At 45.5% G+C, this 57,671-nt stretch carries 52 protein-coding genes and 2 pseudogenes (1 of these 54 running past the window's edge); 35 read left to right on the forward strand and 19 right to left on the reverse strand.

The genetic code is table 11. The features are described from left to right. Positions 1–146: 146 nt before the first annotated feature. The 4 genes and pseudogenes from JCM15548_RS10105 to lacZ form a co-directional block, all read left to right on the forward strand. Positions 147–1,177 (forward strand): annotated as a pseudogene (locus JCM15548_RS10105) (SulP family inorganic anion transporter); the annotation flags it as partial. A gap of 282 nt (positions 1,178–1,459) precedes the next feature. Beyond that, positions 1,460–1,753, forward strand: a complete 294-nt coding sequence (locus JCM15548_RS23735) for an STAS domain-containing protein (protein ID WP_262486997.1) — start codon at positions 1,460–1,462, stop codon at positions 1,751–1,753. 226 nt (positions 1,754–1,979) lie between these two features. Further along, the gene (locus JCM15548_RS10110) at positions 1,980–2,468 is read left to right on the forward strand and encodes a hypothetical protein (protein WP_062124933.1); all 489 of its coding nucleotides are present in this window, start codon (positions 1,980–1,982) and stop codon (positions 2,466–2,468) included. A 22-nt stretch (positions 2,469–2,490) separates the two neighbouring features. Further along, a complete protein-coding gene (gene lacZ, locus JCM15548_RS10115) occupies positions 2,491–5,613 on the forward strand; it encodes a beta-galactosidase, LacZ type (RefSeq protein ID WP_083985077.1) in 3,123 nt (1,040 codons plus the stop codon). Between the two features lie 49 nt (positions 5,614–5,662). On the opposite strand, the gene JCM15548_RS10120 is transcribed toward lacZ, so the two are convergent. Beyond that, positions 5,663–10,087 carry a hybrid sensor histidine kinase/response regulator transcription factor gene (locus tag JCM15548_RS10120; protein WP_062124939.1) on the reverse strand — a complete coding sequence of 1,475 codons (4,425 nt, stop codon included), beginning with the start codon at positions 10,085–10,087 and terminating at the stop codon, positions 5,663–5,665. A gap of 451 nt (positions 10,088–10,538) precedes the next feature. Between JCM15548_RS10120 and JCM15548_RS10125 the strand changes: the two genes are divergently transcribed. From JCM15548_RS10125 to JCM15548_RS10180, 15 genes are all read left to right on the forward strand, one after another. Beyond that, a complete protein-coding gene (locus JCM15548_RS10125; RefSeq protein WP_157482634.1) occupies positions 10,539–12,548 on the forward strand; it encodes a T9SS type A sorting domain-containing protein in 2,010 nt (669 codons plus the stop codon). A 260-nt stretch (positions 12,549–12,808) separates the two neighbouring features. Then, positions 12,809–13,813 (forward strand): pectinesterase family protein, encoded by a 1,005-nt coding sequence (locus JCM15548_RS10130; protein ID WP_062124941.1) that lies wholly within the window; start codon positions 12,809–12,811, stop codon positions 13,811–13,813. A gap of 11 nt (positions 13,814–13,824) precedes the next feature. Next, entirely contained in the window at positions 13,825–14,535 is a 711-nt protein-coding gene (locus tag JCM15548_RS23740; RefSeq protein ID WP_227625685.1) for a glycoside hydrolase family 28 protein, read from the forward strand. After that, a complete protein-coding gene (locus JCM15548_RS23745) occupies positions 14,535–15,533 on the forward strand; it encodes a glycoside hydrolase family 28 protein (RefSeq protein WP_227625694.1) in 999 nt (332 codons plus the stop codon). Before JCM15548_RS23740 ends, JCM15548_RS23745 begins: the two co-directional genes overlap by 1 nt. Positions 15,534–15,618: 85 nt before the next feature. Further along, positions 15,619–16,374 carry a rhamnogalacturonan acetylesterase gene (locus tag JCM15548_RS10140; RefSeq protein WP_062125006.1) on the forward strand — a complete coding sequence of 252 codons (756 nt, stop codon included), beginning with the start codon at positions 15,619–15,621 and terminating at the stop codon, positions 16,372–16,374. 432 nt (positions 16,375–16,806) lie between these two features. Then, complete coding sequence (locus tag JCM15548_RS10145) at positions 16,807–19,950, forward strand: SusC/RagA family TonB-linked outer membrane protein (protein WP_062124943.1); 3,144 nt, start codon at positions 16,807–16,809, stop codon at positions 19,948–19,950. 43 nt (positions 19,951–19,993) lie between these two features. Then, entirely contained in the window at positions 19,994–20,215 is a 222-nt protein-coding gene (locus JCM15548_RS23750; protein WP_227625686.1) for a hypothetical protein, read from the forward strand. Continuing rightward, positions 20,212–21,789 (forward strand): RagB/SusD family nutrient uptake outer membrane protein, encoded by a 1,578-nt coding sequence (locus tag JCM15548_RS10150; RefSeq protein ID WP_227625687.1) that lies wholly within the window; start codon positions 20,212–20,214, stop codon positions 21,787–21,789. Before JCM15548_RS23750 ends, JCM15548_RS10150 begins: the two co-directional genes overlap by 4 nt. Positions 21,790–21,818: 29 nt before the next feature. Then, on the forward strand, positions 21,819–23,396 hold the full coding sequence (locus tag JCM15548_RS10155) for a fibronectin type III domain-containing protein (RefSeq protein ID WP_062124945.1): 1,578 nt from the start codon (positions 21,819–21,821) through the stop codon (positions 23,394–23,396). Positions 23,397–23,466: 70 nt separating this feature from the next. Beyond that, complete coding sequence (locus JCM15548_RS10160) at positions 23,467–24,657, forward strand: glycoside hydrolase family 88/105 protein (RefSeq protein WP_062124947.1); 1,191 nt, start codon at positions 23,467–23,469, stop codon at positions 24,655–24,657. A 19-nt stretch (positions 24,658–24,676) separates the two neighbouring features. Continuing rightward, positions 24,677–26,014 (forward strand): pectate lyase family protein, encoded by a 1,338-nt coding sequence (locus tag JCM15548_RS10165; RefSeq protein ID WP_083985078.1) that lies wholly within the window; start codon positions 24,677–24,679, stop codon positions 26,012–26,014. Positions 26,015–26,104: 90 nt separating this feature from the next. Beyond that, positions 26,105–27,916 carry a glycosyl hydrolase family 28 protein gene (locus JCM15548_RS21090; RefSeq protein ID WP_157482636.1) on the forward strand — a complete coding sequence of 604 codons (1,812 nt, stop codon included), beginning with the start codon at positions 26,105–26,107 and terminating at the stop codon, positions 27,914–27,916. 4 nt (positions 27,917–27,920) lie between these two features. Further along, the gene (locus JCM15548_RS21630; protein ID WP_162198210.1) at positions 27,921–28,217 is read left to right on the forward strand and encodes a hypothetical protein; all 297 of its coding nucleotides are present in this window, start codon (positions 27,921–27,923) and stop codon (positions 28,215–28,217) included. 129 nt (positions 28,218–28,346) lie between these two features. After that, on the forward strand, positions 28,347–28,595 hold the full coding sequence (locus JCM15548_RS10175; protein WP_157482640.1) for a hypothetical protein: 249 nt from the start codon (positions 28,347–28,349) through the stop codon (positions 28,593–28,595). After that, the gene (locus JCM15548_RS10180; protein ID WP_062124951.1) at positions 28,586–28,906 is read left to right on the forward strand and encodes a type II toxin-antitoxin system RelE/ParE family toxin; all 321 of its coding nucleotides are present in this window, start codon (positions 28,586–28,588) and stop codon (positions 28,904–28,906) included. The genes JCM15548_RS10175 and JCM15548_RS10180 overlap by 10 nt, the downstream gene beginning before the upstream one ends. Before the next feature lie 176 nt (positions 28,907–29,082). Here JCM15548_RS10180 and JCM15548_RS25375 read toward each other — a convergent pair whose 3' ends face one another. The 16 genes and pseudogenes from JCM15548_RS25375 to uxaC all read right to left on the reverse strand — a co-directional run bounded on the left by JCM15548_RS25375 (position 29,083) and on the right by uxaC (position 43,073). Then, complete coding sequence (locus JCM15548_RS25375) at positions 29,083–29,562, reverse strand: tagaturonate epimerase family protein (protein WP_262486990.1); 480 nt, start codon at positions 29,560–29,562, stop codon at positions 29,083–29,085. After that, complete coding sequence (locus JCM15548_RS25380) at positions 29,562–30,272, reverse strand: tagaturonate epimerase family protein (protein ID WP_262486991.1); 711 nt, start codon at positions 30,270–30,272, stop codon at positions 29,562–29,564. Before JCM15548_RS25380 ends, JCM15548_RS25375 begins: the two co-directional genes overlap by 1 nt. A gap of 193 nt (positions 30,273–30,465) precedes the next feature. After that, a complete protein-coding gene (locus JCM15548_RS10190; protein ID WP_227625688.1) occupies positions 30,466–31,515 on the reverse strand; it encodes a substrate-binding domain-containing protein in 1,050 nt (349 codons plus the stop codon). 24 nt (positions 31,516–31,539) lie between these two features. Beyond that, entirely contained in the window at positions 31,540–32,265 is a 726-nt protein-coding gene (locus tag JCM15548_RS25385; RefSeq protein WP_262486992.1) for a TRAP transporter large permease, read from the reverse strand. After that, positions 32,265–32,843 carry a TRAP transporter large permease subunit gene (locus tag JCM15548_RS25390; protein WP_262486993.1) on the reverse strand — a complete coding sequence of 193 codons (579 nt, stop codon included), beginning with the start codon at positions 32,841–32,843 and terminating at the stop codon, positions 32,265–32,267. Before JCM15548_RS25390 ends, JCM15548_RS25385 begins: the two co-directional genes overlap by 1 nt. 2 nt (positions 32,844–32,845) lie before the next feature. After that, positions 32,846–33,334: a TRAP transporter small permease gene (locus JCM15548_RS10200; protein ID WP_062124953.1), complete on the reverse strand. Its 489-nt coding sequence runs from the start codon at positions 33,332–33,334 to the stop codon at positions 32,846–32,848. A 56-nt stretch (positions 33,335–33,390) separates the two neighbouring features. After that, positions 33,391–34,434, reverse strand: a complete 1,044-nt coding sequence (locus tag JCM15548_RS10205) for a TRAP transporter substrate-binding protein (protein WP_062124955.1) — start codon at positions 34,432–34,434, stop codon at positions 33,391–33,393. Positions 34,435–34,561: 127 nt separating this feature from the next. Further along, a pseudogene (gene gnd, locus JCM15548_RS26295) lies at positions 34,562–36,015 on the reverse strand (decarboxylating NADP(+)-dependent phosphogluconate dehydrogenase). Between the two features lie 178 nt (positions 36,016–36,193). After that, complete coding sequence (locus tag JCM15548_RS10215; RefSeq protein ID WP_062124957.1) at positions 36,194–37,468, reverse strand: nickel-dependent putative hexonate epimerase; 1,275 nt, start codon at positions 37,466–37,468, stop codon at positions 36,194–36,196. Positions 37,469–37,488: 20 nt separating this feature from the next. Then, complete coding sequence (locus JCM15548_RS10220; protein WP_227625689.1) at positions 37,489–38,400, reverse strand: PfkB family carbohydrate kinase; 912 nt, start codon at positions 38,398–38,400, stop codon at positions 37,489–37,491. Beyond that, a complete protein-coding gene (locus JCM15548_RS23755; protein ID WP_227625690.1) occupies positions 38,391–38,567 on the reverse strand; it encodes a hypothetical protein in 177 nt (58 codons plus the stop codon). The genes JCM15548_RS10220 and JCM15548_RS23755 overlap by 10 nt, the downstream gene beginning before the upstream one ends. A gap of 347 nt (positions 38,568–38,914) precedes the next feature. Then, positions 38,915–39,763 carry an SDR family oxidoreductase gene (locus JCM15548_RS10225; RefSeq protein WP_062124959.1) on the reverse strand — a complete coding sequence of 283 codons (849 nt, stop codon included), beginning with the start codon at positions 39,761–39,763 and terminating at the stop codon, positions 38,915–38,917. A 6-nt stretch (positions 39,764–39,769) separates the two neighbouring features. Then, entirely contained in the window at positions 39,770–40,405 is a 636-nt protein-coding gene (locus tag JCM15548_RS10230) for a bifunctional 4-hydroxy-2-oxoglutarate aldolase/2-dehydro-3-deoxy-phosphogluconate aldolase (RefSeq protein ID WP_062124961.1), read from the reverse strand. Positions 40,406–40,599: 194 nt separating this feature from the next. Beyond that, on the reverse strand, positions 40,600–41,454 hold the full coding sequence (locus JCM15548_RS10235; protein ID WP_262486996.1) for a sugar kinase: 855 nt from the start codon (positions 41,452–41,454) through the stop codon (positions 40,600–40,602). A gap of 20 nt (positions 41,455–41,474) precedes the next feature. Next, on the reverse strand, positions 41,475–41,636 hold the full coding sequence (locus JCM15548_RS26605; RefSeq protein ID WP_227625691.1) for a hypothetical protein: 162 nt from the start codon (positions 41,634–41,636) through the stop codon (positions 41,475–41,477). 42 nt (positions 41,637–41,678) lie between these two features. Then, the gene (gene uxaC / locus JCM15548_RS10240) at positions 41,679–43,073 is read right to left on the reverse strand and encodes a glucuronate isomerase (RefSeq protein ID WP_062124963.1); all 1,395 of its coding nucleotides are present in this window, start codon (positions 43,071–43,073) and stop codon (positions 41,679–41,681) included. A 291-nt stretch (positions 43,074–43,364) separates the two neighbouring features. Between uxaC and JCM15548_RS10245 the strand changes: the two genes are divergently transcribed. From JCM15548_RS10245 to JCM15548_RS10275, 7 genes are all read left to right on the forward strand, one after another. Further along, positions 43,365–44,390 carry a LacI family DNA-binding transcriptional regulator gene (locus JCM15548_RS10245; protein ID WP_062124964.1) on the forward strand — a complete coding sequence of 342 codons (1,026 nt, stop codon included), beginning with the start codon at positions 43,365–43,367 and terminating at the stop codon, positions 44,388–44,390. 30 nt (positions 44,391–44,420) lie between these two features. Then, entirely contained in the window at positions 44,421–45,752 is a 1,332-nt protein-coding gene (locus tag JCM15548_RS10250) for a BNR repeat-containing protein (RefSeq protein ID WP_062124965.1), read from the forward strand. A gap of 323 nt (positions 45,753–46,075) precedes the next feature. Then, the gene (gene kduI / locus JCM15548_RS10255) at positions 46,076–46,621 is read left to right on the forward strand and encodes a 5-dehydro-4-deoxy-D-glucuronate isomerase (protein ID WP_262486998.1); all 546 of its coding nucleotides are present in this window, start codon (positions 46,076–46,078) and stop codon (positions 46,619–46,621) included. 2 nt (positions 46,622–46,623) lie between these two features. Further along, positions 46,624–46,980: a cupin domain-containing protein gene (locus JCM15548_RS10260; protein ID WP_062124966.1), complete on the forward strand. Its 357-nt coding sequence runs from the start codon at positions 46,624–46,626 to the stop codon at positions 46,978–46,980. A 147-nt stretch (positions 46,981–47,127) separates the two neighbouring features. Continuing rightward, positions 47,128–47,925 carry a gluconate 5-dehydrogenase gene (locus JCM15548_RS10265; RefSeq protein ID WP_062124967.1) on the forward strand — a complete coding sequence of 266 codons (798 nt, stop codon included), beginning with the start codon at positions 47,128–47,130 and terminating at the stop codon, positions 47,923–47,925. 91 nt (positions 47,926–48,016) lie between these two features. Beyond that, positions 48,017–49,258, forward strand: a complete 1,242-nt coding sequence (locus JCM15548_RS21095; RefSeq protein WP_227625692.1) for a DUF4861 family protein — start codon at positions 48,017–48,019, stop codon at positions 49,256–49,258. Positions 49,259–49,403: 145 nt separating this feature from the next. Further along, positions 49,404–50,309: a cation diffusion facilitator family transporter gene (locus JCM15548_RS10275; protein WP_062124968.1), complete on the forward strand. Its 906-nt coding sequence runs from the start codon at positions 49,404–49,406 to the stop codon at positions 50,307–50,309. 170 nt (positions 50,310–50,479) lie between these two features. Here the strand turns inward: JCM15548_RS10275 and rbp are convergent, their stop codons facing one another. Then, on the reverse strand, positions 50,480–50,860 hold the full coding sequence (rbp, locus tag JCM15548_RS10280; protein WP_062124970.1) for an RNA-binding regulator: 381 nt from the start codon (positions 50,858–50,860) through the stop codon (positions 50,480–50,482). Positions 50,861–51,041: 181 nt separating this feature from the next. On the opposite strand from rbp, the gene JCM15548_RS10285 reads away from it, so the two are divergent. The 7 genes from JCM15548_RS10285 to bamJ (JCM15548_RS25405) all read left to right on the forward strand — a co-directional run bounded on the left by JCM15548_RS10285 (position 51,042) and on the right by bamJ (JCM15548_RS25405) (position 56,174). Beyond that, the gene (locus tag JCM15548_RS10285; RefSeq protein ID WP_062124972.1) at positions 51,042–51,626 is read left to right on the forward strand and encodes a hypothetical protein; all 585 of its coding nucleotides are present in this window, start codon (positions 51,042–51,044) and stop codon (positions 51,624–51,626) included. A 93-nt stretch (positions 51,627–51,719) separates the two neighbouring features. Next, on the forward strand, positions 51,720–52,385 hold the full coding sequence (locus JCM15548_RS10290; protein ID WP_062124974.1) for a transaldolase family protein: 666 nt from the start codon (positions 51,720–51,722) through the stop codon (positions 52,383–52,385). Between the two features lie 186 nt (positions 52,386–52,571). Then, a complete protein-coding gene (locus JCM15548_RS10295; RefSeq protein WP_062124976.1) occupies positions 52,572–53,210 on the forward strand; it encodes an MATE family efflux transporter in 639 nt (212 codons plus the stop codon). After that, positions 53,138–54,001 carry an MATE family efflux transporter gene (locus JCM15548_RS10300; protein WP_162198211.1) on the forward strand — a complete coding sequence of 288 codons (864 nt, stop codon included), beginning with the start codon at positions 53,138–53,140 and terminating at the stop codon, positions 53,999–54,001. Before JCM15548_RS10295 ends, JCM15548_RS10300 begins: the two co-directional genes overlap by 73 nt. 31 nt (positions 54,002–54,032) lie before the next feature. After that, complete coding sequence (mnmC2, locus tag JCM15548_RS10305; RefSeq protein WP_062124980.1) at positions 54,033–54,692, forward strand: tRNA (5-methylaminomethyl-2-thiouridine)(34)-methyltransferase MnmC2; 660 nt, start codon at positions 54,033–54,035, stop codon at positions 54,690–54,692. Between the two features lie 67 nt (positions 54,693–54,759). Continuing rightward, entirely contained in the window at positions 54,760–55,347 is a 588-nt protein-coding gene (gene bamJ / locus JCM15548_RS10310; RefSeq protein ID WP_062124982.1) for a BamJ family beta-barrel-assembly machinery protein, read from the forward strand. Positions 55,348–55,370: 23 nt separating this feature from the next. Continuing rightward, positions 55,371–56,174, forward strand: coding sequence for a BamJ family beta-barrel-assembly machinery protein (gene bamJ, locus JCM15548_RS25405; protein WP_062124990.1), 804 nt, complete (start codon positions 55,371–55,373; stop codon positions 56,172–56,174). A 74-nt stretch (positions 56,175–56,248) separates the two neighbouring features. Here the strand turns inward: bamJ (JCM15548_RS25405) and JCM15548_RS10320 are convergent, their stop codons facing one another. Then, a complete protein-coding gene (locus JCM15548_RS10320; protein ID WP_062124992.1) occupies positions 56,249–56,839 on the reverse strand; it encodes a plasmid pRiA4b ORF-3 family protein in 591 nt (196 codons plus the stop codon). A 165-nt stretch (positions 56,840–57,004) separates the two neighbouring features. Between JCM15548_RS10320 and JCM15548_RS10325 the strand changes: the two genes are divergently transcribed. Further along, on the forward strand, positions 57,005–57,466 hold the full coding sequence (locus JCM15548_RS10325) for a peptidylprolyl isomerase (RefSeq protein ID WP_062124994.1): 462 nt from the start codon (positions 57,005–57,007) through the stop codon (positions 57,464–57,466). Between the two features lie 47 nt (positions 57,467–57,513). Beyond that, positions 57,514–57,671, forward strand: partial view of a DUF3127 domain-containing protein gene (locus JCM15548_RS10330; RefSeq protein ID WP_062124996.1) — the 5' portion only. Its footprint extends 223 nt past the window's final position; the window shows 158 of its 381 coding nt (coding positions 1–158); the start codon lies at positions 57,514–57,516; its stop codon lies off the right edge, out of view.

Below are 57,671 nucleotides of genomic sequence, written 5' to 3' on the forward strand. Positions count from 1 at the left end.
GGAATTTAAAGGATATTGTTTTGAAGTATTGCTCGAAATGTGTAATTTCGGTCCGTATAAATTTACAACAAACTTGTGGTTTGTTTTCATTCAACCTCATGATCTAATACATGGCAGATTATTTAGGCAGAATACAAAAGGGAGACATGTACGGCGGACTGGTGGCTGCCATCGTCAGTATTCCCATTGCACTGACTTTCGGGGTGGCTTCCGGGGCAGGTCCGGAGGCCGGACTTTACGGTGCTGTAATCATTGGACTTGTTGCCACGCTTTTCGGGGGAAGTAAAACACTTATTTCGGAACCCACAGGCCCGATGACGGTTTTTATGACCGCCGTTTTTGCTTCCAATATTGCCGAATATGGTTTGCATTCCGGGATAACTTATTCGTTTACCATTGTCTTTTTTGCCGGAGCCATTCAAATCTTGCTGGGATACTTTAAGTTGGGCCGTTATTTCCGGTTGATGCCTTACTCGGTAATAAGCGGGTTTATGTCGGGTATCGCCCTGATCCTTATAGTTATGCAGTTGCCGGCATTTTTAGGACACGACGCTGTTAAAGGAGGTATTATCGGTCTGATTAAAAAACTTCCTGAACTTTTGAGCTATGTCAATTATTGGGAACTGGTCATTGGTCTCAGCGCTCTTCTGGTGTTCCTTTTTTATCCCAAATCGTGGCAAAGACGGTTTCCGTCACAGTTGGCGGTGCTGATCTTTTTTAGCTTTTTGGTTTATCTTTTGCCGGGAAATGCCGGCATCCGTCTTATTGGCGCCATTGATCTGGGGTGGCCCAATTTTAATTTACCGGTTATTCCCCTCGATCATAACTGGAGTTCGGTTTTTCTGGATGCTTTTTTACTGGCTCTGCTGGGAAGTATCGATACCATACTGACTGCCCTGATTGCGGATTCTCTGACCCGTGAGGAGCACAACAGCAATCGCGAACTGATGGGGCAGGGGCTGGCCAACCTGACGGCCGGACTTTTGGGGACCTTGCCCGGAGCCGGGGCGACAATGGTACGGTGGTCAATATACGTACCGGTGCGCGAAGCCGTTGGTCGGGGATTATGCGATCGGTCTTTTTGGTTGTTTTGATTTTTGGAGCGGCACCTTTGATTCAGTTTATCCCGCTTGCACTGCTTGCTGCCATCGCTTTCAAGGTTGGACTCGACATTCTTGATTGGTCGTTCATCAAGCGGGCACATAAAATTAGTCAAAAGGCCCTTTACATTATGTACGGCGTGTTGCTGGTTACCGTATTTGTGGATCTGGTCATTGCTGTCGGACTGGGCATCTTTTTGGCCAATATGCTGACCATAGAGAAGTTGAGCCATCTTCAAAGTTTTAACCTTCGGATGGTTTCTGATAGGACTGTTGATACGGCTCCTTTGGAGGATAACGAAAAGGAAATATTCGATAAAATTAGAGAGCAGGTCTATCTTTTTTATCTGAGTGGCCCAATGATCTTCGGTGTAGCCAGAGCCATACAACGTGAACGAAAAAACATTGCTCCCTGCCAGCATTTAATTCTGGACCTTCAGGATGTAACGCATTTGGATACAACTGTTTTACTGGCCATTGAGAATATGGTGGATGAAGCGCTTGAATTAGGGAAAAGCGTTTACCTGGTTCCGGGAAGAAAAAACGTTGAGAAACGCCTTCAGAAATTAGAACTTCAGCAGAAAATAGGTGAAGAAAATATTTTCAGGGATCGTTTGAGTGCCCTGCGTCATGTGGAAGCGTTAACCCATTGATGGCTTCTGTAACCGTTTTCTGTGAATGCAACCTGTCCATGTCAGTCATCCACGGCAGCTTTGCCATGTGATGGTAGGATGACTATTTCTTTGTGATTTTCTGACACCCTTGGCGATTTCCATGGTAGTGGTTGGCTCTGTAAAGGCTGATTTTCGAAAAAGTGAAATCATTTGTCGAATAGGTACAAGCAGATGTTGCCTTGTTTTTTGTTTAATGACTGCTTAAGTGATATTTTTACACCAATCGTTAATTTTTGTATTATACTTTAAACCAACTCAAAATGAAACAAGTTTTTTTGCTTTTGCTGGTGGCTGGCATGCTGGCTCCTGCGCTTCGATGCGGACTCCTTCCAGTCAAACGAACAATGAAGATTGGCGTCAGCCCTTACTCGGTGAGTGGCGACTGGTTGAGGACAGTCCGTCGGACAGCCTCCAATACCGCACCTTTGTCTTCCATGAAGATGGAACATTTATTTCTGAAGTGGTCAGAGGCGTCAGGCGGAACTACTACAATTCCGGCAATTATTGGATGATCAATGATTCTACGCTGGTAACGGTGCATGATGACGGCAACAAAAACTACTCAAATGCGGGCAATGTGTACACGGTAAATGTCGATGACCAGCGCTTTAGGTTGCGGGGATTTTTCAGATATCCCATTTCAAGGGCAGGCATGGCTTCATCGGTATGGATTGATGAGTACTGGAGGCGATAAATGATCAATTAAATGTTTAAATATGAATAACAGATGGATGGTTTTAGTGGTGCTTTTGAGCACCACTTTTTTAGTGTTGAGGGGGCAGACGGTGAACGACTGGGAGAATCCTCAGGTTTTTGGCGTGAATAAGGAAGCAGGCAGGGCCAGCTTTTATAGTTATCCCACCCTGGAGGATGCGCTGGGTTTTGAGAGGAGCGAGTCGCCTTATTTTCAAATGCTGAATGGCCAGTGGAAATTTCACTGGGTGGATAAGCCGGCCGACCGTCCGGAAGATTTTTATAAAGAAGACTATGATGTCTCGGAGTGGGATGATTTCTCTGTTCCGGGCAATTGGGAAATAAATGGGTACGGGGTACCCATTTATGTAAGTGCGGGTTTTGGTTTTACCAGTGATCCGCAGCCCCCAAGCATTCCCAACGACAATAATCCGGTGGGGTCGTACCGCCGGGATTTTGAGGTTCCTGATAGTTGGGAAGGCCGACAAATATTTGTGCATTTTGGGGCGGTTAACTCGGCCATGTATGTGTGGGTTAACGGACAAAAAGTGGGGTATTCACAGGATGCGAAGTTGCCTGCTGAGTTTGATATTACCCCTTACGTTCGGCCGGGTAAGAATACTTTGGCTGTGGAGGTCTATCGCTGGAGCGACGGGTCTTTTCTTGAGGATCAGGATTTCTGGCGCTTGTCGGGCATAGAACGCGATGTCTATCTGACTGCCACGCCCCGCTTGCGCTTGCGGGATTTTTTCTTTAAACAGGAGTTGGATGCTGTCATGACCGCTGCTGATTTTCAGGTGGAGTTGGATGTCCGCAACCACCACGAAAGCCTTACAAATGGCAGTGTGGAAATGCAGTTGCTGTACAATGGAGAGCTGGTGAGTGAGCAGGTTCAGCAGCTAAGCATACAGGGTGCTTCAGATGAAAAATTGGTTTTGAAGGGCCGGGTAGAGCAGGTGAAGCTCTGGAATGCCGAGGACCCGAAGCTTTACACGCTGGCACTGGTGCTGAAGGATGCCGGTGGTAAGGAGCTGGAGGCAACAGCCGTAAAGGTGGGATTCCGTTCGGTAAAAATAGAGGGTGGACAATTATTGGTCAACGGTAAGGCTGTCTTGTTGAAGGGCGTTAACCGCCACGAGCACGACCCTTTTACCGGTCACGTGATTTCTGAGGCATCCATGTTGGAGGACATTCGTCTGATGAAGGCCAACAACATCAATGCCGTCCGCAACAGTCACTATCCTACCGACCCCCGCTTTTATGAGCTTTGCGATGCATACGGACTCTATGTGGTGGATGAGGCCAACATCGAATCGCATGGCCTGGGATACGGAGACCGGAGTCTGGCCAAAGACTCCCTTTGGATGGAGGCCCATGTGGATCGGATTCGGCGCATGGTGGAACGGGATAAGAATTATGCATCGGTTATTATCTGGTCGCTGGGCAATGAGGCGGGCAACGGTATTAATTTTGAGGCGGGCTACGACTGGATAAAAACCCGTGATTTAAGTCGCCCGGTACAATACGAACAGGCCGCTACCGGTAGAAATACCGATATTGTAGCGCCCATGTATGCCCGCATTGACCGCTTGGTAGGGCATGCCCTGTCGTGGGACAAGCGTCCCCTTATTTTGTGTGAGTATGCGCATGCCATGGGTAACAGTGTTGGCAATTTGCGTGATTACTGGGAGGTGATTGAAAAGTATCCCAATTTGCAGGGCGGTTTTATTTGGGACTGGGTGGACCAGGGCTTGGCCAAGTACAGTGAGGAGGGTGTCTTGTACTGGGCTTATGGGGGCGATTTTGGTCCGGAAGGCACGCCTTCGAGTCAGAATTTTTGTATGAACGGATTGGTGCGTCCCGACCGCAGTCCCAACCCTTCTTTGCATGAGGTGAAGCAGGTGTATCAATATGTGAAGGCGGAACCGATGGATTTTGCTGGCGGTCACATCCAACTGAGTAATCATTACGATTTTATATCGCTCGATCGCTTTGATTTCTCCTGGGAATTGCGTTCTGAGGGCAAAGTATTGGCCAGCGGAGCATTTAAGGCTCCAGGTGTTGAGCCTGGTGCATCTGCTTATTTTGAATTGTGGAAGGAAGCGCCCGAATTTGAAAGCGGACGCGCGTACTTCCTTAATCTTTCAATGAGGACCCGCGAGAAGTGGGGGATATTGGAGGCCGGAGCGGAGTTGGCCCGTTTTCAAATGGCGCTTCCTTTTTTAGGCGAAACAAGTACGGTGGATGCTTTGGCATTGACGGATGTGGCTTCCTTAAAAAGTAAGCGGGATGAATATATGTTTACGGGAAAAGGGTTCAGCATTGCTTTCTCCAAACAAAGCGGACACATTACTTCCTGGCAAATGGCTGGTGAAGAAATGCTGCTGGATGGGCCTGAACCGGCCTTTTGGCGGGCGCCCAACGACAATGATTATGGGTATGATATGCTCAAGGAACTGGGCGTGTGGCGTTTTGCGGGCGATAGTGCCATTGTGCAAAAGGTAGAGTTGTTGAAGCAGGGCCAGCAACCTACGGGACTTAAGGTGGAATATGTGTTGCCACACGATTTGGGGCGCAGCTCGGTGGCTTATTTAATTAGTGGCGACGGAACGGTGGAGGTAACGCACCGTTATGAGCCTGGAAAGGAAGGATTACCTCCCATGCCGCGTATGGGTCTGCAATTAACCTTGCCCAAAAGATATGAGCAGGTGAAATGGTACGGGCGTGGTCCCTGGGAAAATTATCCCGATCGTAAAACCGCGGCTTTTATAGATGTTTATGAAAGTACGGTGGACGCGTTGCTGGAGCGCTATCCGGCACCTCAGGAAAACGGATACCGCAGTGATGTGCGTTGGATTCAGATACTGGATGCCAGAGGAAAGGGCTTCTTCATTGAAGGGGCAGCTTTTTCAGGCTTTTCGGCGCTGAATTATAGCGCAGAAGATTTTACCCCGGCCAGTCGGGGACTCTTGCACACGGTGGATCTGAAACCCCGGGAGGCTGTTTATCTTCACCTGGATCATCAGATGATGGGTGTCGGAGGGGATACTTCATGGGGAGCCCGTCCGCATGCGGCCTATACGGTGTTTCCACGTCCTTATGAATACAGCTTTCGTATTAAAGCGGTTCAGCTTCCTGTGAAATAGAAAAGGGGCAGGTCATTAACTTTTAAAGCCGGTTCTTCTTCATCAGGTCTTAATCCTGAGGATGGGGGAACTGGCTGTTTTTTTCAACATGCTTGCTGGGTAAATGTCCAAATAAGGCTTTGAATTGCCGGCTGAAGTACCTGGCGTCGGAGAAACCGACTTTGATGGCGGCTTCTGAAACATTGTAGCCCTGGGTGAGCAAATGTGCGGCAATCTTGAGCTTGAGCTGGCGCACGAATTCAACCGGACTTAAGCCGGTGAGGCCTTTCACTTTGTTGTAAAAGACGGTGCGACTCACACAGAGCGTGTCGGCCAGCTCTTCAATGGTGAACTCTTCGGAGTGGTTTTCTTCCACGTAGCTGACCAGCTTTTGCAGAAACTCCTCGTCTTTGGAATTGACTTTAAGTGTGCTGGGGTCAATGGTTTTATTGTCTCTGAACTTGGCAATGACATGCCGGCGTTGCTCAATCAGATTGTTGGTGACGGCTTTTAGGTAGGATGAGTTAAAGGGTTTTATAATATAGGCATCTGCCCCTTGTTCAACACCGGCAATCTGGTCCTCCATCCCTGATTTGGCAGTCAGCAGTATAATGGGAATGTGGCTGGTTGAAAAGTTTTCCTTGATGCAGCGGGTCATTTCCATGCCATCCATTACCGGCATCATTACATCTGAAATAATCAGGTCGGGGTTTTGGGTGTTGAGCATGTTGATGGCTTCTTCACCGTTGGCGGCCAGACAAGAGGCGTATTCGGGACTTAAGGATTGACAAATGTATTCTCCGATTTCCTGGTTGTCTTCCACAACCATAACCATCGGGCGTTTTTCCAGAGGGTCTATATACTTAATGGGCGCTTTTTGGTTCGACAGGTCGTCAACGGCGTGCTCAATGGTTGGCAGAATGGTAGCGTCCTCGTTGTTCCAGATAATTTTCTGATCGCCCTCAAAATGTGCTTTGCCTGTTTTCAGTCGAAGGGTAAAGGTGCTGCCTTTTTGTTCTTCTGATGAAACAACAATTTCTCCATGGTGCAGACGGGCCAGTTCATTGGAAAGGGACAGGCCTATGCCTGTGCCGGCCAGCTCTTCTCCGCTTAGTATGGTGAAGCGCTCGAACAGGTGGGGCAGGTTCTCTTCTGAGATACCACGTCCCTCATCCCGCACGGTGATCTCTAAATATTGACCGGATGGATCTTGATGAATGACGACCTCTACTGTTTTTTCTGCCTCGGTAAATTTAAGGGCATTGGAAAGCAGGTTGTAAATAATGGTATCCAGTTTGGATGGGTCGGCACAAATATGAAAAGTCTCCAGTGAAGTTGAAAATTGATAATTGATGTTTTTATGATTGGCCAGGGGAACAAAGCTTTCGTAAATCGATCGTGTGAAATCGATGATGTTCAATTCCTTGACTTTGAGCGTCATTTTGTTGTTTTGGATTTTTCTAAAATCCAAAAGCTGGTTGGTCAATTGAAGCATGCGTTTACCGTTCTTGCGAATGATCTCAAGCTTGGGCTTGTCATTATTATTTAAATCCTTTCTCAACATGTCTTCAATGGGACCAATAATGAGGGTGAGCGGTGTTCTTATTTCGTGCGATATATTGGTAAAAAAGCGCAATTTCATTTCGTTTACCCGGCGTTCAATCTGCAGGTCGTTTCGGTATTGATTGATTTTAGATATGGTGGAGGCCACCACATAAACCAAAAGCACGATGAGCACCGAATAGAGCAAAAATGCCCATTTGGTTTTGTACCAGGGCGGAAGAATGATGATTTGAATGGAGCGCTCATTGTTAACCCACTCGCCGCTTCGCCCAGTTGCCCTTACCCTAAAGGTGTATTCTCCCGGCGAAAGGTTGGTGTAAATGGCTTTCCTTTGGTTGGAAACAATGTTCCAATCCTGATCAAAATTCTCTAGTTTGTAGGCGTATTGACTTTTGTCGGGATCAAGGTAGTCCATCGATGAAAACTCGAGACTGAAGCTGGACTGGTAATATTTGAGGGTGATTTTGTTGGTATAGGAAATGCTCTTTTTCAGGGGTTGATTGGGCCCAATGGGCACTTCCTTGTTAAAAAGCTGAAAATCGGTTAATTCTAATTGATGGTCCCATTTAGGGATGGTGATTTTTTCAGGATTTATCACCTCTATGCCCATAAAGCCGCCAAAATACAAGGCCCCGTCTCTGCCTCTGAGGCAGGTGTTTTCGGAAAAACTGTCGAAATTAAGGCCGTTGTTGGTATTAAAAACCTCAAAAGTCTTCATTTTTAGATTAAAACGGCTCAGGCCGTTTTCTGTGCTAAACCATAGGTAATCTCCTGTGGCATCATCTACAATGCTATATACCACATTGTTGCTTAATCCGCTGATTTGATCATACTTTTGGAAGTTACTCTCTTCATTATTTGCCGAATCGAGAGCATTGATTCCTCCGCCGTAGGTGGCCAGCCAAATTCGTCCGCTTTTGTCTTCGTGCAGATGAATGATGTCGTTCAAACTGATGGTGTTCGAATCACTGCCTGCATAGAAGTTTCGTATTTCCAGAGGCTGGTCATCGAGCGTTGGGTTTTCAATGAGGTTTAAGCCGTAGCCGGTGGCCACCCAAATTCGGCCTTTCGAATCGGCCAGAATGTTTCGAACCAGGTTGCTTGATAAATTGGAATTTTCGGTGGAAATATGCCTGAACTTATAGGTTTCATTGTTTTGTTTTTGGGCAATGTTAATTCCATGACCATAGGTGCCCACCCAAATGTTTCCATCATTATCTTCAATCAGTGTGTATATGTTGTTGTTACTGAGGCTTTCATGGTCGTTATCTATGGTTTGGTAGTTGACAAAGGTGAGGTTGTTGAGATTGTTGTAACTGGCCAGTGGGGAGCGGCTCACCAGAAGGCCTTTCCCTTTTGACCCCAACCATAAATAGCCTGCTTTATCGAGTAATATGGCATATATATTTACGCCTGTTAAGAGTCCGTTAGAGGTTTTGAAATTGTCAAAAACATGAATTCTTCGATGGTCGTCAAAGACATGCAAACGCCCTGCTTTGGTGGCCGCCCAAATTCGTCCTTGGGGATCTTCAAACAGGGCTCTTACGATATTGTCTGAAATATGAGAGCCCTCTGGTTGGGGCAGTAAATGATCAAAGGCCGGATATTTAAGAATTATTTTTTCGAGACCGCCCTGAAATTGCCCTGTGCCCACCCACAATTGACCAGAGTGGTCTTCTGTGATGGCCATCACGATGTTCGATGAAATAGAATTCGGGTTTTTGGGATCATTTTTGAATTGAATGAAATCACTCTTCTGTCGGTCATATAAATTGAGTGCCCCTTCATGGGTACCAATCCAGAGATTGTTCTGACTGTCTTCATAAAATACATGACGTTCTGAATCGGGTAAGGTGGATTGTTGCGGGTCCAGAAATTGATGAAATTCTGAAAGGTTGGTTTCGAGATCGAAACCAGTTATGCCAAACTCCTCGGTGGTAATCCATACTTTGTTGTAGCGGTCCTCATAAATCTGATCCACCTGTTCGCCAATTATGTCTACATGGTTCCACCGGTTGGTTCTGGGAATGAATATTTGCATCCCGTTTTGATAAAAGGAGGCCAGTATGGTGCCGTTCTTGGTGATGTGCAAATTCGAAATTTCGTCGGATTTTAAGCTGGGACTGGCAGCGGAATTGATAAAGGTGTAGAGCTGACTGGATTTTTGAAATTTAAGTATCCCGTCCTCACCGGTGCCAAACCATAATTCAGTAGCTGTTTCAATCATGGCTGTGAAGGTGTGCGAGATGAACAGATGGCTGAAGGTTGGGACATCATTTTTAAGGGTCTCTTTTTCTACCAGTGTGAGCCCCCTGTGGGTGCCAATCCAAATATTTCCGTTTTGATCTGCCCTGATAAAAGAGACCCGTTCATTGGAAATGGCGTGGATGCCCCTTGATGTAAAATACGTTTCCTGGTAACTGTGATCGCGGGAGTTGTAAAGGAGTCGTAAAACGCCTTTATTGCTTAAGCCTATCCATATTTCATCCTTCGAATATTGGAGAAATTCGGAGAACACGGCATGTCCCTCTTCCACATCTGAAAAGAGGTATGAAAGGGAACGGAACGTTTCTGATATGGGATCAAAATAATGGTAATGTCCGTCGTGTGTTTCAAACCAGATAAAACCCTGACGATCTTCCCAGATTTTAACAACCCTGTTGTGCGTGAAATTTTGCTGGCCCTCTTCTTCGTTCATGAAGACACGGAATTTGTTGCCGTCGAATCTGTTGAGCCCATTGTTGGTGCCAATCCATAAAAAACCTTTGGAGTCACAAAGAATGCTGGTGGCTGTGTTTTGTGACAAGCCCCTGGAGGTGTTGTAATGCTCAAATCTTAAAATTTCAGTAGCATTGATTGGCGTTGGAAGGAAAAGAACGCCAGGCAGAAGAAAAAACAGGGTGCGTAAATATCTAATGACTTTCCTATTCATAAAAATCGACTTGGTTTTTAAGGCGTACTGAGGATAAGGAGAAACTAAAAATAAAGATATTAATAAATCGTTTGCAATAACCTAATAATGTCAAATATATTAAAACAATAGGTCGTTAGATTATTAGGTTATTAGGTATTAGGTAAGAGCAAGTTCTTGATTATAAGTCAATTACTCATACAGGTAGCAAAGCCATAACTGCGTGTAAATAAATCAAATAAAAAATTTTAACGAACTATTGTTAAAAATGTTTGGTTTTTTAAAGCATTCGTTGGTTAGTTCTATCTGGATTTTGAAAAAAAAATAATATAAAATGGCTGGTAGGCCTGAGGTAACATATTGTGGTCAATTTTGTGGGGTAAATTGTTCAATTGTTAACAGTTGGTAAAATGGACGGTCTAAATGATGTAAATTTGAAGCTTGTCGATTTCAATTAAAATTTGAAAAAATTATGAAGCATTTTTTACCAATGGTTATAAGTATGTTGTTTATGAGCGGCATCGCTTTAATGGATATGAAGGCAGCCCCGGATGTGGCTGAAGAGGTGATTGAGAATTCGACCCCGGTTGCCTTTCCGGGGGCTGAAGGGTTTGGGCGTTTTGCTACAGGCGGAAGAGGCGGACGTATTATTTATGTGACCAATCTGAATAATTCCGGTGCTGGGTCTTTCCGGCAGGCGGTGGAGGTGGAAACAGGTGCACGGATCGTGGTTTTTAATGTATCCGGAATTATTGAACTGGAATCAAGGATCAACATTAAAAATGGGAGTTTAACCATTGCCGGTCAAACTGCGCCGGGGGATGGTATTACCCTCAAGAATCATGAAGTCTATGTCGGGGCCAATAATGTGATCATTCGGTTTTTGCGTTTCCGTATGGGCGATGAGCGCCAAACGGAAAACGATGCCATGTGGGGAAGAAGACAAAATACCATTATTATTGATCATTGTACGATGAGCTGGGCGACGGATGAGGCCTCCTCTTTTTATGATAACAATGATTTCACCATGCAATGGTGCTTGCTTTCTGAGAGCCTGCGGATTTCTGTGCATGATAAGGGAAAGCATGGTTATTTAGGGATTTGGGGTGGAAAAAAAGCCAGTTTTCATCACAATCTGATGGCCCATCACGATAGCCGTAATCCGCGTTTTTGTGGCAGTCGTTATTCTAATCTGCCCGACCAGGAATTGGTGGATTTTCGCAACAATGTGATTTATAACTGGGGCGCCAATAGTGGTTATGCCGGTGAGGGTGGCAGTTACAACATGGTGAATAATTATTATAAGCCGGGACCTGCCAGTAGCAACCGCTCCAGGATTTTTCAACCCAATCCCGATAATGGCAGTAATGCACAGCCGGCTGGTGTTTGGGGTGTTTTTTATGTGCATGGCAATTATATGAACCAGTCCACTTCAGTGACAACCGATAACTGGGTGGGTATTCATCCCAACCCTTCGAGTAAGAACAAGGAAGAACTGAAGTCTTATACAGAGTTTGATAAAGGACTGGTGACCACCCATTCGGCCCAGGATGCCTTTGATGCGGTTTTGGCCCATGCTGGTGCCAGTTTTAAAAGAGATGCGATAGATGAGCGCATTGCCCGGGAAACAAGTACAGGGACTTACACCTATACAGGTTCAAATGGCAGCACCAATGGTTTGATTGACAGTCAGGCTGATGTTGGTGGCTGGCCCAATTACGAGTCTTTGCCGGCGCGGCTGGATTCGGATGGTGACGGTATGCCGGATGTATGGGAAACCCAGTTTGATCTGGATCCCAATGATGCCACGGATGGTAAAGGCTATGATTTAAATACCATGTTTACCAATGTGGAAGTTTATTTGAACAGTCTGGTTCAGCATATTTTGGATCAGAAAAATGAAGCTGGTGTGGCCAATTATGCCGATACTTATGAGGTTTTGGCTCCGGGTGCCACGCTCAATAGCAGTGGTGAAACCACCCAGGTGATTACCGGAGGGGATGATATTAATACGTTTAGCTTTTCATGGAACCATGCATTGTCTGTTGAGTTTACGGGCTTGCCGGCCGGATTGGAAATAGATATTGATGAGAATCAAAAAACGGGAACCATATCTGGCCGACCGGCCGAATCGGGTGTGTTTGAGTATACTGTCGCTACCATTGGCGCAGTAATTCCTGCCTATGCCTCCGGTTCAATTACGGTAGAAGGAGATGTGCCCAATTCGTTGAATAGCTTGCAGGCCAATCAGGGACTTTCTGTATTTCCCAATCCATTCAATGATCATTTGAGCATAAGCAGTGAGTTCAGTGAAATAAGCGCCATCGATATTTATGCTTATGATGGACGACTGGTTCAACAGGTTGAGGTGAACGCTTTCTCAGTGAACATCAACAGCAGTGATTTGAACAGTGGTTTGTATGTGTTACAGGTTCGTTTTGCGGATGGCAGCAGACATGCGGCCAAACTGATAAAAGAATAATTTAAGCAGCCGGGTAAAACTTTTTTGGCCCTGGTTTTTTTGAAAGATACCATAACGCAACGACCTGTCTGATTTGTCTGGCAGGTCGTTGTTTTAGGTGCTTGTGATTTATTTGTCTGATAGCCAGGTGTCTGATGGTTTGTCTCCTTTCATTTTAAACAATTTAAGGCCCCTTTTCAGATGATTTGTACCCAAGGTTAACATGCTTATGGTTAACTTGCAGTGGTTAAAAAAAGTAATAAACCGATATTTTGTATAGAATGAAATTTACATGGGCTAGCGTTTTTTGTTTGATGATGGGGCTGCATTCTATATGTGGCCAGGGCAGTGCTGTCAGTGGCCATTTTACAGTGGCCAAAGATGGTAGCGGGGATTTTACATCCCTTCAGGATGCCATCATGGCGGTTCCCGATTTCCGGAAAAAGGAGACCGTGATTGTTATTCATCCTGGTGTGTATAAAGAAAAACTGGTATTGCCGGCCTCCAAAACGAAGGTCACTTTTGTGGGAGCTTCGGCAGGAGAAGTGGTCATTACGAATGACGACTATGCCTCTAAACTGAATCGCTTTGGGGAAGAAATGGGCACCACCGGCTCAACAGGCTTTTTTGTGTTTGGCGATGATTTTACGGCACGGAACATAACATTTGAAAATTCTTCGGGTCCGGTCGGGCAGGCCGTTGCCGTTCGTATCAATGGCGACCGGGTGGTGTTTGAGAATTGCCGGTTTTTGGGATTTCAGGACACGCTGTATCCGAATGGAAATGAAAGCCGCCAATTTTATAAGGATTGCTATATTGAAGGCACGGTGGATTTTATTTTCGGTTGGAGCACTGTCTGGTTTGAAGCTTGTAAGATTGTTCCGAAATCTGCCGGGTATATTACAGCTGCATCTACCGAAGCGTCCACGCGCCATGGTTTTGTATTTAATAATTGTCGCATTGAGGGGCAGGCACCCAAACATTCGGTTTACCTGGGACGCCCTTGGCGGGATCATGCACAGACTGTTTTTCTGAACTGCTTCATGGATGAATCTATTCAACCTATGGGTTGGCATAACTGGAATAAGCCACAGGCCGAACAGACGGCTTTTTATGCTGAGTTTGGTAGCTATGGTCCCGGAGCCTCTAAAACAAAGCGCGTCTCCTGGGCCAAAATGCTGACGGAGAAGGAGGCGGCTGAATACACCATTGAAAATGTATTGGGGGGAGCTGATAACTGGAACCCGTTGGAACGAATGGCTGAGGTAAAAGATGAGATCAACTAATATTTTAAGAAATGAGAACAAATAAATTATTTTCCGGATTGGCAGGAATCGTTTTTATCGGCTCCTTGTATGTTTCGTGTGAATCTCCTGAAAAGGCCGCCTATGATAACGCATGGGTTTATGATAACATCGAATTTGATATGCCGGTGGTCACCGAGCCCGGGTTCGCTGCGAATACTGTTAGTTTGCCGGATGTGGGAGGTGTGGCGGATGGCCGGACGCTGAACACAGAGGCCATTGCCAAAGGCATTGAAATGTTGACAGAAAAAGGGGGCGGCAGGTTGATAATTCCTGCTGGTTTATGGATAACCGGCCCCATTGTGCTTAAGAGTAACATCAACCTGCACCTCGAGGATGGTGCTTTGTTGCGCTTCAGTGATGATTTTGATTTGTATCCCATTGTTGAGAGCACTTTTGAAGGTGTCATGACCTGGCGCTGCCAATCGCCCATTAGTGGTCGCGATTTGGTCAATGTGGCCATCACAGGAAAGGGGACCATTGATGGCAACGGACAGGCCTGGCGGCCTGTCAAGCGGTTTAAAATGACGGATAATCAATGGAGAAATCTGTTGAATTCCGGTGGCACGCTGGTGATGATGGTACTTACTGGTTTCCGACTGAAAGTGCCGCTTTGGGTTATATTAAAGCCGATGGCAATAACCTGCCCCGATTCGATACTTTTGAGGAATACGAAGCCATTAAAGACTTTCTTCGTCCCGTAATGATCAGCCTTATTGCCTGTAAAAATGTTTTACTGGATGGCCCTACTTTTCAGAATTCTCCCGCCTGGAATATCCATCCCCTGCTTTGTGAGGATGTGACCATCCGGAACCTGACTGTTCGCAACCCCTGGTATTCTCAGAATGGGGACGGGCTGGATTTGGAATCTTGTAAGAATGTGGTGATATACAATAATAATTTTGATGTGGGGGATGATGCCATTTGTTTTAAGTCGGGCCGCGACCAGGAAGGTCGCGACCGGGGGGTGCCTACCGAGAACGTCATCGTCAAAAACAATGTGGTTTATCACGGACACGGCGGTTTTGTCGTAGGTAGCGAAATGTCCGGTGGCGTGCGTAATGTACATGTGTCTGATTGTACTTTCATGGGTACCAATATTGGTATTCGTTTTAAAAGCACCCGGGGTCGTGGGGGTATCGTGGAAAATATTTATATCTCCGACATCAATATGATTGATATTCCCACCGAGCCCATTCGTTTTAATATGTTTTATGGCGGATTTGCCCCAGTGCTCGATGATGGGAAAAGCAGTACGGATTTGATTGATACGGAGGCGCCTGCAGTTCCTGTGACCGAAGAAACGCCCATTTTCCGAAACATTAAGGTGAGGAACATCGTGGCCAATGGTTTTGGCAATGCTGCGCTTTTTATGGGCTTGCCAGAAATGAAACTGGAAAATGTAACGCTGGAAAATGCTGTTTTGAAAGCTCCTAAAGGGTTTACCATGATTGATGTCAACGGAGTGGAACTAATAAATGTGCAGGTGATTCAGGAGGAGGGACCGGCCTTGACGATCTTTAACAGCAATAATGTGGAATTGTCTGATTTCAAATTTAACAGCGGAATGAATCAGCCAGGGGTAGCTGTTTCCGGCGCGACCAGTGGAAATATCAGGTTGAAACAGGACGATTTTAATCATTTAGAAGAAGAACTGTTGTTGGTCGGCGGTGCCGACGATGCAACGGTCGTTGTTCAATAATTAGGTGTGAAGTGAATTGAGTCGGGTCGCTTTTTAAGCACCCGGCTTTATTTTTTGTAGTAATCATTCATTAATTAGCATGCAGATGGTACGAATAACGAAGTGGGCCCTACTGAGCGCCATGATGATTTTAGCAGTGACTTGTCAACCAAAAGATGATACAATAACGCTGTTTCTGGCCGGTGACTCCACGGTGGCTGATAAACCCTATAAAGAAGGAAACCCGGAAAAAGGTTGGGGACAAGTATTTCCGCTTTATTTTGAGGAGGGGGTGAAGGTGGAGAACCATGCCGTAAATGGGCGCAGTACCAAAAGCTTTAAGGATCAGGGCCGGTGGGACGCTATGCTGGATCGTGTTTCGCCGGGCGATTATGTGTTGGTCGAATTTGGCCATAATGATTCAAAAGCGCATGATACCACCCGGTATGCGCCAGCCTATGGCGCCTATACGGAGCATCTTCGCCAGTTTGTTCTGGATGTGAGGGACAAAAAGGCGACCCCGGTTTTGCTGACGCCTATTGTTCGAAGATTATTCGACGAGCAGGGGAGTTTAGTGGAAACCCATGGGGATTATCCGGATGCTGTGCGACAGGTGGCCCAGGAAATGGAGGTTATTTTAATCGATTTGCATGCCTCCACCCGTTTGATGGTCGATCAATTTGGGCAGGAGCGTTCAAAGAAGCTGTTTCTTCATATCGATACCATGGAATACGCTCATCTGCAGAAGCCCATAGAAGATGATACCCATCTTTCGGCTTATGGTGCATTTAAAGTGGCCGACATGGTGGTGGAGCAGTTAAAGGAGAATACGCCTGAACTGACGCCCTATTTTAAACCCTGAAAGTGGGTGTTTGTCTGATGCTCTTTCTGATCCGGCCAATGTCTCCCTGATTTTTGCATTTGTTGGCTTTAAAAAGGTCTTATTTGCTAAAGTGATGCTTGAATAAGAAATTGGCTTAATTCTGTAAGTTATTGATAATTAAGGTTTAGATAATTAGTGCCACCTGTTTAAAGTCAATTTGTACACCCTTTTTAGACATTTTTTCTTACAATCAGACCAATTAGTCTGTTTAAATTGCCATAAAAATGTTAACAGTCTTTAATGCTGATTTGAATGAAGAACAAAAAATGAGAAGCATGGGAAAACGATTAGAAAGGACTTTCAAGAGGTCTTTGTTAAAAGGTAGTAATGTGTTAACTAGATAATTACTAAGTAATCAATTTAAATTATGAGAAAAAGAGAGATTTTTCGAATGTTATTTATCGTGGGCATATGGCTTTTGGCCTGTTAGCATACGCTCAGGAGAGATTAGTTACCGGAAACGTGGTGGATACCGAAGGTGAGCCGCTGCCCGGGGTTAATATTATTATTAAAGGAACCTCTACTGGTACTGTCACTGATTTTGACGGTAATTTTCAATTGCAGGTGCCGGATGCGCCATCAGCTGTTTTACTGCTTCGCTTCATCGGTTTTGAAGAACGTGAGATTGCGGTGGAAGGACGAACGTCCATTACCGCTGTTTTAACCCCTAGCTCTATCGGACTGGATGAGGTCGTAGCGATTGGTTATGGTACCGTTAAAAAGCGGGACATAACGGGTTCTGTGGCCTCTGTCAGTGGAGATGCCTTACAGGCCATTCCGGTTGCCAGTGCCACCGAAGCCATCACCGGTAAACTGGCCGGTGTGCAGATTTCTGCCACTGAAGGTTCTCCGGATGCGGAAATTAAAATCCGGGTTCGCGGTGGCGGCTCCATTACAGGCGATAACACCCCTCTGCTTATTGTAGATGGTTTTCCGGTGGAGAGTATCAACGACATTGCCCCAAGCGACATTGAATCCATCGATGTTTTGAAAGATGCTTCATCAACGGCCATTTATGGTTCCCGCGGAGCCAATGGCGTTATCATTGTAACCACTAAACGTGGCACTGCCGGGAAAATTACGGTGAACTATAATGCTTATGCTGCCTGGAAGGAATTGGCTAATAAGCTGGATGTTTTGACACCTTATGATTATGCAAAGTTTCAATATGAAAGGGCTATGTTAGCCAACAGACCGGAACATTACACCAATTTCTTTGGAAATTATCAGGATATGGATCTTTACAGAGAGGTGGAGGCCAACGATTGGCAAGATCAGGTTTTTGGCAGAACCGGCTTTACCTTTAATCATAACATCAGCATCAATGGCGGTAGCGATAAAACCAATTATGCCTTTAGCTACAGTCATATTGATGACAAGGCCATTATGCAAATGTCCAGTTTTAAGCGGGACAATTTAATGCTGAAGATGAGTAATAAGGCGCATGAGAAAGTCACGCTTGACTTTTCTATCCGTTATTCAAACACGGAAATTGAAGGAGGCGGGGCGAATGAGCAAAATGAAGTATCTTCTGCCGACTCGCGTTTAAAGTATGCGATGATTTATCCTCCCTTTCCAGTTAATGGGTTGACGGATTCCGGTGAAACGGATCCGGACTTTAACTTGTATCATCCTGTGGAGGCTTTGAAAGACAATGATCGTTTTCAAACACGTGAAAGTTATAACATGAACGCCAGTGCCAACTGGGAAGTGTTAGACAACCTCAATCTGAAAACGGAAGTGGGTATGGACAACTATGCTTATAAGGATGAGCGGTTTTACGGACTATCGACTTATTATGTGGATGACCGGCCTTCTGCTGAATACAGTGGCATGCCTGCCATTATATTCACGAAAAGAAACCGTGATGCATTTCGTAATACCAATACCATCAACTATGATTTCCAAAATCTGATATCCAGTGATCATAGCTTTAATGTTTTGGCCGGACAGGAATATATCGTTAAGGAAGAACAATCGCATACCACTACAGTGCATGGGTTGCCGGATTCATTTACTTTGAAAGAGGCTTCGGCTTTGTCGGCTCAGGGAGCAGCTCATTCCATAGAGAATTATTTTAGTCCGGATGATGTGTTGCTTTCCTATTTTGGACGGGCCAATTATGCCTATGCCGATAAGTATTTGTTGAGTGCGACATTTAGGGCGGATGGATCGTCTAAATTTGCGGACGGTAACAAATGGGGTTATTTCCCATCTGCAGCAGCTGCCTGGCGCCTGACTTCCGAGCCTTTTATGGCTGGCACCAGTAACTGGCTGGATGATTTAAAGCTTCGATTCAGTTATGGTACAGCAGGAAATAACAACATTCCTTCCGGTCAGATGATTCAGACGCTTGAGGTGCGCACAACCAATTATGTGAATGGTTTTGACAGTTACTGGGCCGGATCAAAGACGATGGCCAACCCTGAATTGAAATGGGAAACTACTGTTACCCGAAATATTGGTTTGGATTATACCTTACTTTGGGGACGTTTGAATGGTTCGTTGGAAGCCTATATTAACAATACCAAAGATCTTTTGATTCAGTTTCCAACCCCGGGTACAGGTTATGATAATCAGTACCGAAATATGGGAGAAACCCAGAACAAGGGTCTTGAATTTTCTGTGAATTGGGTGGCCATCGATCAACCTGACTTTGGGTTAACCTTTGGTGGTAACATTGGCTTTAATCAGAACGAGATTATTTCTTTAGGTCTGATGGAAAATTTTACCCAGGATTCAGGATGGGCCTCTACTGAGGTTGGCGCTGACTTCATGGTGGCTGAAGGTGGTTCTGTGGGTACCATGTATGGCTACAGAAATGCTGGAAGATATGAGGTTGATGATTTTCAGGGCTATGTGGATGGCGCCTGGGTGTTGGCAGAGGGTGTGACAGATAGTTCGCCTGTTGTTGGTGCTTTGCGTCCCGGTACCATGAAGTTGATGGATGAAACCGGTGATGACCTGGTGGATGTAGACGACCGGGTTGAAATTGGGGATGCCAATCCTTTGCACACTGGAGGATTGACCATTAATTCTCGTTTTTACGGATTTGATTTATCGGCCTCTTTCAACTGGAGTTATGGTAATGATATTTATAATGCCAACAAGGTTGAATATACCTCAACCAGTAAGTACCATTCGCGCAATATGCTGACCATGATGGAAGATGGCGAGCGCTGGACCAACCTTAAAGAAGATGGAACCATTAGTAATGATCCGGCGGAATTGGCTGCGATGAATACCAACACTTCTATGTGGTCGCCTTACATGCAGCGATTTGTGTTTTCTGACTGGGCGGTTGAAGACGGCTCTTTCTTAAGGTTGAACACTTTGACTTTGGGTTATACCTTACCTAAGAATCTGGTTTCCATGGCCGGCATCAGCAACCTGAGATTATATGCCAGTAGTTATAACGTGTTTACATGGACGAACTATACCGGATTTGATCCGGAGGTATCCACCCGTCGCAAAACGGCTTTAACTCCGGGTGTTGATTATTCGGCTTACCCCAAGAGCAGGTCTATTGTTGTTGGTTTAAATTTGACATTCTAAGCAACGTGAATAGTCAGGACAAAAATCATTAAATTTTATAAGCATGAAAATGAAAAGTTTATTATATAAAACCCTGATAGCATTATTTCTCGGTGGGGTAATAATGTCGTGTGAAGATACGCTCGTGGTAGAATCCCAATCTTCACTGGATGAATCTGTGATTTTTTCAAATCCCAGTCTGGCGGAAGGTGCCGTAGCGGTATTATTCACTCCTTTGGAGAGACCAATTCATACAGGGGGCGGTTCATTCTTTACTATGGAATGAACACCGATACAGAAGTGACCCATTCTTTGAAAGACGTGGATGGTGACAAAGCGCGTTTGTCCAATTACAATACCAACGTCAACAATGGTCAGATGAATTCAGACAATAATGCCTGGGCCAAGTTTTACGAAGGGATTGAAAGGGCCAATGTAGCCATTCGGGGATTACGGGCTTATGGCGATGTGGAAAATGACCCGTTTATGGCCCAATTGCTTGGAGAGGTGTTGACCCTTCGTGCGGTTGTTTATAACGACTTGCTTCGTGCCTGGGGGGATGTGCCTGCACGTTTTGAACCTGTAAGTGCGGAGTCTGTTTATTTACCAAGAGCTGACCGGGATATTATTTATAAGCAACTTCTGGCTGATCTGGAGGAGGCTGCTGACCTGGTGGCCTGGCCCAATGGCTCCCCAACAACTTCTTCTTCCGAACGGATTAATAAGGCTTTTGTCAAAGGTTTGAGAGCCCGACTGGCTTTAGCGGCAGGCGGATATGGGCAAAGGCCGGATGGAATCCGGAAAAGCACAGATCCTGATTTGTCAACAGAAAAGATGTATGCCATTGCCAAGCAGGAGTGCATGGATATTATTGAAAGTGGCAGCGCTGAATTGGAGACTTTCGAAGGGGTTTTTCGCTCTTTCCACCGGGAAACTTTTGAAGCTGGAAAAGAGATCCTATGGGAAATACCTTTTGATGCAGGTCGTGGCCGGGTGATTTTTGATTTGGGTGTTCGACACACCACCACCGATAAATATACCGGACAGAACCGTGGAGGAAATAATGGACCAAATCCGGCTATTTATTATGAATATGAGGAAGGGGATGTGCGTCGTGATGTTTCTGTTGTTCCTTATGAGTGGACCAACGGCGTGCAGGTACCATCCAACCTGAATCGACTCTATTTTGGAAAATACCGTTACGAATGGTTGTTTGAGGAGGCTGGCCGACGGGTTGAGGCGCCAAATGACGATGGCTTGAATTTTATTTATATGCGCTACTCGGATGTCCTTTTGATGGCTGCTGAGGCGATCAATGAATTGGATGGACCTGCTGCTGCGGCCCCTTACCTCAGAGAAGTACGTGAACGTGCCTTCCCCGATCATCCGGAAAAGGTGGAGGCTTTAATGAATGAAGCAACAGCTAGTAAAGCCGCTTTCTTTGATGCCATTGTGGATGAGCGGGCCTTGGAATTTGTTGGCGAAAAGCTAAGAAAAGCAGATCTGATTCGATGGAATTTATTGGGTTCAAAGCTGGCTGAATCTGCTGAAAAGTTGGAGCAATTAGAGCTACGTCAGGGAAAATATGCCGATTTGCCTGCAAAGATTTACTTTAGGACGGCAGAGGATGGTGAAACGGTTGAAATTTATGGTTTGAACTTTGGTGACACAGATGCTGAAGGTGCTGCTTTGGGTTATCCTGAAGAGAAGACCTGGAAGATGGAAGGTGAAGGAGATTTGGTTACTTATTGGAATGCTCTTTATCGGGGAGATCCTGACAATCAACAATACTGGCCCATTTGGCAGGTGTTCCTGGACGCCAGTAACGGTATGTTGTCCAATGATGGATATGGTTACTAAAACTAATGAGACAAAAAAAATATTGACATATGAACAAATTATTTAAGTATTCAGCGTTGTTGTTCGGTCTTGTAGGATTGATTGGATTCAGTGCGTGTTCTGATGATATTGATCCAGAATTAACTGAACTAGAGGTAAGTCGCCTGTTTTCTCCCACGGATTTGGAAGTTCGAATTATTAATCAGACATCTGTCAGGTTGACCTGGGATCCGGTGAGAAAAGCAAGTAGCTACACGGTAGAGTTTTTTGAGAACGGTGTTGAGGACTTTTCAGGAACGCCTGTTAAGTCGGAGACGGGTTTAACCATGGCCGACCTGCCTTATCTGGAGCCTGGCTTCAGAGGAGAAACGGAATATTCTGTCAGGGTAAAGGCAGATGGAGAAGGTATTGCTGAGTCCAAATGGATGAGTACTTCTTTTATGACCGGAACTGAGCAGATTTTTATGCCAGTAGATCCGGATGAGTTAACGCATAACTCTGTGGTTCTTCGCTGGCCGGCAGGACAAACTGCTACCACCATTACTTTGACACCCGGTGATATGGTGCACAATGTGACGGCTGATGAAATTGCCGCTGGTGCCGCCGAAATTACGGGGTTGACCAGTGAAACAGATTATACAGCTGTAATGAAAAATGGTACGGATACCCGCGGTACCATAAGCTTCAGAACGCTTATCGATTTAGATGGAGCTACCCAGGTATTCCCCGAAGATGACCTGTTGGCCTTGATTGAGGCAGCTGAAGAGGGAGCTGGTTTTGCTTTGATGCCCGGAGAATATGTATTTGAAGGAAATGTATCTATTACCAAAACTGTTTCTATCAAAGGCGTTTATCCGACTGACAAGCCCATTTTACGTAATGTGAATTTCCGGATGAGTCAAAATGCCGGTCTGGAATTACGTAATCTTGTCATAGATGGACGAATTGATGAAGTGAGTGTGAATGCGGATCAAACCATCGTCTATGATGAAGCATTAGAAACGGCCTATGGCGATGTGGTTATTGATGGTTGCGAAATCACCAACTATACAAAGGGTGTTTTCTATGCCAGCAATGCCGTATTGATTGAGTCTGTATCTATTACCAATACCATCTATTCAAATATTGAATGTAGTGGTGGTGACTTTATCGATTTTAGAGGTGGCATGACCAAGCGTTTGGATTTCATTAACAATACGGTTTATAACAGTGCGGCCGACAGGGACCTTATCCGTATGGATTCAGGTGGTTCTACCAATTTCCCCGGTAACAGTTGTGTGGTTAATTTTGAGAACAATACACTGCATAATGTTATCAACAAGGAGGGAACTACCAGAAGAATCATGTATGTTCGTCATGGCGATCATATGATTTATGTCAAAAAGAACCTGTTCAGCAATGTGTTGGCCAATTATTCCCGCCAGTCGGAGACCAATATCGTTGAGTATTCTGTTAATAACTACCATAATTCGCCCAATTTAATGGATGCCGGTTTTTCATCTTTTGATAACACGACTTCCTACAGGACGGATGATCCCGGTTTTGTGGACCCTGAAAATGGGGATTTCACGGTTACCAATGAGGATATTAATTTTTACGAAATTGGTGACCCGCGCTGGTTGCAATAATAGTTTAGTGGTTTTTATGGGGCAGCCTCAGGCTGCCCCTATTGATCATTCCCTAACAAATATTTATCCTATGAAATACTTAATTTTTGCTTTTGCCGCCTTGTTTTTGGTGATGACTGCTCCCGGATGTGGCAGCAGTTCTGAGGCAAACAAGAACAATGAAAATGAGGAAAAGTGGTCCATTCGCATGGCCAATTCCGTCATGGCCCGTCACGATAGCCTTTTGGCCATGGATGCTCCCAAGGTTCGTTGGCAGTATGATGTCTCTTTTGTGGGAGAGGCCATTGATAAACTGGGCGGTGTTGATCCGAAGTATTCGGAGTACATGGAGACTTTTATCGATTATTTTGTTCAGGAAGATGGTTCTGTGAAGCATTATAAGCCAACAGATTATAATATTGACCGCATTAAGCCGGCCAAGAATGTCATCACGCTTTATAAGCGTACAGGCGAGCAAAAGTACCGCGACGCCATTGAAATGCATGTGGAGCAAATGCGCCATCATCCCAAGACGGAATCGGGTGGCTTTTGGCATAAAAAAATCTATCCCAATCAAATCTGGTTGGATGGTTTGTACATGGCTTCCCCGTTTCTGGCACAGTATGCCAAAGAGTTTAATGAGCCGGAGTGGTTTGATGAGGTGACCCATGAAATAAAACTGGCCTATGAAGTGACTTTGGATGAAGAAACCGGACTGCTTTATCATGCTTATGATGAGAGTCGTGAGCAGCGATGGTCGGACCCCGAGACAGGTCAATCGCCTCATTTCTGGAGTCGTGCCACAGGTTGGTACATGATGGCCCTGGTGGATGTGTTGGATTTTCTGCCTAAGAATCATCCCGACAGAGACAGTGTTATTACAATTTTGAACAATGTTTCTGAAGCGGTATTGAAGGTGCGTGATCCGGAGACCGGACTTTGGTACCAGGTTTTGGATCATTTGGGAGCCGAGGGTAACTACATTGAGGGTTCTGGCTCTGCCATGTTTGCCTATACTTTTGCCAAAGGGGCTAAAAATGGCTATCTGGATGATACCTATTATGACATGGCCAACGATATTTTTGATGCCATTCTTGAGCATCTTATTGTGGAGGAAGAGAACGGATTAATCACCATGACGGATATCTGTGGTGCTTGTGGCCTGGGCGGAAATCCATACCGCGATGGTTCTTATGAGTATTACATCACTGAAAAGGTCTATGACAATGACCCCAAAGGTGTGGCTCCTTTTATCATTGCTGCTATTGAATTGGATAGATAATCCGTTAAATTTAAATGAGATGAGAAGATTAGTAATGTGGATGTTGGGTGTGTTGATGGTGGCTTGTAACAGTACCGGGCAGCCTGTCAATGGTGAAAAGCCTTTGGCTTTTCCCGGCGCAGAAGGTGCGGGAAAATACACCGTTGGCGGTCGTGGCGGAGAAGTGTATGTAGTGACCAATCTCAAGGATGAGGGAGAAGGCAGTCTGCGTAAAGGCGTTCAAAAACATGGCGCCCGAACCATTGTCTTTGCGGTGAGTGGGACCATTTTGTTGAATCGTCCCATGGATATCAACAATGATAGCATTACTATTGCCGGACAAACCGCTCCCGGAGACGGTATCTGTTTACAGGGTTATGGTTTGAATATTAAAGCCAATGAGGTGATCGTTAGATATCTGCGCATTCGTCCCGGTGATATTTATGAGGTGGAGCAGGATGCGGTTTCTACCATTGGTCGCAAAAACATCATCATTGACCACTGCAGCATGAGTTGGGGTAATGACGAAGTGTTGTCTGCCTATAATATAGAAAACCTGACGGTACAGTGGTGTTTGATCAGTGAGAGTCTCAATGAATCGCATCACCACAAGGGCGAACATGGCTATGGTGGTATTTGGGGAGGCCATAAAGCCACTTTTCACCACAATCTGCTGGCCCATCATACCAGTCGCAACCCCCGTTTTCAGGGAGGTCGCAGCTTGAAGCCCGGTCAGGAAGAGTTGGTGGAAATGGTCAATAATGTCATCTACAACTATGCCGAAAAGGCGGCCTATGCCGGTGAAGCCGGTCAATACAACATGATTGCCAACTATTTTAAGCCGGGACCGGCCACTTCTAAAAGTGAACGCAGGTACATCATTGAGCCTTATGCGCCGCTTGGAAAGTTCTATCTGAATGGAAATGTTGTCGTAGGTGCTCCGGAAGTAACGGAAGATAATAGCCTGGGCATTAATACCAAAAGGGGGTCCTTAGAAGAAATTGTAGCTCAGGTTCCCTTTTCTGTATCAGATTATAAGGTTCGTGGCGCTGAAGAAGCCTATGAAGCTGTATTAACGGGTGTTGGCGCCAGTCACAAGCGCGATGTCATTGACCAGCGGGTAATTGCTGAAGTGCGTGAAGGCACAGCAACTTACGGCAGGAATGGTATTCTGGACAGCCAGGAACAAGTGGGCGGATGGCCGGATTTATTGAGCGCTGAGGTGCCTTTGGATGGCGATGGCGATGGCATGCCCGACACCTGGGAGGAAGCCAATGGTTTGAATTCTAAGGAGTCATATGACCATAGCGCTTATGATTTGTCAAAGCACTATACCAACCTTGAAGTTTATATGAATAGTTTGGTAGATCTTGATTAAATTTTTTTCGATGTTTTTTCTGTTTTTGGTACCTTTCGTGGCTTTTCGTGGCTGCGAAAGGTATTTGTTTATAGAACTAATTTGTATCTCATGAAAAATATTAAATTTTTAGCTCTAGTCGGGCTCCTCTTCCTGCTGGGTTTTACTGCCGAAAAGGAGCGGAACACCGTTACCCTGTTTCTGATTGGTGATAGTACCATGCAGGACTACGCACGTCATTCAGATTATATGGAAAAGCGTTTTCCCATGACGGGTTGGGGACAAGTGTTTCCTGCCTATATGGCACCTGATAGTCTTGCCAAATTGAGCCAATTGGTAGGGATGGATGCGGTGGTGGTGGACAACCGATCCATAGGTGGTCGAAGTACCCGTAGTTTTTTTCAGGAAGGACGCTGGCGGTCGGTCTATGAAGATTTGAAGCCGGGCGATCTGGTGGTGATTCAATTTGGACACAATGACCAGTCGACCAAAGGAGAGCGCTTTGTTTCCGTAGAAGGTTATAAGGAGTTTTTACGCTTGTATGTCACCCAGGCCCGCCAAAAAGGAGCTATGCCCATTTTGCTGACGCCTGTTACCAATAACCATAAATGGGCGGATGGTGCCCTTCAGAATGCCCATGGGGATTATCCCGATGCGGTTAAGGAAGTGGCCGCTGAGTTGCAGGTGGCTTTGATTGACCTTAACCAGTTATCCATGAAAGCCTTTTCGAGATATGGCAAGGAACAATTGGGGGCCCGCTTTTTTATGAATCTTGATGCGGGAAAATATGTGGCTTATCCGGATGGTCTGGATGATAACACCCATTTTCAAACGGAAGGCGCAAAAGCAGTGGCGCAACTGGTTTTTGAAGGCATGCAGTCCCTGAGAAGGGAGCCAGGAATGGTTCATGTTTCGACAACTACAAAACCCCGACCTGCTGCCACGAAATTTGATACCAAGGAGGAGATTTTGGCCCGTATTGTTGCACCGACATTTCCGGATAAAGACTTTTTTATTTCTGAGTATGGTGGTGCCGGGGATGGCACCACCGATAATAAGCCAGCTTTCGACCAAGCCATGCAGGCTTCTGAAGAAGCTGGCGGTGGGCGGATTATCGTCCCTGCCGGAAATTATCTGCTCAAGGGACCCATGCATTTTGTCAGCAACACCGAATTGCATTTAGAAGAGGGGGCACGCCTGTTTTTTAGCAGTGATCCGGCCCACTACCTACCTGTGGTGGCCACCAGTTGGGAAGGTACTTTGTTGTACAATTACAGTCCCTTTATCTACGCCTACCAATGCGAGAATGTGGCCATTACCGGAAAGGGGACCATTGATGGTGAGGCCTCTGAAACGTGGCAGTTGTGGCGCGACAAGCAGAAGGACAGCCAGCTGCTGTCGCGGGAGATGAACAACAACGCCGTGCCGGTGGCGGAACGTATTTTTGGAGAGGGTCATTACCTGCGTCCGCACCTGATTCAGTTCTACGATTGTAAGAATATTCTTGTGGAAGATGTCCTGATTGAAGATTCACCCTTTTGGTGTGTGCATTTGTTAATGAGTCAGAATGTTACGGTGCGTGGGGTTCGTTTTGATGCCCACAATAAAAACAACGATGGCATTGATCCGGAGTATTCTCAGGATGTTTTAATTGAGAATGTGGCATTCAATAACGGGGACGACAATGTGGCCATTAAAGCCGGTCGTGATCTGGAGGGAAGAACCCTGGGCCTGAGCACCAAGAACATTATTGTACGCAATTGCAAGCTTAAAGGACTGCATGGCATTGTCATTGGCAGTGAAATGGCGGCCGGTGTGCACAACGTGTTTGTGGAAGATTGTGAGGCGAGCGGTTATCTGAAAAGGGGACTGTATATTAAATCCAATCCCGACAGGAGGGGAAATTTCACACATTTACTTTAAGAATGTGAAGTTGGATCAGGTGGAGGATGCCTTTTTTATTACTTCGTTTTACCACCAGCAGGGAGAGGGGCATGTGACCCACATTCATGATATTTTTGTGGAGGATATTTACTGCCGTGAAGCTACGGCCGGAGGTATTGTGGTGCATGGTTTTCCGGAGTTAAAGGTGCACGATATTTATTTTAGAAATGTGACCATTGAGAAAGCGGAGGTGGCTTTTGATTTGAGAGATGCCCGGAATATTGTTCTGGAGGATGTGTCCATTGGGGGGCAGGCTGGTCCGCCAAGCTGGGTTCAATAAAAGCGATAATCAACTTGATTTTATTGACGATAATTCATTAGGGTGGGAAGAATTGGTCTCATATGATCCACTTGAAAGAAATAACAAAAGAGAAAATTTATCCCTAACTTTGTAGAAAATCATTTTGTTATGGGAGCAACAGAATTACGACAGTCTTTACATCGAATAATCGACCATGCAGACGAACGGTTTTTGCGAATGATTAACTCTTTGGCAAATGAATATGCCAAGGAGGATAATATTGTGGCATACCGCACTGGCAAACCTATTTCTAAAGCGGGATTATATTATGAGTTAAAGGAGGCTGAAAAAGAGATAGAAGGGGGAGATTATTTAACCATTGAAGATTTTGCAAAAGAGTCTGAGAAATGGGATTAAAGAATACAGAGGTTGTCATTAGCCGCCATGCAAGGACTTCGATAAGGCAAATCTATGAATATATCAAAAACCGAGAAAAATCTGTCAGTATAGCTCATTATGTCCGGGAATCAATTATTAATAAGTGTTTTAGTCTAAGAGATTTTTCTGGTTTCTCAAAAGAACCTTATTTGGAGGAATACCCTGAAGACTACCGCTCTGTAAGGTTATGGAGTTACGTTATCATTTACATTGTTAAGGAGAAACAAGTACGGGTATTAAATGTCGTTCATGGAAAAGAACATCCGGAATCAAGAAAGGAACTGGAATAAAATGCCCGCAAAGAGTTCTGAAACAAGATTGTTTTCATGCAAAAAAAGAACCACGGAGGACCAAGATTGATGATTCAATTTTGTCACCGTGGTTTCTTTCTTTTTATTTGGAATGACCTACAACGCCAATAAACGTTTGAGGTGGCGGTCGTAAATGTTGTCATACACACAGCTGCCTACAATGTCGGCGTGCTTTTCGAGCAGCTATTGTATTGGTCGATTTGTTCGGCTGCCAGCTTATAGCCAACGTGCACCAGCTGACGCAGGTTGGGATTGTATTGCGGGTGACCGGGAATGTGGCGTAAGGCATTGGCAAAGTCTTCATTGCTCCATACTTTGACTTCCTCTGCTGTTGGTAGCTGACTTTCATCAATATCAATGACATCGGCATACGGGGCACACAATTTCTCTACATTTTGCAAAGCTTTGCCATAAATCTCTTTAACAAAATCCAGCGCTTCTCCGCCGGCCAGGGCCAGTCCGATGACTTCTTCCAACCAGGTGGTGCCGGCTGTTTTCAGGTGAAAGCCCTTGTCGTGCTTCTGGGTGAGCTCCCGGATGGGGTCATAAATACTGAACTTGTCCGATCCCGAATGGATGCTGAGTTTGAGCTCTTCGGGCAGTCCGAAGGTTTTAACGGCAAAATCAATCACCATTAAGTTGGCTTCAAATTCCAGGGCAAAGGCCTTGGTGTCGCCACATAGTCTACACCTTTGTTAAACCTTCCGGTAAATTTGGGCGCAATGGTCTGCGCAGGCACCTTGTAGTGCGCCAGCATGGCCAGAATAAAGAACAGTTCCACCGGTGTTTGGGGTTCAGGCACCTCGTCCATTGACACCTCTGTAATGAAGTTGCCTACCCCTTTGGCAGCGGCAATTTTCTTGTAAGTCTCACCCGCCATGCAGGCGGCATATAAATACTGGTTCGCAATTTTATTGACCTGCTCCCTGGTGGGGCTAAAAGGTTTTTCAATGCCAGGGATGGCAAAGGTCCCGATATAGGGAATCATCTTCTCTACAAAGGCTTCGTGTTGAGCGGTATTGCCCTGCTTGCCTATGTAGGAGGCCACATCAATGGTAAAGAAGTCGGAACTGTCCATAAAGCGATCCACCGTATCCAGATTGATATGGTCGGCATCCACGAAATAGGGCTTGTTCCATCCCATCTCTTTAATGGTAACTTCAACGGCTTTCCGGGCGTCGGTTGGCTCGCTGCCAATAGTGGTGTGCTCGCGGTTGGATTTGTTCCAGACCGGCGAAATGTCGAAGCCCTTTTTGGTGGCTTCAACAACGGCCTTTAATTGGTAGGAGGCTTGATGGGCAAAGCGGTCGCCCATTCCGATGGAGTATTTTGATAATTTTTTCATTTTGAAATTTTGATTATGTTATTTAAAATATCAGTTCGTTGCTGTTTTGTAAATAGCCGTTTTCCAGCGAACTGTGCTTGCTGGTAGCAGAAATATAACTTGCTGGATGTTATGAGTTTTATTTTGCCTATCCACCTCATGATCCCGCTTCGCGGGACTACGCTTCGCTTGTCTCCAACCCAACGATCTATTGCTAAAAGAGATCGACATTTTCTACATTGATGATTTCCACCGGTTGAAATTCTTTTTTGGAAATAATTTGTCCGGTCGTCAGGTATTCAAACATACGTTTGACGGCTTTTTCTGCCTGCTTCATCGGTTTTTGACCAATTAAAAACCGAATGATGCCTTTTTTCAGATAGTCCTTATTCTTGCGGGTTAGCTCATAGCCAACCACAATCACATTCTGTAGCTTACGACTTTCAATGTAGCGGGCTATGGCGTGTGTTTTAGCACTGCTCACCAAAATGGCGCAATGTTGGGATTGGATTTGGAATATTTGGTCCATCCGCTCCTCGATGAGCGATCTTTCAGATACGGGTATCTCCACAGTGATTTTCATACCGTGGTTTTTGCCGGCATCTAAGAAATAGCTCATAAAGCCTTGATTGCGCCGGTTGAGGTGTTGGGTATTTTCTAAATCTTTGGCCAGATTAACAATCAGAATGTCCTTTTCAGGGTTTAAGCCATAATCGATCAGACTGGCCGCAACGCGGCCACCCTGATAGGCATCTTCTCCTACAAAGGACAGGCAATTGGCATTCTCAATATAGGTGTCGATGAAAATGTAGGGAATGCTTTTGTCGTCCAGCTGGTTACAAAACTGAATGGCTTCCTTTTTCAGGATGGGGGCAAAAATGACCCCTTCCGGATTGTATTCAATTATTTCCTGGGCCTTTTGATTGAAATCTGCTTCGTTGTGCAATTCAAAGAAGAAGAAACGCACATCCACGAAAAAAGGTCTCAAATCGTTAATGGCCTTTTCGATGCCCTGGGGGTGCATCATCCAAAAAACGTTATCATTACCACCGCGCGGCAGTAAAGCCGCGAGGTGGTATTGTTTTTTGGCTGTCAGGGCCTGAGCTACAATGTTGGGTTGATAATGCATTTCGCGGGCGATGGTAAGCACCTTTTCCTTGGTCTCTGCCGCTACTTCTCCCCGGTTGTGTAATACTCTGTCAACCGTTCCAATGGAGACGCCTGCTTTTTCTGCAATATCTTTTATTCTGACTTGCTTCATCATTTGATGAGTGTATGGTTCTATTGGTTAAAATCCGAATAATCGTGGTACAAACATGGTGATGGCAGGGAAAAAGGTGATGATGACCAATACCACAATCATGGCAATAAAGAAGGGGATCAATGGTCTGACCACATCCTGTATCTTCAGGTTGGCTACACTACAACCAATAAATAACACGGAACCTACCGGTGGGGTACACAGACCAATGTTCAGGTTGAGTATCATGATAATACCAAAGTGAATGGGGTCAATGCCCAACTGGGTGGTTACAATGGGTAAAAATATGGGTGTGAAGATGAGTACCGCTGGTGTCATGTCCATAAAAATACCCACAAACAACAGGATGAGGTTGATCATCAATAGGATGATGAGTGGGTTGGATGAGACAGACAGTAAACCGTCACTGACGGTTTGCGGGATGTTCTCGAAGGACATCACCCAGGATAAGCCAATGGACGTGGCAATCAGCAGCATGACGATACCTGTGGTCTTCACTGTTTTAATGATAATGCCCGGCAGATGTTTGAAGGAGACTTCCCGGTACACAAAGGCCAGTATCAGACAGTACACAACGGCTATGGCTGAGGCTTCGGTCGCTGTGAAATAACCGGCCACAATACCACCAATCACAATGACCAGCATTAACAGACTGGGAATGGCCGCTAAAAATTTCTTCGCACCGGCTTTAAATGGAATGACATCGCCCACGGGATATTTTTTGCGGTAGGCATAATAGCCACCAACAAGCATCAGGCTATCCCGGTTAATATACCCGGAATGTATCCAGCCATAAACAGGGCAGCAATGGAAACTCCACCACTGGCCAGAGAGTAAACGATGAGGATGTTACTCGGCGGAATGGCCAATCCGGTGGTGGCTGAGGTGACGTTGATGGCAGCGGAGAAGTTTTCTTCGTAACCGGCCTTTTTCATCTGTGGCCCCATGATGGAGCCGATGGCTGAAGCCGAGGCGGCTGCTGATCCGGAGATAGCACCAAATAGCATATTGGCCATGACGTTCACAAAGGCCAGTCCACCCGGAAAACGGCCGACCAACACTTTGGCAAATTCAATGAGTCGCATGGCAATTCCGCCTGAGTTCATGAGCTGTCCCGCTAATATGAAAAAGGGGATGGCCAATAATGAGAAACTCTCTAAACCAGTGGCCATTCGTTGGGCCATTGTTGAAAAGGCCGGCAGCGCATCAAAACTCACCAGCATGGTGGTGAGGGCTGATAGTCCGATACTGTAGGCCACGGGAACGCCAATGACCAGAAAGAAAATAAAGGAGGCGACCAGTACTACAATTCCTAATATATCCAAATCCATGGTTATTCTTGTTTAAATGATTTGTGTTGTTTAACTAAGTGGCTGATGTCATCAATGGCATAATAGCACATCAGTAGGCCGCTAATGGGAACAATCATGTATACATATCCCACGGGGACTTGCATGGATGCCGATAACTGACCCAGTACAAACCGGGTGTAAACCAGCCAGGAGCCGCCTACTACCATGATGGTCAGACTGAAAACCACCACCAGGAAATTGATGAACATCATCATCCGGACCACGTTGATGGGCGATAACTTGGTGTGCAATATGTCGATGGCGAGGTGTTCATTTTTGCCTTTTACATAGGCCGCACCGGCCAATCCTACCCAAATAAGCAGGAAGGTTGCCAACTCATCGGTAAAGGAACTGGGGTTGCCAAAAAGGTAGCGACTGGCCACCTGCCAGACTACATCCAGCACTAATGTGCTCATGAGAACCACCAGGAAAAATTCAAGAACTTTATCTACTCTTGCTCTGAATGTCATAGTATTAATATTGTGATACCGGTCATTGACCGGTAACAGGTTTTTATGATGGTTATTTAATCTATCTCTGTGCTGTCAGCAGCGGTTTCTTCAATGCCTGCAGGTAGTTCGGCCTTTTCTAAAGGCACATCGGCTGCCCGGATTTCCTGAATCAAATTATAAACTTGCGGATTGTTTCTGTAGATATCGTAAACCCCTTCCACTGCTTTGATAAATGGTTCTTTATCGGGCACAATGATTTCCACACCTTCTTCCTTAAGGGATCTCAGGGATTCATCTTCCGATTTCTGCCACTCCTCCCGCTGCACAATAACGGATTCTTCTACGGCCTGTTGCAGCCATTTCTTTTCCTGCTCTGTGAGTTTGGTCCAGGCATGTGTGCTCATGATCATGACATCGGGAATCATGGTGTGTTCGTTAAGGGTGTAGTAACCGCTTACTTCGTAGTGGTGCGACAAATAAAAGCTGGGCGGATTGTTTTCGGCACCATCCACCACACCACTCTGCAATGCTGTATATAGTTCACCCCAGGAAATGGGGGTAGGGGAACCACCCATGGCACGGATCATTTCTACGGCGGTAATGCTCTGCATTACCCTTATTTTCAAACCGGCCAGATCTGCCGGGGTGTTAATGGCGCGTGATGCATAAAAGCTACGGGCACCTGCATCATAGAAACAGAGGCCGCGCAGCCAGAACTCATCCCCTTTGGCCAGCATGTTTTTACCGATAGGCCCGTCCAGTACACTGTAGGAATGTTCCTTGCTTTTAAAAATGTAGGGCAGTCCAAATACCTTATACTCCTCTACAAAACCTTCCATGGCGGCAGCAGATACTTTGGTCAGGTCGAGGCTGCCCAATTGAAGCAATTCCAGACTTTCGCGTTCAGAGCCCAATACGCCGCCGGGGTAGACTTCTACCTGAAGTTTTCCCTCAGATATTTCATCTACTCTTTTGGCCATATATTCCATGGCAATATGAACAGAGTGCTTGGTGTCCAGGGTGTGTCCCAGTTTGAGTACCGTAACGTCACTTTTTAACCCGCAGCCCCCAAGGACCAGGATGGTAAAGGTGAGCGTTAGAGCATAAATTTTTTTCATATGGATAAAATTATTTTTTCGAATGACGGATCAAAACCATGGGTAATAAGGGGTTGGTTTTTTATTTGTGGATAGAAAGTCCGTTTGTCACACGGCCATGCCGTGTGACAAACAGACTTTATTTGATTTATACATTGTAGGTTGAGGAGGCGGTTGTTCCACCACGACCGGTCCAGTTGGTATGGAAGAATTCGCCGCGTGGCTTATCCAGGCGCTCATAGGTATGGGCGCCAAAATAGTCGCGCTGAGCCTGAAGCAGGTTGGCCGGCAATCTTTCACTGCGATAGCCATCAAAATAGTTGAGTGCAGTGGCAAATGCCGGTGTGGGTATGCCATTCATAATGGCGGTCGTCACCACATTTCTCCATCCGGCCTGGGCTTTCTCTACCACATCTTTGAAGAAGGGTGTCAGCAAGAGGTTGGTCAAATCAGGTTCTGCATCAAAGGCATCTTTAATCTTGCTGAGGAAGACAGAGCGGATGATACAGCCACCACGCCACATCAGGGCAATGCCGCCATAGTTCAGGTTCCATCCGTATTCTTTGGCAGCAGCTGCCATTAAGGCATAACCCTGCGCATAAGAAACCACTTTAGAGGCATAAAGGGCATCCTGCAAGTCATTAAGAAACTGTTTTTTATCGCCTTTAAAAGTTGGTTTTGGGCCATTTAATACCTTAGAGGCAGCAACACGTTCTTCTTTGATGGCCGACAGGCAACGGGAGAATACGGCCTCCCCAATCAAAGTCAACGGAATGCCTAAATCAAGAGCCGAAACAGCGGTCCATTTACCAGTCCCTTTTTGTCCGGCCGTATCCAGAATCTTATCTACCAACGGCGAACCATCTTCATCTTTAACAGCCAAAATATCACGGGTGATTTCAATGAGGTAAGAATCCAACGGTCCGTTGTTCCACTCCTTGAAAACCTCATGCATTTCATCGGCCGACATGCCCAGCACATCCTTCATAATGTGATAGCTTCATTGATGAGCTGCATATCGCCATACTCAATACCGTTGTGTACCATTTTCACAAAATGACCGGCACCGTTTTCGCCTACCCAGTCGCAACAAGGCGTCCCGTCTTCCACCTTGGCAGAAATGCCCTGGAAAATGGGTTTGATAATGGGCCATGCGTCTGGCGAACCACCCGGCATGATGGAGGGACCTAACAAGGCACCTTCCTCACCACCCGACACGCCGGTGCCGATGTATAACAGGCCTTTGCTCTCTACATAGGCGGTTCTGCGGTCGGTATCCGGAAAGTGGGTGTTACCCCCGTCAATGATGATATCGCCCGGCTCCAATAAGGGAATCAAACTGTCAATGGATGCATCTACGGCGGAACCTGCTTTAATCATCAGCATCACCTTGCGGGGACGCTCCAATGATTGAACCAGCTCTTCCAACGAATGTGTGCCCTTTATGTTTTTTCCTTTGGCTCTTCCGTTCATAAAGTTATCCACCTTTTCGGTTGAACGGTTAAACACCGATACCTGAAAACCTTTGCTTTCCATGTTAAGGACGAGGTTTTCACCCATAACGGCCAACCCAATGAGGCCAATGTTTGATAATGCTTTCATACAATATAATTTTTATAAATTATAAATCTAATAACAATTTAAAGCTACTATTATTTTGCCTTTAATAACGAAGGCGTCAAAGACAAGGCTTTCGAAGTTTTTGAAACTGTTTCAAAAACGAGAATAAGGCAGCATTTGGCGTTTTAGCTCCGCTGATTTTCAATTCTTTATTAAAGACTTAGTCTTTGAAACGGTCCTTGTGGGCCCAAAGCCCCACCGCCGGGTTCGAAATATAGAAAATTTCTTCCCCATCCGGCATGGTATTGAAACCATCCTTCAGTTGGGTCGGATCGTACAGCTTGGTCATCTCTGCCAGATCTGCGTATTTGAAATGCACCGATTCAATTTCTTCTTTGGTGAGGTGGCCCGGACAATAAGTGACGGTAAACCGACCTTCAGAACTGCCATGAATCAAGTGGGCGGCGGCTCCCAGGTTGTTTTTCATGTCTTCATTGTTCTCGACATACTCCAGTGTTTTGGGGGTGCCACAGTAACCGTAACGGCGTATGAGTTTGTCGATGGACTTGTCTTCCCCAAATTCTTTGAGGGCAGGGGCGAGGACGATGAGTTCTGCCCCGTCGGCCAAGGCCATGCGCGTGCGGTAAATACTCTTGTTACCCAGCCAGGTGCTTCTGAATTCTGAGGGATCCAGGTAAACCACTACTTTTTTGAGCGGTTCGGCCACCATTTCAAAGTTGACTTTGATCGACAGGTCGGCTGCCAGATTAAAGACTTCTTCATCATCACCAATGTAAATACCCCGTGTCACCAGTTTGCCGGCTTGGTTGCGACCGATGACGGTCTGCACATAGATGATGGGCATTTCTTTGGCGAAGTGATCGGAGGCGTAGTTCAGAACTTTGCGCACCGGATTGCTGGCGCGTCCCATAATCCGCTCCATGCCATAGGCAGCACCAATAAAATGACTTTTATTGATGCCTTCAGCACCACCCGTTCCGACAAAAATATTTTTGTTGTAATTGGCCATACCAATGACCTCGTGCGGCACCACCTGTCCGATAGAAAGAATCAAATCGTGGCCCCCTTCTATCAAAAGTTTGTTGACCTGGGCCGGCCAGTCATAGTTGATACGGCCATCTGTTATTTCAGAGATGTATTCGCCCGAAACAGTCCCCAGGGTCACCACATCATTGCGCCAGTCGTGCACCCTGAATAAATCGTGCGGCACCCCGGGAAACATGTCGTTGATTTCTTCCCCGGTCATGGCCACATGCGTGCCAAGAGCCGGTAGGATGTCGGTCAGGGCCTCCTTGTAGTATTCCCAGGCATGGGCGGTAATTTCACCGGCCTTGGAATGAAGTCGGGTGTAATCGGGCGGAATGGCCAGAACTTTTTTGCGGGAACCCAGTTTCTCTAAGGCGGTATAGAGCGCCAGTTTGAGGTCTTGTCCCGATAGTTCTTCGCTTTCCGATCCACGTTGATATAGTACCATGGTTTTCTTTTTAGGATAAATTATCTTCTGACTCTGGCATTGCCGCTCCAAACGCTCCAGACCATTTCTTCATCCGCCGGTTGGGCGTAGTCGGTCAGGAAGGTCGTCGCCAATGCGCCCGTGGCCCATCCAAACTGGATCCATTTTTCAGGAGCCCAGCCTTTCAAAATGCCATACAACATACCACCCACAAATCCGTCGCCTCCGCCGATGCGGTCGAGCACTCTGATTTCGCGTGGCTCCACTACATGCCAGTTGTCTTTTTCCAACATAATGCCTCCCCAAAGGTGCTCGTTGGCATTGACCACTTCGCGCAGCGTTGTGGCAAATACAGAAGCATTGGGGAAGGTCTTTTTCACCCGGATAATCATTTCCTTAAAGCTATCGATTTTATCGCCGATGGCCTGACCGCCCGCTTCGGGTCCTTCGATGCCCAGACAAAGCTGGAAGTCTTCTTCGTTGCCAATTAGAATGTCAGATACGGAAGCGATTTCGGTAAAAATGGCGTGTAGCTCTTTTTCGCGATCTTTCCAGAAAGAAGCTCTGTGGTTCAGGTCGAACGAAATACGCGTGCCATGCTTTTTAGCGGCACGGGCCAATTCGAGGCAAAAGTGGCCGGTTTCGGGCGAAAGGGCCGCAATCAGTCCCGAAAGATGTACGATTTGTACGCCTTCTTCACCGAATAGGCGTTCCAGATCAAAGTCCTTCACATTCAGCGTGCGACCCACTTCACCGGCGCGATCGTTTTGAACCCTTGGCCCACGCGCCCCATAGCCACTGTCGGCGATGTTAAACTGGTGGCGAAAGCCCCATGGGTCGCCCTGCTCCACTTCAGCACCTTCATAATCCATGTGGCGGTTTTTCAGGTTGCTTTTGATGAATTGGGCTACGGGACTGTCCTTGACAAAGGTGGTCAGGACTTTTACCGGCAAGCCAGGTAGGAGGCGATGCTCGCCACATTGGTCTCCGCACTGGTGGCCTGCATTTGAAAGGTGTCACTGCTGTGAACCGGTTGACCGTTAACAGGGGTGATGCGCACCCCCATACTGGTGGGGACCACCATCGACCATTTATAGGATTTTTTCAGTTCTATGCTCATGATTCTAAGATTTATTGGCTCTTTTCAATTTTATATGGGTAAACAAAATACATAATTAACTTTTTTGCCCTCTAGCCGGGCAAGGCTTTTACTTTTTGGCTACAGCCCCAAAAAGTAAACAAAAAAGGCCGCCGCTGACGAAAAAAATCTAAAATTGAGGCTATTTGCCTAAACCCCGCGAACTCGCTGCGCTCAAACAGCGCGGGCTTCTATACGGCAACCACCCTCAATTTCTTAACGATTTTTATCGAAGGCGGTTAATTACCAATTTTATGTATTCAATTCATCCATAGTATTCAGAATAGAACCGTTTTATTTTGGTTAATACTGTTTTAAGGGCTTGAAGCTTAAACGCCGCTATAAGCGCTGAAGCCACCATCTACGGGTATCACAATGCCTGTGATGAATTCCGACCAGTCGGACAGCAAATAAAGCAAAGTCCCGGTCAACTCTTCAGGCGTGCCATAGCGCTCCATGGGCGTGCCATTGGTGATTTTTTGTCCCCGAGGCGTAGCTTCACCCGTTTTTTCATCTACCAACAAAAAACGGTTTTGGTTGGTCAGCAAAAATCCCGGAGCAATGGCATTAACGCGCACGCCGGTCTTGGCGAAATGCACCGCCAGCCACTGGGTGAAATTGTTGATGGCCGCTTTAGAGGCCGAATAGGCCGGAATGCGGGTGAGTGGACGGTAGGAATTCATGGAGGAGATATTGACAATGCCTCCGGCTTTTTGATCCACCATGTCTGAGGCAAAAACCAGCGTTGGCAATAAAGTTCCTTTGAAATTCAGGTCGAAGGTTTTATCAAAACCTTCCAGTTGCAAGCCAAAGAAAGTGTCTTCGAGCTTATCTTCGGGGGCCATTTTTTCTACCTTGGATGTTGCCGAGGCCGCATTTCCGCCGGCACCATTTACCAGAAAATCGATTTTACCCAACTGCTGGTTGATGGCTTTTTTGGCTTCCTCCAGGGAGGATCGCTCCAATACGTTGGCTGAGAATCCGATGGATTCAATACCGGTTTCAGATTTAATTTCTTCAGCTACCCTTTGGGCAGCTTCCAGATTGAGGTCCAAAATGGCGGTCTTTACACCATGTTTTGCCAGGGCTTTGGCCATGGTGGAGCAAATAACTCCACCACCACCGGTTACCACTGCCACTTTTCCATTTAGATTTAATTCTTTAACAGGGGCTGTCATAATTGTCTATTTTTTTACTTTTTGAATGGTTTCCATTAACACTTTTACTTTGTCGGTCAGGGCCGCATAGTTGCCACTATCCATGATCTCTTTGGGGAACAAGTTGGAACCCATGCCTACGCAGGTAACGCCCGCATTGAACCAGCCTTTAAGGTTAGCTTCTGAAGTGTCCACCCCTCCGGTGGGCATAATGTTGGTCCATGGCATGGGGCCTTTGACCGCTTTTACGAATGAAGGGCCACCTATTTCTGAGGCTGGGAATAATTTGACGATTTCAGCACCCAGTTCCTGGGCCTTGCTGATTTCAGAAATGGTTCCACAACCGGGGGACCAGGCCACGCCTCTGCGGTTACATGTTTTGGCCATTTCTTCATTCAACAGCGGAGACACAATAAAATTGGCACCGGCCTGAATGTATAAGGCAGTGGTGCCTGCTTCTACCAGCGAACCTGCGCCCAGAATCATGCCGGGCAATTCTTTCAGTGCGTACTTGTTCAATTCACTGAAAATTTCGTGTGCAAAGTCGCCTCTGTTGACAAATTCGAAGACACGGATACCGCCGTCGTAACAGGCTTTAACTACATTTTTGCAGGTGTCCAGATCTGCATGAAAGAATACCGGCACCACGCCGGTTTCCTTCATGCTGCAAATACTTCACTGCGATTATATTTTGCCATTATTTTATTTATTAATGCCGGTTGAATGGACACTCTGGTCCATTCAACCGGATCATGTTAGTACTTCAATGCTTTGTGTTTACCGGTTTTCCTCTATACCAGCAAGAGACCGATAGAAAAACAGGCTTTCTTCAAGCGATGTTGACACTTAGGCCTAAATTATCTTGAAACCCGTCCGGAGGCATCACCGCCCATTAATTTTTCTACTTCTTCAACGGTTACCTGGTTGAAATCACCATTAATGGTATGCTTCAGGCAGGAAGCTGCCGTGGCAAAACGCAAGGCTTTTTCGTCATCGTTGGTGTAAGTCAGTAAGCCATAAATTAAGCCACCCATAAACGAGTCGCCTCCACCTACACGGTCAACAATATGGGTGATTTGGTAGGTAGGCGCCGTGTACAGGTTTTTACCATCGTACAATACACCCGACCATGAATTGTGATTGGCGCTAACAGAACCCCGCAGGGTTGTGATGACTTTTTTGACACGCGGGAAGCGCTTCATGATTTGCTGGGAAACGCTTCTGTAGGCTTCTGCCTCCACATGTCCGCCCGTTACGTCAATGCCTTCCGGCTTGATGCCCAATACCATTTCTGCATCTTCTTCGTTGCCCAGAACCACATCGCAGCCAGCCACCAGTTCAGGCATTACTTCGCTGGCCTTTTTGCCATAATTCCAAAGATTCTTTCGGTAGTTCAGGTCGGTGGACACGGTAATGCCCTTTTTGTTGGCAGCCTGAATGGCTTCCAGACAAGCATCAGCGGCACCCTGAGATACCGCTGGTGTTATACCGGTCCAGTGAAACCATGAAACCCCTTCAAAAATCTGGTCCCAGTCGAACTGACCCTTTTCAACTTGTGAAAAGGCGGAATGCGCACGATCGTAAACCACTTTGCTGGCACGGGCCACCGCTCCGGTTTCCAGAAAATAGATACCCAAACGCTCGCCCCCAAAGGCGATATCTTTGGTGTCAACGCCATATTTTTTTAATTCCATGTGGCAGGCACGGCCCATGTCATTTTTAGGCAAGGCCGTTACAAAGGACGAATCAAGCCATAATTGGCCAGTGATACAGCCACGTTGGCCTCGCCGCCACCATAACAGGCATCAAATGAGGTAGCCTGTGCAAAACGCTGATAGCCGGGCGTTGAAAGCCGCAACATAATTTCTCCAAACGAAACAACTCTAGGTGTCATTATACTTTGATTTAGATAGATGATTATTATTTAATTAATGACTTAAAATTCAAAATACCTCATGGGGTTGTGGTAGCAGATATCTTCCACAACGGTTTTGAGCAGTTCCTGATCATTGGGAATTAAGCCTTTGTCGACTTCAGTGCCCAAATAGTTGCAAAGAATGCGACGGAAGTACTCATGTCTGGGGTAGGAAAGGAAACTTCTTGAATCCGTCACCATACCCACAAAGCGGGCAGTCAATCCCAGCACGGATAAATCCCGGAGGTGTTTTTCCATGCCTACTTTCTGATCCAGAAACCACCAGCCGGCACCATATTGAATTTTCCCCGGTGTTTTACCATCCTGAAAGTTGCCCAGCATGGTGACAAACATTTCATTGTCGGATGGATTCAGGTTGTATAATATGGTCTTGGCCAGTTTGTCCTCAGTGTCCAGTAAATCCAAAAATCGTGATATCTTGTTCGCATCCTGAGGGTTTCCGATGGAGTCGAAGCCCACATCAGCACCCAGACTGTTGAACATGCGGGTGTTGTTGTTACGCATGGCACCCAGATGGAATTGTTGTACCCAGCCACGTTTGTGGTTCATTTTACACAATTCGTACATGACATAGGTGCGGTACCCTTCTGTTTCTTCGGGGTTAAGCGCTTCACCGGCCATCAGTTTTTTAAAGGAAGCATCTGCTCCGGTTTGAAAATCTGCGGTATAATAAAGCCGGTCCAGTCCGTGATCAGAAGCGCGGCAGCCCATTTTGTCGAAGTAGTCATGGCGCTCATCCAGAACCGTGATCATGTCCTCCAATGAATCAATCGACTTACCTGAGGCCGCTTCCAGTCTCTCAATATAAGCGATGAAAGCTGTGGTGTTTTCTGTTTTTAAAACATTATCCGGCCGGAAAGTCGGACGCACCTTAACGGTGAAATCTTTAAGGGCTTTGTGGTGTTCCAGCGAGTCGGCCGGATCATCGGTGGTGCCGACCACCTTCACATTCATTTTCTGAAGCAGGTTTCTGGTGCTGAATTCATCCTGCTGCAGCATTTCAGTGGCCTGATCATATATGCGACCAGCATTGGAAGCAGAGAGTAAATCGTAAATTTCAAAGTGGCGTGCCAGTTCGAGATGTGTCCAGTGATGCAAGGGATTGCCTATGGTGGAAGGAACCGTCTCGGCCCACTTCTGAAATTTTTCACGAAATGATTTATTGCCGGTGCAATACGTCTCATCTACTCCATTGGTGCGCATCGCGCGCCATTTGTAGTGGTCGCCTTCCAGCCAGATTTTTCCCAGATTTTCGAACTGGTGGTTTTCGGCAATTAATTGGGGTGAAAGGTGGCAGTGAAAATCTACAATGGGCAGTTTTTCTGCAAAATCGTGATACAGCTTTTGTGCTGTTTTGCCTTCTAGAGCGAAGTCTTCATGAATAAATTTTCCCATAATTGTTTATTGTCGTTAACGAACACGAAGATACGGTGACTTGTAAATTTTTCCAAATTTATTTGAATTATTCATAGGTGTTATTTTACCCAAATAAGGTGTGTTTTTTGTTAATCATCAGTCAATCAACATAAAATGATGATCTTTCTGAAGCAGATCTTCTCGCGGGATTTTCTTCAAAAGAATGCCTGGTTCAGAATATCTTATTGTCGAGGAAGAAAATTATTGTTCGTAAATTGTGTTTTTTGTGCAATCGTTTGTATTTTTGTATTTGTAAATAAAAAAAGCGGGATGAAGCGTACCACCATAATAGACATTGCCCGATCACTCGGAATAACGCCATCCACTGTTTCCAGAGCATTGGCAGGAAATCTTCGGGTGAGTGAATCCACCCGGAAGCGGGTGCAGGAAAAGGCATTGGAAATGGGTTACCAGCCCAATATTGTGGCATCTTCATTGCGGCGTGGCAAAAGTGACACCATAGGAATGTTGGTCCCGCGTATCAATCGTCATTTTTTTAGCCATGTCATCAGTGCTGTTGAGGAGATTTTAAACCCGGCAGGTTACAATTTGCTGATATGCCAGAGTCATGAAAAATCCGAACTGGAAAACCAGGCCCTTCAGGTCTTGTTAAAAAACAGGGTAGCCGGAATCATCATGTCCCATGCCATGGAGACCGTTGATTTTGAAATGGCCCGCAAGGCTACAGAAGAACGCGTTCCTGTGGTGCAGTTTGACCGGGTTAATAAGGAAGTGCCTGGTCCGCGGATTGTGAATGATAATTTTTCAGGCGCCTACATGGCTGTCAAGCATTTAATAAGGGGCGGTTATTCCCGGATAGCCCACCTGACCGGGTCTTTGGGAGTGAATGTTTACAGTGAGCGGCACAGAGGATATAGGTATGCCATGGAAGAGGCTTCTTTGGATTTTGACGAATTGGTTTTTGAGGGCGCCATTACCCGGGAAACCGGTTATGAAAAAGCCTTGCAATTAGTGAAACAACATCGGGTAGATGCTTTTTTTTGTGCCGGCGACTTTGCTTCAGTAGGAACGATTCAAGCCATCCATGATTGTGGTTTGAGGGTGCCGGAGGATATGGGCGTGGTTGGTTTTGCCAATGAGCCTTTTGCCGGCTTTATAACGCCGCAGTTAACAACTGTTGAGCAAAATGCTTATGACATGGGGCACCGGGCGGCCAATGCACTGATAAGAGTCATCGGTGGTCAGATCATGACCGGGATGGATCAGGAAGAGGTGGTGCCCGTCAGATTGCTTGTCAGAGAGTCGTCTATGCGGGCCACGGTGAACAATAAGTAAGGTCATATTATGGATAAATCATTAATGTATATGAAGACTGGTTTTGGATGGATGCTGCTGATGGTTACTTTGATGGTAACATCATGTAACAGCAGACCAATGATTTCGGAGGTGGGACCCGGCTGGTCCAAAACCTCGGTGAATGCGACTATTTTCAGGAAAAACTCACTGGTGTCGGATGCGACACATCAGTATATCTCCTATTACGATAGTACCGGCCAAATGGTTTTGGGTAAGCGGACCCTTAACAGTGATGAATGGGAGTTACAAGTGACACCCTACAAAGGGAATGTATGGGATGCCCACAATGTTATAAGTATTATGGTGGATGGCAATGGTTATTTACACGTGTCCTGGGACCATCACGGCGGGCCATTGAATTACGCCCGTTCAGTAGCACCGGGTAGTCTGGAATTGGGCCCTAAATTAAATATGGTGGATGGTTTTGAAGATGACGGAGTGACCTATCCCGAGTTTTACACCCTGCCGGATGGAGATCTGTTATTTGTCTACCGCTACGGAGCCTCAGGAGCCGGAAATATTGTTCTGAACCGTTACGACCTCGAAAATCAAACCTGGAGTCGGGTGCATGACAACCTGGTGAGTGGTGAAGGTAAGCGGAATGCTTATTGGCAAATGTCGGTAGATAATGCCGGTGGCATACATCTTTCGTGGGTATGGCGCGACACCTGGGATGTTTCTACCAATCACAATCTGTGCTATGCCTACTCGCCCGATGGCGGCGTATCCTGGGAGACCTCGGAAGGTGAAGCACTGGAAGTACCGGTAACTTACGAGCGTTCTGAAGTCATTTGGGAGATACCACAAAAGAGCAGCCTGATTAATCAAACCTCCATTACTACAGACGGAGCGGGTAATCCGGCCATTGCCACTTACTGGACGGCTCAGGGTGATTCTGTGCCGCAGTATTTTGTGGTCTACCATCAAAATGGATCTTGGCAACGAAGTCAGGCTTCTGAGCGCCAAACGCCCTTTTATCTCGGCGGAGGTGGAACCCGACGTATTCCCATGAGCAGGCCTCAATTGTTGGCAGAGGAAACCTCTACTGGTACACGATTTTATTTGGTTTACCGGGATGAAGAGGCGGACAATCGCATTGTATTGGCTTCCGCTGCCACCGGGGCTGTGATGAGTTGGACCACAAGGGTGGTTGAGGATTTGGAAGTCGGGCAATGGGAACCCTCCTTTGATACGGAATTGTGGCGGAACAGCGGTGAACTCAGTCTGTTTGTCCAGAAGGTAGGCCAGGGCGACGGCGGAGAAAAGGCCGAGGAGATGGCACCTCAGCCGGTGAAAGTTTTTCAACTTGCCAAAAGAGATTTAAAGCGTTATTTTAAGTAATTGAATTTTAAACCATTAAAAATTAGAATTATGATGGATTGGGAATTAAGGTATGCGGCCCATCCGGCCGATGCCAAAAGTTATGATACAGATAGACTTCGCAATGATTTTTTAGTGGAGGATCTATTCAGAAAAGGAAAAGTGAAAATGGTGTACTCCATGTACGACCGTTTAATTGTTGGTGGAGCCATGCCTGGCAAGGAGGGTTCTGCCATTGAGCCCTTTGAGGAATTGAAGGCCGAATTTTTCCTTCAACGCAGGGAAATGGGCATCATTAATGTGGGCGGACCAGCCTCATTAAAGCGGATGGAGAGGAATATAAACTGGGCTACAAAGAGGCCCTTTATTTGGGTAGTGGAAATACGGACGTGGTGCTTTTCTCTGAAGATGAAGCCAAGCCGGCCAAACTTTATATTAATTCGGCCCCGGCCCATAAAAAGTTCCCCAATAAAAAAGTGACCCTGGCCGATGCGGAAGTGGCTGTCCTGGGAAGTCTTGAAACAGCTAACCACCGCCAGATCAATAAGCTTTTGGTGAACAGTGTGGTGGAAACCTGTCAGTTGCAAATGGGAATGACGGAATTGAAGCCAGGCAGCGTCTGGAATACCATGCCCCCTCATACCCACAACCGCAGAATGGAAGCTTATTTCTATTTTGAAGTACCCGATGAGCAGGTGATTTGTCACTTTATGGGACAGCCTGAGGAAACACGGCATATTTGGATGAAGAATGATCAGGCGGTTATTTCTCCTTCCTGGAGTATTCATAGTGCTGCTGGTACAGCCAATTACACCTTTATTTGGGGTATGGCAGGCGAAAACCTGGATTATGGCGACATGGATGGCCGTAAACCATCTGAATTGAGATAACTATGCTGGCAGATTATTTTCAGAAATATGAAGATGCCGCTGTTACTAAAGTAGCTGAGGGGATTGAGCGGCGTATCATTCATACAGATCATCTGATGTTGGTGGTGGTCGATTTTTACGACGGTCCCACCACGTCTGCCGATCCCTTTCATCAACATGTGCATGAGCAGGTTTCGTTCATGGCTGAGGGGGAAGTGCTTTTATGGGCGGGCGATGAAGAACCTGTCCATCTGAAAGCCGGTGATATGTTTGCGATGAAGTCGGATGTGCCACACACCATACAGCGTTTAACCAAGCATGTAAGAATTATTGATTGTTTTACACCTTTACGTGAAGAATTTATTATAATAGACCGTTAGGTCAATAGATTATTAGGAGGATAGGTAAAATTAAATCCGTGATATTCAGCAAGTTATGTCTCTGTAATCAATAAGTGCAAGTCATTTAAAATCAGTGATTTGCAAAACAATAATGAACAATTATATTAACGACTAAATATTATAAAAATGATAAACGAATTATTTGACCTGAAAGGGAAAGTAGCCCTTATTACCGGTGGAACACACGGTATTGGTATGGCCATTGGAAAAGTTCTGGGACAAGCCGGAGCTAAAGTTTGTGTCAACGACCTTTCCAAGGAGCGTCTGGAAACTTGTAAAGCAGAATATGCGAAAGACGGCATAGATGTTTATACGCTTGTTTTTGATGTGACCAAGGAAGAGGAGGTTGATAAGGGGATTTCTCAAATTGAGAAGGAAGTGGGATCTGTCGACATTTTGGTGAATAACGCTGGAATTATTAAGCGTATTCCAATTTTGGACATGCCCATGGATACTTTCCGTCAAGTGATTGATGTGGACCTGGTAGCCCCATTGATTGTTGCCAAACGTGTGGCTCCCAAAATGATTGAAAAGCGCTCAGGAAAAATTATTAATATGTGCTCCATGATGAGTGTGTATGGACGTAACTCTGTTTCTGCCTATGCTGCTGCTAAAGGTGGTCTTAAGTTGCTGACATCCAACATGACTTGTGAGTGGGCCAAGTACAATTTGCAGATCAATGGTATCGGACCCGGTTACATTGCTACCTCGCAGACAGCCGAAATCCGTGAAGGTAACCATCCTTTCAATGATTTGGTGATGACGCGCACACCTGCCGGTCGTTGGGGAGAGCCTGAAGATGTTGGTAACGCTGCCTTGTTTTTGGCCTCTAAAGCCAGTGATTTTGTGAATGGACACGTATTGTACGTGGATGGTGGTATTTTGGCCAACTTCGGCTATGTGAAGGGCGAGAATGATTTATAATTCCAACACTTCTAACAATAGATCGTTAGGTTGAGAGGTAAAATTATACTCATGATATTCAGTAACGAACTATTATTCTAAAATAACCATTATGAAATCGAAAATTTCAATTTTATTTTTAATGGTGGTAGTTATAGCCACCTCTTGCCTGACGCCTGACGGGCCGCTTCTTGAAGTTCAGAATCCGCACAACCAGCCGGTGTTGGGCAAGTCCTTTGTGGTGGAACGATCCACCGTAGATTCCCTGCTAAAGGGTGAATGGACGGACAACTCAGCCATCAAGGTAACAGATCAAAGAGAGCGCTTGCTTATTTCGCAGCTGGACGATGTTGACGGAGATGGCCAGTGGGATGAGTTGGTTTTTCAGGCCAACTTTAACCAGGATGAATTGCTGCAATTGAGTTTTGAAGTAGTGGATGAATCGACTCTGGGAGAAATGACTCATTTGACCAATGTCCGATTTGCCCGCAAGGAGTCGCCTGACCAGGAAGTAAGCGATGAGGCCCGTTTAAAGTCAACGGACAGTCCCACCATTTCGGCCATATATCAAATGGAAGGACCGGCCTGGGAAAACGATGTGGTTGGCTTTCGTAACTATTATGACGCCCGTAATGGCATGGATATCTTTGGAAAGCGCACCAGTGAAATGGTTTTGGATAAGGCGGGTATCAATGATCAGAATTACCATGAACTCGATGAATGGGGCATGGATATTTTGAAAGTGGGTAATTCCTTAGGTGCCGGTGCCATTGCCATTGGGATTGGTGACGAGATTTACCGGGTGGGGCCAGCTGAAGCGGCTGGTTTTCATTTGATCAGTGAGGGGCCCGTTCGTTCGGTTTTTGACCTGACCTTTAATGGCGTGCCTGCCGGCGATCGGACCTATGATGTGGTTCACCGGATTTCCATATATGCCGGTGATCATTTTTACCGCAGTCAGGTATGGGTAGAGGACTTGCAGGGGGATGAGATGCTTTATACCGGAATTGTTGACATGCATGAACTACCTGTCTTTGAAGAGACCTATGAAGGGGTTAAGATTTTTGGTACCTATGGTAATCAGGGTTTTAATGAGGAGATTCTTGGACTTGGCGTTCTTATCCCGGACGATCAGTTTCTGCATTATAAAGCGGCCCCTGAAAGTGGTGAGGGCGTCATTGAAACGCATTTAACGGCCTTGCAGTTAACCGAAAATGCGCCTTCAGAGTATGCTTTTGCAGCAGGTTGGGAATTACAGGATGCAGGTTTTACCAATGATTTCTATTTTAAAGAAGTATTAAAGAAATCTGCTATTAAGTTGAATAACGAAAACTGGTCCATGACCATTCTCTGATTTTTTTTTATTGTTTAAGTGGTTTTGAAACGCCATCGATGAGTTTTATTAACTGATCGGTGGCGTTTTTTTGTCAGAACTCCTTATTTTTGGATATTGCACGGTCGTTTTGTTTTGTCTTAATTTGTAGGGTAAACTTGAAAAAATGGGACATCATCATCATCACTCTAAAGAAAAGCCTGAGGAAGCGGGTAAGGTAAGAATGCGCCTGAAGGTGGCTTTTGCGCTCAACTTCTTTTTTACCATAATCGAATTTGTTGGCGGAGCTCTTACCAATTCTATGGCCATCCTTTCTGATGCAGTCCATGATTTGGGTGATACGGTGGCCATTGGTAGTGCTTTATGGCTTGAAAAGGTGGCTGAAAAGGGCCGGGATAACCGTTATACCTATGGTTACCGACGTTTCTCAACCTTGGGCGCTTTGCTCACCAGTTTGATACTTTTTGCCGGCAGTATTATCATACTCAGGGAAGCCATTCCGCGCTTATTTGAACCAGAAGAGGTGATGGCCAAAGGAATGATGTGGATGGCGCTTTTGGGGATCCTTTTTAACGGCCTGGCGGTTTTGCGATTAAAGGGCGGCAATGCTTCTCTCAATAACAGGGCGGTCATGCTTCACCTGATGGAAGATGTTTTGGGATGGGTAGCTGTGTTGATAGGCAGTATTATCATTCATTACACCGGATGGTTTTGGATCGATCCCCTGTTATCCATTGGAGTGGCCATTTATATCCTTTTCCATGTATTTGGAAATATGCGGAAGATTTTAGGCGTTTTTTTACAAACCACCCCTTCTGATTTTGATAAGTCAGGAATGGAGGAGGAGCTGCTGACCGTGGATGGCATCCATGAAGTGCATGATACGCACATCTGGAGTTTGGATGGCAATTACCATGTGTTAAGTATCCATGTTGTGGTGGATGGTGATGCCTCCGGACTTGCTCAGCAAGGTATTCGTAAAGAAGCGGACCGAATTATTCGGAATTATGGAATTGATCATCCCACCGTGGCCATTGAATTTAAGGGCGAAGTATGCCCTGGTTGTGAATAAAAAAGGGCTGACCGGCAGGTCAGCCCCCTTTTAAGGGATCAAAAAGATTTACTTAAGTCTTTGAAAGAAAACGCTGAAGTTTAAAACTGTAACGTCTTCTTAATAAGAATTATATAGTAAGGTGGCTTTCTTGGAGCACCCATTCCTTCTTTTCGTTTGACAGATTTGGATTAGTATTCCCTTCTGTTACCCCCGTCACGATTAAAGCCGCCGCCGCCACTTCTTCTGTTGCCGTCGCGGCTTCCGCCACCACCAAATCCACCTCTGTTACCGCCTGAACCGCCGGAAGGACGACGTCTGTCACCTTCTTTGCGTTCTTCTGATTTGTTAACAACGATGGCACGTCCATCAATCTCTGAATTGTTCAGTTCATCAATGGCCTTTTGCGCTGCTGCGTCATCTGGCATTTCTACAAAGCCGAAACCCCGGCTTCTGCCTGAGAATTTGTCAGTGATAATCCGTGCGGATGCTACTTCACCATAAGCCTCAAACAGCTCTTTTAATTCAGCTTCTTCCGTTCTAAAGGGTAAGCTGCCAACGAAAATGTTCATTCTAAGGTATTTAAAATATTAATAAGCGAGTTAAAGATAGGCTTTTTTTTATCAAATGGTAAAATAAACGAATATTTTTAACTTCATTTTTTTGTAACCGATGCCTGATTTTTCCGTTAAATAAGGATGTCCCTGCTTTCGGGTATTTAATGAGTCGTATAAACACATATAACTGAACTTCATGAAGCGAATTTTATTGGCCAAAAGCTGGCAATTGTTTTTAGCTGTATTTGTCATTCCCCTTTTGATTTTAATTTCCGGATTGTTTGTTCCTATGTACGTGTTGAATGGCGCTTATTTTTTCTTTGTTATTCCTATTGCCGTAGTCCTTTCGCAAATGGTCATCTACTTCTGGATGTGGTCGGTGGGGCATCAACTCTTCAAACAACTTAATATTTCTTCTTTTTTCTCAAATGGGACTTTTAGGTTTTTCATTGCGGTACCCGTCGCCATAATTCTTCTGGTTTTGATTTTTTGGCTCTGGGGGGCCACCATTTTGGGCATGGGCCAGTTTTCTATGGCCAATGTCTTAACCGGCCTGTTGGTTTTTGTGATTCCGTTGGAAATCCTTTTCATGGTTAGTCAGTTTTATTGTTTTTATTTTGTTGCTAAGGTGATTAAAACGGCAGAATTGAATAAGGTGGTATCTTTTGATAGGTTTACGGCTGAGTTTATATGGCTCATTCTGTTTCCTGTGGGACTGTGGTTTGTTCAGCCAAGAGTGAATAAACTGGCCGAAAAAAGCCAGCCAACTATGAAGGAATAATGAAAAATTACCTTTTTTCTGAATGTATTCATAAAAAAACCAGCTAATTTTGAGCTGGTTTTTTTATTATCCACTTTTATAAAATTCAGTACTATGTTGTTTTTAGCCGATACTGCCAATCTGAAGGAAATTGAAAAGCTCTTTTCCTATTTTCCGCTTGAGGGCGTTACCACCAATCCCACCATTCTTGCTGAACAAGGAAAGCCTTTGTCTAAAATTTTGCCGGAACTGGTTAAGTTGGTGGGCGATAAAATGTTGCACGTTCAGATGCTGAGTACCACTGCCGAAAAAATGGTGGCGGAAGCAGAAGCTTATCGGAAGTTTGTTGGAGAGAATGTGAATTTTTATGCCAAAATCCCGGTGTCTGAGGAAGGTTACAGAGCCATTCCCATGTTAAAGAAGCGTGGCATTAAGGTGACGGCAACCGCTGTTTACACGCATTTGCAGGCCATTGTGGCTGCCAGGGCCGGCGCCAACTACGTGGCGCCGTATGTGAGTCGTTTGGATAATATTTCTTCTCACGGTATTGAGGTGGTCAGAGATATTGTCAAGAGTTTTACAGACTATAAGATGCCGACGAAGGTACTTGGTGCTAGTTTTAAAACGGTTGATCAGGTGCATCGGGTGACATTGACCGGCTGTTATTCTGTAACGGTGAGTTTTGAAATCCTGGAAAGAATGAGGAGTCATCCCTTGACCGATATGAACGTGGAAACTTTTACAAAGGACGGTAAAGATCTTTATGATATCAAGTTTTAATCTGTAAACAAAATTTAAATCGTTTCTAAGGCAATAGTTCGTTAAACTTTTTTATTTGCTTAATTTATAAGTAGTTATGACACTGTCGCCTGTATGCGTCATTGACTTATAATTAAGGACTTGCTCTTACCTAATACCTAACGACCTAATAATCTAGCGACCTATTGTAAGGGGGACAAGTGTTCTATGAAAAATAGTCCAACGGATTTAACGCAAGGTCCTATTTTGAGCCACTTGTTCAGATTGGCTTTGCCAACCATAGGGGCGTCATTTATGCAAATGACTTACAGCTTGACCGATATGATCTGGTTGGGCAGAGTAGGGGAGGATGCGGTGGCAGCTGTTGGTGTAGCCGGTTTTTATGTTTGGTTTGGGTTTTCGCTGTTGTTGATTACCCGTGTGGGAGCTGAAGTGGGTGTCTCTCAGGCACTGGGTCGAAAGGAGCCTTCCACTGCTTTGCGCTTTATCCGGCATGCCCTTTTTTGGGCACTTATCATTTCTCTGGTTTATGCCCTCATCTCTTTTATTTGGGCCCCTCAACTGATCTCCGTTTTTGGCATCGCTTCTTCGGTTGTCAATAGTGATGGTAGCCTTTATTTACGTATCGTTTCACTGGGATTCCTGTTTACTTTTGTTAATCCTACTTTTGCCGGAATATACAATGGGATGGGTAACAGTCGTTCTCCCTTTTTGTACATGACAGCGGGGGTGCTGCTCAATTTGATTCTGGATCCGGTTTTGATTTTTGGTTGGTGGATATTTCCCGAGATGGGTGTTTCAGGCGCAGCTGGGCTACATTTTTGTCTCAGTTACTGGTGTTTTTGATCTTTGTGGTGCGCTTTGTCGGCGTTCAGGAAATGGTGGCGCTTCATTTGGGACAATTCAGGTTCGACAAGGTCATCTCAAAAAGAATTTTTAGTCTGGGGATCCCGGTGGCTTCGGAGAGCGCTCTTTTTGCCTTTTTTGCCATGATTATTGCCCGCATGGTGGCCGAATATGGTGCCATCGCCATTGCTGTACAAAGTATTGGCGGACAAATAGAAGCCATTTCCTGGATGACTTCTACCGGATTTGCTACGGCGCTGGGAAGTTTTACCGGACAAAATTATGGAGCTGGCAATTGGGAACGCATTCGCAAAGGATATCAATACACTTTGCTCATAGGCACCGTATTGGGCCTTGCTGTCACGGCTGTTTTTCTTCTGTTTGGCAAGTCTATATTTTCTGTTTTTTTGAGCGATCCTGATTCTCAACACCTGGGGGCGGTATATTTATACATTTTGGCCATTTCTCAGGTCTTTATGATTTATGAGATTACTACCAGGGGGGCATTTAACGGAATTGGTCAAACCATTCCGCCATCTCTGACAGGTATTGTTTTTACAGGATTGAGGATTCCCTTAGCCTGGTTGTTAATGGCTTTTTCGGCCTATGGCCTTTTTGGTATCTGGGGAGCCATCTCTTTAACGAGCGTGTTCAAGGGCACGCTGTTGCCCTTATGGTTTTGGCTGGTTTTAAAGCAAGGGGGATGGAGCCGACACCCTTCCAAAAAGAGTCGTTGGATTGTATTGTTGCCCTCCCGCTTGCGACAAAATACGGTTATTAGTAAAGAATAAAAGATTATTGAATGTCATTAAAAGTTGATACATGCGTCCTGAATTGAGAATATCAGAAGATGGTAGCTCCACTTTGTACAGAGCTGATCTGGATGAGCACTACCATTCGTTTCATGGTGCCATTCAGGAATCCATGCATGTTTTTATTGAAGCCGGCCTGAAGAATGTCAGGCCTAAGTCGGCCCTGAATATTTTGGAAATAGGTTTTGGCACCGGTTTAAATGCTTTGTTGACATGGATTCATAAACCCGAGGGCATCATTCATTACCATGGACTCGAGAAGTATCCGGTGGACCCTGACTTGACAGCTTTGATTAATTATCCGCAATTGTTGGGCGGAGAAAGGGTGCTTCGTCATTTCTCTGCCATGCATGCAGGCGTCTGGGATCAAGAAATGGTCATTCAAGATGATTTTTTATTGACCAAATTAAAGGTTGATTTGTGTGATTTTGAGTTCAAAACCCGCTATGATTTGGTCTATTTTGATGCTTTTGCACCCGAAAAGCAACCGGAACTATGGACGGATACCATTTTTAGAAACATTTTTAATAAGATGTCGCATGGTGGTGTTTTAACAACCTATTCAGCCAAAGGTGCCGTACGCCGGTCGATGCAGGCGGCCGGTTTTGAGGTGGAGCGCATTCCCGGACCACCCGGAAAAAGAGAAATGCTGCGGGCCACCAAGGAATAATCGAAGGAGTCGGTGGGTCCAAAATTTTATTGTAACTTTCGGCAAATTTTTAAACGAAGAACAGCACATGGATAAAATTAGTTATGCATTAGGTATGAATATTGCCCAAAGTCTGAGTACCTCAGGCTTGGAAAAATTGGAATATGATGATTTTTTGAGAGGTCTCAAATCGATTTTAGAAGAAGAAATTCCTGCCATGGGTATGGATGAAGCCAATCAGTTGTTGCAAAATCATTTTAAAGCCATTCAGGAAAAGATGCAGGAAGCGAGTCGCCAGGAGACCGCTGGCTTTTTCACAAAAAATGGTCAACGAGAAGGCGTTGTGACGCTGGAAAGCGGACTTCAATACGAAGTGCTTAAATCCGGTGATGGGGAAATTCCGGATGCCAATGACAAGGTTCAATGTCATTACCACGGAACACTGATAGATGGTACTGTCTTTGATAGTTCCGTTCAGCGGGGAGAGCCTGCAGTTTTTCCTGTGAATGGGGTTATCCAGGGATGGGTTGAAGCACTGCAGCTGATGCCGGTGGGTTCTAAATGGCGTCTTTACGTACCTTCCGATTTGGCTTATGGAAGTCATGGTGCAGGTGGCGTTATTGGTCCGGATGCCAGTCTTGTTTTTGAAGTCGAATTATTGGCTATTGAGAAATAATTAACAAACAAAATGTAAAATTTATGAAACGTATCGTTTATTCTTTAGTTGTTATAGCTCTTGTTGGGTTTAGTACAGCCTGTAATCAAAAGGTCCCAGGGGCTGGCAAAGTTGAAATGGAAAATGAGCTGGATAGTGTCAGTTACGCTCTGGGTTTTTTGGAGGCGCAACAATTTAAACAAATGATTAACCAAACCGCCTTTGATTCATTGGATGTGGAAGCAGCTGCTCAACTTTTCTCTAATGTGGGTGTTAATGATTCTTATTTTGAGTTTAGAGAAGATCAGTTTGGTGGTTTGAATAAGGACATTTTTAAAGCGGCCTTTATAAATGAGTTGGCCTACGGGATATCTGCTTTTGATGAAATGAGTGCTGATGTCTATCTCCGGGGTGCTTTTGAAAAAGCGCAACAGGAGAAGCAGGCACAGCAATTGTCATCACCTGATGCCGCCAATGCTGACGAATTCCTGGCTGAAAATGCCCAGCGTCCTGAGGTGACCGTTCTTGAAAGTGGTTTGCAATACGAAGTTTTGGTGGAAGGTACCGGCCCACGCCCTTCTGCTACAGATCGTGTTCTGTGTCACTACCATGGCACCCTGACCAATGGGGAGGTGTTTGACAGTTCTGTTGAACGCGGAGAACCTGCTACTTTTGGTATTAACCAAGTGATTGCCGGATGGACCGAAGCTTTACAGTTGATGCCGGTGGGTTCTAAGTGGAAACTGTTTATTCCCTCACACCTTGCTTATGGAGAACAGGGCGCCGGATCAGCTATTGGTCCCAATGAAACGCTTATTTTTGAAGTGGAACTTTTGGGTATTGAGTAGGTGTTTAGGTCGATAGGTCATTAGGTTGATAGGTAATAAAAAAAAGCGATTGTCCACCGGGACAATCGCTTTTTTTATTCGATCATGGGCAGACAGCCAAAATCATCTTCCAGTAACAAGTTGTTGGTATAATCCAAATCAAACTCCTCAGGTTCCCAGTCCTCATCCAGCCAGTCAATCAATGCTTCCCGGTCGGGGTGCCCCGGATGATTCAGGACTTTAAGCATTTCCTGATAGCCCGAAGGGCCTCCGCAATCTTCAGGCGGGCAATTGCGTTCTCCGGCTGTGCATATGGGGTAATAGTGGCTCTTATCAGGGGCATGAATGCCTTCAAGAATGATTTCATGTTGCCAATAGTCACCAAAATCATAGATGTATTGCATGCTGTCGCCCTTTTTCTTCAAGAGGTCCATCAGGCGTATGGACGTATAATCCATAAACCGGTCAGAAAGTTCCGGTTCATCATCGGCTATGCCAAAAATTCGTTCGTTTTTGAGGAATTGATGCAAATGGGCATTTTCCCAACCCATGGATGTTTGTATAACTTTATGCAGGTCATGCAAAAACAGGTCGTTGGGAACTTCCAGCCTTCGCCAGACTGTAGGGGATACAATGGCTAATTCTATTTTGATTTGATATATGTCGGGTGTTTTGATCATTCTCATAAGATTAGTAGTTAGAACAAAGGTAAGAAATATTGGTTTTGTTGGCTTGCTGCATACGTAAAAAGATTTTTTTAAAAGACTTTTGTCCCTCACGGTAATTATCCTTATTTTTAAACTTTTATTGCGTTTGGCAGATGCCTGTTTGATTAATTAAAAGAAATAAAGATGAAGCGTGCAGAAATACATACTCCCAAAGGAGTGATGAAAGTGTCATTTTATCATGATGATGCGCCGGGAACGGTGGCGAATTTTATTAAACTATCGGAAGAAGGATTTTACGATGGATTAAGTTTTCACCGTGTGATACCTGATTTTGTAATTCAGGGGGGATGCCCCTTTTCAAGAGAGCCAGGCAATCCTAAAGTGGGAACAGGTGGACCCGGGTATGAAATTCCTTGCGAATTGGATGGTGAAAATCAATTTCACGACCGAGGCGTTCTGAGTATGGCGCATGCCGGCAGAAACACAGGTGGTTCACAATTTTTTGTTTGTCACAGCCGCAAGAACACGGCCCATTTGGATCGTCAGCATACCTGCTTTGGCAAAGTCGTTGAAGGCCTGGATGTGATTGACCAGATTCGCGCGGGTGATAAAATTGATAAGATTGTAATTGTTGACGCGGAATAAGTCGCTCATGCCAGCTTCATGAGACCATAATTTTAAAAATATTTGAGATGAATTTTGAAATAGAGGGAAACTTAATTGTTAAAGAAGACACGGTTGATATCAATGCCTCTTTTAAGAAGCGTGAATTTGTGATTGAGGTGATTAATGAGCGTAATCCGGACTGGAATGATTTGATCAAATTTCAGGCGATTCAGGATAAGTGCAG

The sequence above is a fragment of the Geofilum rubicundum JCM 15548 genome (assembly GCF_000974365.1).
GTDB classification, from domain to species: domain Bacteria; phylum Bacteroidota; class Bacteroidia; order Bacteroidales; family Marinilabiliaceae; genus Geofilum; species Geofilum rubicundum.

Excerpts from the sequence above, each read along its gene's own strand:
- JCM15548_RS10125 (WP_157482634.1), top strand. The coding sequence starts at position 10,539 with ATGAAGCATTTTTTACCAATGGTTATAAGTATGTTGTTTATGAGCGGC.
- JCM15548_RS10160 (WP_062124947.1), top strand. The coding sequence starts at position 23,467 with ATGAAATACTTAATTTTTGCTTTTGCCGCCTTGTTTTTGGTGATGACT.
- lacZ (WP_083985077.1), top strand. The coding sequence starts at position 2,491 with ATGAATAACAGATGGATGGTTTTAGTGGTGCTTTTGAGCACCACTTTT.
- JCM15548_RS10230 (WP_062124961.1), bottom strand. The coding sequence starts at position 40,405 with ATGAAGGAAACCGGCGTGGTGCCGGTATTCTTTCATGCAGATCTGGAC.
- JCM15548_RS10325 (WP_062124994.1), top strand. The coding sequence starts at position 57,005 with ATGAAGCGTGCAGAAATACATACTCCCAAAGGAGTGATGAAAGTGTCA.
- JCM15548_RS21090 (WP_157482636.1), top strand. The coding sequence starts at position 26,105 with ATGAAAAATATTAAATTTTTAGCTCTAGTCGGGCTCCTCTTCCTGCTG.
- mnmC2 (WP_062124980.1), top strand. The coding sequence starts at position 54,033 with ATGCGTCCTGAATTGAGAATATCAGAAGATGGTAGCTCCACTTTGTAC.
- JCM15548_RS10190 (WP_227625688.1), bottom strand. The coding sequence starts at position 31,515 with ATGATGAAGCAAGTCAGAATAAAAGATATTGCAGAAAAAGCAGGCGTC.
- uxaC (WP_062124963.1), bottom strand. The coding sequence starts at position 43,073 with ATGGGAAAATTTATTCATGAAGACTTCGCTCTAGAAGGCAAAACAGCA.
- JCM15548_RS25375 (WP_262486990.1), bottom strand. The coding sequence starts at position 29,562 with ATGGTGATTGATTTTGCCGTTAAAACCTTCGGACTGCCCGAAGAGCTC.
- JCM15548_RS23740 (WP_227625685.1), top strand. The coding sequence starts at position 13,825 with ATGAGAACAAATAAATTATTTTCCGGATTGGCAGGAATCGTTTTTATC.
- JCM15548_RS10120 (WP_062124939.1), bottom strand. The coding sequence starts at position 10,087 with ATGAATAGGAAAGTCATTAGATATTTACGCACCCTGTTTTTTCTTCTG.
- JCM15548_RS10215 (WP_062124957.1), bottom strand. The coding sequence starts at position 37,468 with ATGGTACTATATCAACGTGGATCGGAAAGCGAAGAACTATCGGGACAA.
- JCM15548_RS26605 (WP_227625691.1), bottom strand. The coding sequence starts at position 41,636 with ATGACACCTAGAGTTGTTTCGTTTGGAGAAATTATGTTGCGGCTTTCA.
- JCM15548_RS25390 (WP_262486993.1), bottom strand. The coding sequence starts at position 32,843 with ATGGATTTGGATATATTAGGAATTGTAGTACTGGTCGCCTCCTTTATT.
- JCM15548_RS25380 (WP_262486991.1), bottom strand. The coding sequence starts at position 30,272 with ATGAAAAAATTATCAAAATACTCCATCGGAATGGGCGACCGCTTTGCC.
- JCM15548_RS23745 (WP_227625694.1), top strand. The coding sequence starts at position 14,535 with ATGATCAGCCTTATTGCCTGTAAAAATGTTTTACTGGATGGCCCTACT.
- JCM15548_RS10175 (WP_157482640.1), top strand. The coding sequence starts at position 28,347 with ATGGGAGCAACAGAATTACGACAGTCTTTACATCGAATAATCGACCAT.
- bamJ (WP_062124982.1), top strand. The coding sequence starts at position 54,760 with ATGGATAAAATTAGTTATGCATTAGGTATGAATATTGCCCAAAGTCTG.
- JCM15548_RS23735 (WP_262486997.1), top strand. The coding sequence starts at position 1,460 with ATGATCTTCGGTGTAGCCAGAGCCATACAACGTGAACGAAAAAACATT.
- JCM15548_RS10245 (WP_062124964.1), top strand. The coding sequence starts at position 43,365 with ATGAAGCGTACCACCATAATAGACATTGCCCGATCACTCGGAATAACG.
- JCM15548_RS10200 (WP_062124953.1), bottom strand. The coding sequence starts at position 33,334 with ATGACATTCAGAGCAAGAGTAGATAAAGTTCTTGAATTTTTCCTGGTG.
- JCM15548_RS25385 (WP_262486992.1), bottom strand. The coding sequence starts at position 32,265 with ATGCTTGTTGGTGGCTATTATGCCTACCGCAAAAAATATCCCGTGGGC.
- JCM15548_RS10155 (WP_062124945.1), top strand. The coding sequence starts at position 21,819 with ATGAACAAATTATTTAAGTATTCAGCGTTGTTGTTCGGTCTTGTAGGA.
- JCM15548_RS10260 (WP_062124966.1), top strand. The coding sequence starts at position 46,624 with ATGCTGGCAGATTATTTTCAGAAATATGAAGATGCCGCTGTTACTAAA.
- JCM15548_RS10130 (WP_062124941.1), top strand. The coding sequence starts at position 12,809 with ATGAAATTTACATGGGCTAGCGTTTTTTGTTTGATGATGGGGCTGCAT.
- JCM15548_RS10150 (WP_227625687.1), top strand. The coding sequence starts at position 20,212 with ATGAACACCGATACAGAAGTGACCCATTCTTTGAAAGACGTGGATGGT.
- JCM15548_RS10320 (WP_062124992.1), bottom strand. The coding sequence starts at position 56,839 with ATGAGAATGATCAAAACACCCGACATATATCAAATCAAAATAGAATTA.
- JCM15548_RS10265 (WP_062124967.1), top strand. The coding sequence starts at position 47,128 with ATGATAAACGAATTATTTGACCTGAAAGGGAAAGTAGCCCTTATTACC.
- JCM15548_RS10235 (WP_262486996.1), bottom strand. The coding sequence starts at position 41,454 with ATGGGCCGTGCCTGCCACATGGAATTAAAAAAATATGGCGTTGACACC.
- JCM15548_RS10285 (WP_062124972.1), top strand. The coding sequence starts at position 51,042 with ATGAAGCGAATTTTATTGGCCAAAAGCTGGCAATTGTTTTTAGCTGTA.
- JCM15548_RS10180 (WP_062124951.1), top strand. The coding sequence starts at position 28,586 with ATGGGATTAAAGAATACAGAGGTTGTCATTAGCCGCCATGCAAGGACT.
- JCM15548_RS21095 (WP_227625692.1), top strand. The coding sequence starts at position 48,017 with ATGAAATCGAAAATTTCAATTTTATTTTTAATGGTGGTAGTTATAGCC.
- JCM15548_RS10165 (WP_083985078.1), top strand. The coding sequence starts at position 24,677 with ATGAGAAGATTAGTAATGTGGATGTTGGGTGTGTTGATGGTGGCTTGT.
- JCM15548_RS10295 (WP_062124976.1), top strand. The coding sequence starts at position 52,572 with ATGAAAAATAGTCCAACGGATTTAACGCAAGGTCCTATTTTGAGCCAC.
- JCM15548_RS10290 (WP_062124974.1), top strand. The coding sequence starts at position 51,720 with ATGTTGTTTTTAGCCGATACTGCCAATCTGAAGGAAATTGAAAAGCTC.
- JCM15548_RS10250 (WP_062124965.1), top strand. The coding sequence starts at position 44,421 with ATGAAGACTGGTTTTGGATGGATGCTGCTGATGGTTACTTTGATGGTA.
- JCM15548_RS10275 (WP_062124968.1), top strand. The coding sequence starts at position 49,404 with ATGGGACATCATCATCATCACTCTAAAGAAAAGCCTGAGGAAGCGGGT.
- JCM15548_RS23755 (WP_227625690.1), bottom strand. The coding sequence starts at position 38,567 with ATGAGCATAGAACTGAAAAAATCCTATAAATGGTCGATGGTGGTCCCC.
- JCM15548_RS23750 (WP_227625686.1), top strand. The coding sequence starts at position 19,994 with ATGAAAATGAAAAGTTTATTATATAAAACCCTGATAGCATTATTTCTC.
- bamJ (WP_062124990.1), top strand. The coding sequence starts at position 55,371 with ATGAAACGTATCGTTTATTCTTTAGTTGTTATAGCTCTTGTTGGGTTT.
- JCM15548_RS10140 (WP_062125006.1), top strand. The coding sequence starts at position 15,619 with ATGGTACGAATAACGAAGTGGGCCCTACTGAGCGCCATGATGATTTTA.
- JCM15548_RS10225 (WP_062124959.1), bottom strand. The coding sequence starts at position 39,763 with ATGACAGCCCCTGTTAAAGAATTAAATCTAAATGGAAAAGTGGCAGTG.
- JCM15548_RS10205 (WP_062124955.1), bottom strand. The coding sequence starts at position 34,434 with ATGAAAAAAATTTATGCTCTAACGCTCACCTTTACCATCCTGGTCCTT.
- rbp (WP_062124970.1), bottom strand. The coding sequence starts at position 50,860 with ATGAACATTTTCGTTGGCAGCTTACCCTTTAGAACGGAAGAAGCTGAA.
- JCM15548_RS10145 (WP_062124943.1), top strand. The coding sequence starts at position 16,807 with ATGGCTTTTGGCCTGTTAGCATACGCTCAGGAGAGATTAGTTACCGGA.